Origin of the sequence: Nostoc sp. PA-18-2419, assembly GCF_005869855.1 — a bacterium.
In the GTDB taxonomy this organism is placed as follows: Bacteria; Cyanobacteriota; Cyanobacteriia; order Cyanobacteriales; family Nostocaceae; genus Nostoc.
The window spans coordinates 230,685-272,427 of record NZ_SZNH01000006.1; the positions used below are offsets into that span (position 1 = coordinate 230,685).

Genomic DNA, 41,743 nt, shown 5'->3' on the forward strand with positions numbered 1-41,743 from the left:
GGCCTCCACGAGTACCGTTTTCGCCTTGAAAGCGGTGATTGTATCTGAAGTCCAGCAACGTTTGCAGGTTTTGCTCGGCAACAAAAATTACCGAACCACCTCGCCCTCCGTTACCACCAGAGGGGCCACCAGCTGGCACGTACTTCTCGCGCCGGAAGGCCACAATACCATCGCCGCCCTTGCCAGCTGCAACTTCAATTTCTGCTTGGTCAATAAATTGCATAGTTAGTCATTAGTCATTAGTCATTAATCATTGGTCATTTGGAATATTACCAATTGATAAACCCGTAATTCTCGAAATCTCCTACTTGAGATTATGCTACCTAAGTTAATGACTAATGACCAATGACTAAATATATGGTGAAATATCTTCACCGCATTTATCTGCCAAATAGGAGAGGGCGCGGAAACGTAAGCCTACCAGTTGTTCATACAATGGGTTAATTTTACACATCGGAGGTATATGCACAATCTTACGTTTAAATAGGGTGACATCGCGTTCAAAGGGGCACTGGGAGGGAATCATTTTACACAAAAAGCGGGCTACTCTTGGGTCTTGGATATCTAATTGATCGAGCCAGTCGCGCACATGATGTAGTGCATGAATTTGGCGTTTTGTAAGCCCAGTTGCAGGGATGGCGGGGGTAATTTGCTGTGGATGTTCTAAGGTGTAACGCAGGGCTTGGAGTAAACTCTCTGGCTGTTCTAAGGCTTGGCAAAACTGTTGCAGAACTTTATCTTCACTGGGAGAATAAGTACCATCTGCGATCGCTACCATCACCGCTGTCCTTAAGAAATTTTCCGCTGCTGTACCTTTACCCAACACTGCGGCTAATTCTTCAGGCGTAATAATCTCTAATGAGTCCCATTGAATCTTAGGAGCTAATTCATGTTTAGTGATACTGGCAATTATTTGCTGTTCTTGCTCATCAAAATTACCATCAGCCCAAGCAACAGTAAGCAGTCCACGTAACCAAGCGGCAATTTGTTCGCTGCTGTAGGGGGATTGAACGGTACTCGTCATAAACTCACGCTTCACGGTTTCCTCGATTAATACTAAGCTACCTTGGAAGATAGCTAAACTGTTACTACGGTTATACTTTAATGTTCATAGTATAGATGGCTATTTTAGTAACCATTTGGAGCAAAATCAGAATATACAAATCCGGTTTGATTTCTGAAAAAAATCCGTACATCTCTAATTCTTTACTTTTGTGTTCCTTATCTCTACGAGTAATTTTAAAAAGTCAGATACTAGTCTTAGATAAAAGGATTATCGATAGTAACATAAATCGAGTGGGTGGCTAAAGAACTATGCATTTCATCAATGTCATGAAAGCGGGATAAGAGATTGGCTTTACAACGCCATTGCCGCTGACGAAGCTGATGCAAAAGTTTCGAGCTATCTTGCTCTATATGTGCATATTTGTTTAAAGCAATTTTTACTTCTGCTAAAAGTACTTGCTCATCTACCAAGCCTCCCACCCCAAAAGCATTAATTAGCCCCAACAAATTATTGTTGAAAAAGTAGTAAGCCAAGCGTTCGTCAGCAGCAACAGTATTTTTACACACTGTATGGCTTCTGTTGCTAAAGCCAGGGAGGATGCTATCTAAATGTTCACTAAAAGCTGGGTGACAATAATAATCTTGATTATCACGGAAAAAGAAGCGGTAAGGATAACCATCTTGTAGTTGTAAAACACTATTTTGTTGATGCGCTTCTAACCCTATGCCATAGGTGAAGTAAAGCCAAAGAATCGGCTCTAAGGAAATTGTTAGGTAACGGCGAAACCAATCGCGGCTAACCTCATTTGTGGTGCGTTGTTCGCGCTCTGCGAGTAAGTTGATGATATTTGTTAAGCGCGAACCATAATTAAGCATAGCATCTTGACATAGGGATATTAAACAAGTTACATCAGTGGCAGGATTGGCTGGGAAAACATTTTCTCGCAATAGCGAAGCGAAGCCACTACTTGGTTCGCCGTCTATTTTCAAAGTGATGTAGGCAGGCTCTCGGATAATATAAAATTGTGGGAAGCGATCGCTCAGTTGGTTACCAACTTCGGTATTCAATAATTGATAAAGTTCTACCGCTCGTTTTAACTCTTTATACGAGATAGCCCGCATCGAGTTAGTTATCTTCACGTTTAAAGACAGTTTGAGCATGAACCTTGCATCAGGATGATAAACTGTGCGAATTGAAGAAGTAGGCATAAAATCTCGCCCTTGCAACCCCAAATCTTGCAGTAATCCTTGATTTAATAACTGCTGCACTACTGCTTGATGGCAGAGAAAATTTGCTTGCCAAGGATGCACCGGTAATAAAGCATATTCATCTTGGCGGCAGTAGTTAATCTTGAAATTTTCATCCACCCAGGTATCTGCCAATAGTTCTGCTTTGATCAGTTCTATAGCTGTTTGTGGCAATGCTGAACCAGACTGCACTATCGACTGATGGGCGCGAAAGTAGTGCAGAGGAAAACGCCCTTTCAATTCTGGAGAATAAGTAGCTAATTCATTCTGCGTAAAACCTTGATGGCTTTTTGGTGTTGGGTGTAAAGGATGCCCAAAAACTAGTGCTTGTTCGGTTTCAATAAAATTACTTTTGAAAGCATAAAGAATATCAGCATCCTGTCGCCGCTGCCGAACAAACTGTTCTATATTCCAACAGCTTTGTACTACTCGCCGTAGCAATTCGTCCTCATGCCCATTGCCACCATCAGCTGAGGCCAATTCTTTTGTCAACAGACCAATTAAGGTAATGTAATCGACTTCTAAAAGAGTCGTTTTTCCTACTACCTGATAATAAATTGGAAAGTAAAATAAATGGCGTCCAGTTAATGAATAATAGCGTAAACCAGCCAATATTTGGATGTTTTGACGCTCTAAGTAACAACAGATTAATACCTCTGCTTTGGTACGAGTAAATACCTCATTTATGACATTGTCTATTACTTGAGTATCGGCTTTTATGCTTTTGCCCGCCCCAGTTTCTCGCAGGTAACAATTAAAAAAGCTTTGAATTGTTGCTTGTTCAGCAATTTCTTTTTCAGTACGATTTATAATTAGTTGTGGCATTGCAGCAGTAATGATGGTTTGCTTTATCATTTCAATTTTGGCTGTAATTAATTAAGGATTTTTGAGTCCATAACTAATACCAATTGAAAAAAATTCGCGATAAATATATTTTGATACAGAAGTATCACTTTGCAAACCAACATTTAGGCATAACTGATATCGTCCTATGACTCTCTCTAGGAGAATATTCTGGAATCCCTGTTGCAAAATAGTTTACGCAAGAATCAATATTTTAGGTTTGATATGAGAATTTAATGCCCAAATCTCTAACTTTGCCTTGGTTTGGTGATTTTGTATTTGATTTTTCTTTGATCAGAGTGATGAAACAGAGATATGATGTCCGGCTGAACGCATAAAAGGACAAGGGAAGGGAGAAACAAAAACACAAGTCACAAACGCTCTTGCGAACGCCGGAAAGACTTGTTGTAAGTTCTCCCATGAATCATCTTGTCACTTTGCCCTCTTCAATGACTGCTCCCTAGTCCCTTTTAGACAATTCCTCCATCCTGCTGCGATCGCAATTGTGTTTCTGGCTGAATTGAACCAGCAGGCAAAGCTCTATGTCCATCCAAAGTTCCATTTGGAGAATCTGGAGGATTTGAGCCTCCGCCTCGCCGACGATAAAATATCGCTCTAGCCAAACTCTTAACCAGAATATAGAGAATTGGCACTAAGAACAAACTCAAGAATGTCGAAAGCAGTAGCCCTCCAAACAGTGCTGTCCCCAAAGACCAACGACTACTTGCTCCTGCTCCTTCAGAAATCACCAAGGGTAAAAATCCTAGGAGCGCTGCAAAGGAAGTCATTAAAATCGGTCGCAAACGTTCTTGTCCAGCTTTCACCGCCGCCCGCGTGTAGCTCATGCCCTGCTCGTGCAGCTGATTGGCAAATTCCACAACTAAAATCGCGTTCTTGGCGGCTAAACCAATTAATGTCACCAGACCTACCTGGCAATAAATATCATCTACTACTTTGGGAAATAGGCTACCTGCCATGAAAATATTCGATCGCAACCAAATCGCTGTCATTGCTCCCAAAACTGCCAGAGGAACCGTCAACAAAATAATAATTGGGTCAATGTAGCTTTCATACTGAGCTGACAGTACCAAAAATACAATCGCGATCGCTAAAGCAAAAATCAGTCCGGTAGCTCCTCCAGATGTCTTTTCTTGGAGATAAGTCCCTGTCCACTCGTAGCCAAATCCCTGAGGTAAAACCTCTGCTGCTAGTTGTTCCATCGCTTTAATCGCCTGTCCAGAACTCGCACCAGGAGCAGGAGCGCCTTGGACTTTGATTGAGCGATACAAGTTATAATGCGAGATTGTTTTCGGCCCCACAAAGGGAGTAACTTTTACCAAATTACTCAGGGGAATCATCGCCCCAGTTGATGAGCGAACGTATAACTTGCCAATATCATCAGGATTTGACCGGAAAACTCCATCTGCTTGGACATATACCCGGTACTGTCGCTGTCCTTGAACAAAGTCATTCACATATTGTGACCCCAAGTAAGATTGCAACGACCCAAAGACATCATTAATCTCCACATTCAGAGCTTTGGCTTGATTGCGGTTTACCTGAATTTCAAACTGGGGAGTGTCTGCGGTGAACTGAGTAAAGACTCGTTGGAGAGCAGGGTTTTTATTTGCTGCGGCAATGAACTTTTGAGTGGTATCAACCAAAGTTTGAATCGGCGCACTGCCCGTGCGGTCTTGAATGATAAACTCAAAACCACCCGTAGTACTTAACCCTCTAACTGGAGGAGCATTCACAGCGATCGCTCTAGCTTCGGTAATTGTAGACAGCTTTTTATTTAGCCCCTGAAGTATGCCATAAACAGATTGAGATTGTTCGGCTCTCTCTTTCCAAGGTTTCAAGTTAGCAAAGGCAATACCTAAATTAGAAGCGTTGCCATCGAAACCAAAGCCACTAATCATAAAACTAGCTCTCACTTGGGGAAGCGCTGTGATTTCCTTGACAACCTGGTTCATTACGGATTCTGTATACTTCAAAGAAACCCCGTCAGGCCCTTGGACAATTACAAAGAAGTAGCCTTGGTCTTCCTCTGGAATAAATCCGGTAGGCACTGTTTTGTACATGAAAACCGTTGCCAGTAAACCAGCGATAAAAACTCCAATCACAACTGCCTTAATATGGGTAAGATAGCTCACAAACCTGACATATCGGCGGGTGAACCAGCCAAATCCTCGATTAAACTGTGTAAAAAACCAGCCTAAAGGGCCGCGTGGAGTTTGAGCTGGGCGCATCAGGATCGCTGCCATACTCGGAGAGAAAGTTAAAGCATTGAAAGTCGAAATTCCAATCGAACAAGCAATGGTTAAGGCAAATTGTTTGTAGACAATACCAGTAGTGCCGGGGATGAATGCAACCGGAATGAATACCGCCATCAATACCAGTGAAGTAGCAATGATTGCTCCCGTCAACTCTTTCATCGCTTCCACCGCTGCATCAAACGGCTTCAAGCCCTGTTCCAGTTTGACTGCAACAGCTTCCACGACAATGATTGCATCATCAACGACAATACCGATCGCCAAAACGAAACCAAATAAGGTCAGTGTATTAATTTGAAATCCTAAAACCAAAAGAGCTGCACATGTCCCAATCAAGGACACGGGTATCGCAACAGTAGGAATGATTGTGGTACGCCAGTCTTGTAAAAAAACAAAAATTACTAAGACCACTAGCACAATCGCCTCAACCAGGGTGTGTAGCACCTCTTCTAAGGAAATTTCCACAAATGGAGTGGTATCAAATGCTAGCTCGGCTTTGAGTCCTGGTGGAAAACTCTTTGCTAATGTTGCAATTTGTTCTTCAACAGCATGGGCAACTTGTAAAGCATTACTGCCTGGAAGTTGATATATCCCTAAACCCACAGCAGGCTTAGGAGCATTTCCTGGAAGGGTGAATTTGGCATCAGCAAGATAGCTCTCTGCTCCTAGTTCAACTCGACCGACATCTTTAACTTTAACTAGGGTATTAGTGTTCGCAGTACCACTTTGACCCACCTTCAACACCATCTCCTCAAATTCAGCCGCATCTTTGAATCGACTGCTTGCTCGTAAAGCAAATTCAAAGCTTTGATTATCTGGGGCTGGTTCCTTACCAATTGCCCCTGCACCTACCTGAATATTTTGTTCTTGCAGGGCAGTTGTCACATCTTGAGGAGTTAGTTGATGTTGAGCAAGCTTGTTGGGATCGAGCCAAAGACGCATTGCATATTTGCGTTCTCCAAAAATAGTGGCTTTTCCTACACCAGGAATTCGTTTAATCTGATCGAGAATAAATAGGTCAACATAATTACTAATAAAAATGTTGTCATATTCGTTATTTTCTGAGAAGAACCCAAATACGAGAAGCAAACTACTTGATGCTGTTTCAACAGTCACACCAGTTCGTTTAACAGTATCCGGCAATTGAGGATCGGAGAGAGCTTCTTTATTTTGAACGTTTACTTGAGCAATATCACTATTAACATTAGTTGGGAAGGAAACAGTTATATTGCTTGAACCATCATTACCCGTATTAGAAGATATATAAGATACATCTTTAACTCCATTAATTTGTCGCTCAATAATGTTAGTAACAGTGCTTTCTGTTGTTTGAGCATCTGCACCAATATTATTGGAGCTAACAGTGATTTGCACCGGGGCCAGATCTGGTAGCTGAGAAATCGGCAGGATAGGAATACAAATGCTTCCTAGCAGCAAAATGATGAATGTACAGACAGTAGTCAGAACTGGGCGTCTGATAAAAGTGTTGACAAACATAGGCTAGGGATTGGGATTGGGGGCTGGGGATTGGGGAATAGGAGCTGGGTAATGGCAAGCAGAGAGTAGAAGAATTGCAGCAAGTCTTTCCCCAGAACTTTGCACCTGGAGCATCTTGTGCCCAATTCCCAGTCCCCAATTTTCAGTCCCCAATCCCCAATCTCCAATCCCTGACTTATTAAAAGTTTTTATCGCAAACTGTCTCAAAAGTCCAAGATATATTGCTATAACCAAAAAGAATAAATAAAAACTATTAAACAGCATGGATGCAGATTTACGCTTGCTTCGTTACTTTGTTGCCGTGGCTGAAGAGTTGAACTTCACCCGTGCTGCTGAACGCCTATATATCTCACAACCAGCATTATCTAAGCAAATTCGCCAACTAGAGCGGGAATTGGGCATTGAATTACTGCGCCGTAATAGTCGAGAAGTGAAACTGACTGCTGCTGGTGAAGCACTCTTGCCTTTAGCCGAAGGACTAATCGAAGATTGGCAGTTTACTTTATTAAAGCTGCGAGAAGTAGCAGCAAGGGAAACGCAGACATTGCGGGTTGGTTTTATTTGTCGGATTGGCAATGAATTAACAAAATCTATCCTTTCACGGTTTCAAGCCCTACAACCAGGATGGAAGGTGGCGATTCGTTTCTTTGAGTTCTCAGATCCTACGGCTGGACTACTTTCTGACAATACTGATGTTGCTTTATTATGGTTACCAGTTCCCAAACAAGAAAAATTATTCACTGAAATCTTATTGGTTGAGCCAAGATGGGTTGCTTTATCATCTGAGCATCCACTGGCGCAGCGCGAAGTCTTGCAGATAGCTGATTTGGTTAATGAACCGTTTATTTCAGTACCCGCTGAAACAGGAATATGGCGAGATTACTGGTTAGCAAAAAATGAGCGTGACGGACATCCAATCGTTTTTGGCACGGAAGTAAATAATACTAATGAAGCAATGGAGGCGGTGATTAATAATCAAGGAATAGCACTAGTTTCGGAAAGCAGCACACAAGTTTACATGTTGTCCGGACAAACTTTCCGCCGAGTTGAGGATGTCAGCCCCAGTGTGCTAGCTGTGGCGTGGCGACGAGATTCTTTAAACAGCGTTGTTCAAGACTTTGTGCAAGCTTGTCTTGATGTGAGTCAGCCAAGTAGCTGAATGATGACTGGTGACTGGTGACTGATGGCTGTTGAGTGTGAGCAGGGGAATATTTTTATTTGTCAGTCCCAAAACAGAAGTCACTATAATGTGCAATAAATCACCTATGATATCTCCGTAGCAAGTGAAACGACGCAATTATAACGTTTTTGAGACTGCTTCCCTACGATCGCAATCACGGTTATTTGAACGGACATGATATCACCAGCATTGGCTTGGGGCGCTGGTGACTTTTGTGCTTGTCCTCTTCGATGACTTGCTTTTTTAATTTGTATGTGATAATTTCTGTTGTTATTAAACTACACTTATTCGACCGAGATAACGTAGTTTATAAATTAATACTATAGCTCAATGGGCAATTAAGACGAGAGTGATGGAGTTTAATTTTAGACTTTCATTCTGATCTAGGTAACTAAGAATCAAGAATGGCAGGCACTTGTCACGCCTAACTGTAGTGAAATTACCAAACTTCAGAAGACGCTTGACTGGATGCAGGAGCAAAAAATTTTACCGCCAAGGGTAGAGGTTGCTACTGGAATTTATTCTACAGCTAAGTAGAAGTTGAGAAAGCAAGGTAAAAAAGAGCATAATTTTCTCGTTTTTAAAACTTATTCAAAGGAGAGTAGAGGAATGATTTTAGCTGTAATTTCGGCAATTAATATCAATAAAGTTTTACAGCAGATTTCAACAAGCCTGAAGTACATTGTCTAGGTCTGGTAGCTAACTACAGAGCCTATTTTAATTCTGACTTCACCAATTCTAGTGTATTTGCCCTGACTGCTTACTAACTTTATCCTTAAGGAATTTAATACATGACCAAAGTTCTGATTCTCGATGCCAATCAACAACCGTTATACCCAGTGCGTATCAGCCGTGCTAGGCTGCTATTATCACAAGGTAAAGCTGCCGTATTTCAGCGATATCCCTTTACTATCATTCTCAAGGAGCCGTTTTCCCATTTAAAACTTGAGCAACTTGGGTTCAAAATTCACCCTGATGTCAAAAATAAAAAATAAAAATATAGTACTACGATCGCCAAAAGTAAAAAATTTCGTCATTAGGTTGGCACAATAAAACGAAAGTATTTAAATAAAGATTAAGTAAGCAACGACGTATATTGACGCCGACTTACTTAAATTAATGAGGAATATAGATGACGAACGATACTATTTTAGAACCATTACCAGAAGACCAATGGTTTGTTGAAAGCCCAGAACTGCGATCGCTTGTGGCAACAGTACGTAAAATTACGGAAGGTGCTACTGGTGTTAGTACACAAACTCTGGCTATATTAGAACCCTATTTTCAAGAGCTACTTACTCAACAGCAATGGTTACCAGAAAAATTTGCCCAGGTCAATCCTGAAAGTCAAATGGGCGGTGGTATTGGTCAGTGGCTACTTTATCGCGCTCAAGACCGTTCTTTGTCAGTATTTAGCTTGGTGATTCCTCCAGGTTCAACCACTCCCGTCCACGACCATTTAGCTTGGGGATTGATTGGTTTATACAAAGGCAATCAACAAGAAACAGTTTATCAGCGTGTAGATAACGGTAATGCCGCAGGACATGCACAATTACAAGTAACACAAGTGCGCTCGCTTCAAAGGGGAGATATTTACCGCCTCCTACCTCCAGATGGTGATATCCATGCGGTCAAAACCACATCTGAGAGCGAATCTGTATCTATCCATCTTTTAGGCAATGATACTGGTTGCATCTGGCGTCACCAGTTTATTCCAGAATCTCACAGCGTCAAATCTTTTCGCTCTGGATATTCCAATGCTCCTTGCAAAGAGGAGGATAAAGAATATGCCCAACTACGATAGACCGCAACCCCCTGTATTCGAGCAAGTTGAAGATGAACGTCTCCATCGCAAGCAACGCCTAGCCGCTGCTTTTCGCTTGTTTTGTCGCTTCGGCTTCTGTGAAGGCATTGCAGGTCATATTACAGTACGCGATCCGGAGTTTACAGATCATTTCTGGATCAATCCATTGGGCATATACTTCGGTCATATCCGAGTTTCTGACCTAATCTTGGTTAATAAAGAAGGTGAGGTGGTCAAAGGCGATGCTCAGGTCAATCAAGCTGCCTTCGTTATTCATTCTCAGATTCATGAGGCTCGACCTGATGTGATTGCAGCTGCACACGCTCATTCAATTTATGGCAAAGCTTGGTCGAGTTTGGGTCGTCTGCTTGACCCCTTAACTCAAGATTCTTGTGCCTTTTATGAAGACCATGCTTTGTTTGAAGATGATACAGGAGTATTAGATACCGAGCAAGGCAAGCGACTTGCACAAGCTTTAAGGGAAAACAAAGCTATCATCCTGCGTAACCACGGCATTTTAACTGTGGGACATACGGTAGATGAAGCCGCTTTTTGGTACATTAGTCTTGAGCGATCGTGCCAAGCACAATTGTTGGCAGAAGCCGCAGGTAGACCCAGTATTATTCAACACGAAACAGCCCGTTTAACACACACTCAAGTGGGAGCGCCTACAAGTGGGTGGTTTAGCTTCCAGCCACTTTACGAAAGGATTGTGCGGGAAGAACCTGATTTGCTCGATTAAGATTGTATTTTTCGAGTTGTGTTGTAAAAACGAGTAGGGAGTTGAAAAAGGAGACATTATTACTCAAATGAAATTTGTTGCTCAAATATTCAGTATTACTGCCTAATTCGTTCTGATTTATCTAGAATTTTTCTCTTCAACAAGTTTTTGCAACACAACCTTAAACGGTCTGTTCTATAAAAGTGATAATTGATTAACTTTTTTAAGTGTGGGCAAAACCACCCAGGTACAGCAGTTATTACGAGTTTTTAAACAGTCAAAAATATTTTTTACTTACGTAGAAGGAGGCTATATAGAAAGAGTTATTTATGTATACTACGGTATACATATAGGTTTATAGTATTTGTATAGATCGGAGAAATCATTTTGATGATTAGTTTAATTTTTCGCCTCTTGATTAGAAAGTGGATATCATCGATCCAGTTGAGAAATATCTTATTTAAGAACCAACAGAAATTATTCTCTTGCTCAGTACCAATTGCGGGAGCTTTTGTTACAGGGCTATGTTTGAGTTTGCTGTTTACCGCCTGCTCATCAACACCAACAGTTACTCCTACTACCAGTGCTACCTCTGCATCTGTAACTAATTCTACTAACAATAAAGCAACAGTAGTAAAATTTGGTTATCAAAAATCAACGATTTTACTCAGAACCAAGGGTGTTTTAGAAAAGCGTTTAGCACCAGAAGGTATAACTGTACAGTGGACTGAATTTCAAGCAGGACCCCAACTTTTAGAAGCGATGAATGTGGGTAGTATTGATATCGGCCCTGTAGGAGAATCACCACCAATATTTGCTCAAGCAGCAGGAGCATCACTGATTTATGTTGTTGGTACTGCTGCTACTCCAGCCAGTTCAGCAATTCTTGTTCCGGAGAATTCATCAATTCAAAAACTTACTGACCTTAAAGGTAAAAAGGTTGCCTTTCAAAAAGGCTCTAGCGCTCACTTATTGTTAGTCCAAGCATTAGAAAAAGCAGGATTGAAATATACAGACATTGAACCTAAGTATTTGGCACCAGCCGATGCTCGTGCTGCATTTGTTAAGGGTAGTGTAGATGCCTGGGTGATTTGGGACCCCTTCTATGCAGCAGCTCAAGAGGCAACTAAAGCGAGAGTTTTGATTGATGGTACAGGAATTAATAAACAGGGAGGATATTATTTAATGAGCCGCAAATTTGTCACGGAAAATTCCCAAACTGTAAAAGTAATACTAGAGGAAATTCAAAATTTAGAAGAATGGTCTAAACAAAATAGAGAAGAAGTAGCAAAAACTCTAGCACCTGCGTTAGGAATTGACCTAGAAACGATGAGAAAAGCAACTAACAGGCGGACTTTTGGTCTTGTAGCAATTGATGACAATCTGATAAATTTACAGCAAGGTGTTGCAGATACCTATTATAAATTGAAGTTAATTCCCAAACAGGTGAATGTCAAAGATGCTGTATTGACAAAAGAACAATATACTGCGTTATCACCCAAAACTTAGTTTAGAATTAGGAATAAAATTCCAGAATTCAGAAGTTAAAATAATATAAAAATTTAACTCCTAAATTCCCTTTTTTCGTGGTGAATCATGCCAAACCCACAATTATAAATTTTCAACACCAGTTGCTTGATTTCAGGAGCCACTCCGCCCTTGGTGGTTCTAAGAGTTGTAGGAAGTGGCGTGAAATCCCAAAACCGCACTGGCTCCTCCTGAGTACTGAATTCTGACTAAAAAAAACTGACAATTTTGAAATTTGGAATCGGAGAATTAATTATGACTAATCCTATAGAATTACTGCGATCGCGTTACGGTGAAATTCCCTTCAATCTGGAAATTGCCTGGAATGATTCTCTGACATCACTATTATCTCACCGTTCGATTCGTGCTTATCTATCCGACCCTTTACCAGCAGGAACCCTGGAGTTGCTAATTGCAGCTGCTCAATCTGCATCTACTTCCTCGAATTTGCAAACTTGGAGTGTGGTAGCAGTCGAAAATCAACAACGCAAAGATGAGTTATCCAAGCTAGCAGGGGATCAAGCACACATTCGACAAGCACCTTTATTCTTAGTGTGGTTAGCAGATTTAGCGCGTCTAACTCATGTTGCTGACAGTTGCGGCATATCTCATGATGGTTTGGAATATTTGGAAATGTTTGTCATGTCAACAGTTGATGCTACATTGGCGGCGCAAAATGCCACAGTAGCAGCTGAGTCCCTCGGTTTGGGAACAGTATATATCGGTGGAATCCGCAATCGTCCCCAAGAAGTAGCACAGATATTGAATTTGCCTGACTCTGTTTATGCTGTATTTGGGTTGTGTGTAGGTTATCCAAATCCAGAAGTGGCTGCTGCAATTAAACCACGGTTACCACAATCAGCTGTGCTACACCGGGAAACTTATAAATTAACAGAACAAGACGAAGCGATCGCTCACTACAACGACATCATCAAAGAGTTCTATATTGAACAAAAGATGAATATTGCTGGCGATTGGTCAGAACACTCAGCCGGACGCGTCGCAACTGTCGAGTCGCTCAGAGGACGCGATCGCTTGCGAGAAGTTCTAAATAACTTAGGCTTCAAGTTACTATAAGCAGGAATCAGAAATGAAAATTCTGACTCCTGAATTCTGTTCAATAAACAAAAAATATCAAAATTATGGATTTGCAACTCCGTGGCAAAGTCGCCTTAGTAATAGCTGCTAGTAAAGGTTTAGGCAAAGCTACAGCAAGGCAATTTGCCCGTGAGGGTGCAAAGGTTGCCATTTGCGCCCGCAGTGAGTTAATTGACAAAACTGCTGCTGAGATTGCGAACGAAACAGATACACAAGTGCTATCTCTGCGTGCAGATGTTACCAACCAAGCAGATATTGAACGGGTAATTAATACCACAGTAGAGAAATTTGGCGGGTTGGATATCCTCGTTACTAACGCCGGAGGGCCACCAGCTGGCACTTTTGATGATATCGATTTAGCAACTTGGGAAACTTCGCTCAATTTAACTTTGCTGAGTGCAGTCCGCTTGGTAAAATACGCTTTACCTCACTTACGCCAGTCAACAGCAGCAGCAATTCTAACCATCACTTCCACCTCAACCAAACAACCAGTTCAAAATCTTGTATTATCTAATTCTCTTCGCTTAGCTGTGATTGGTTTAACTAAAACTCTCAGCCAAGAACTGGGTAACGATAAAATTCGCGTCAACAGCATTTTACCAGGTTGGACATATACAGAACGAGTTGAAGAATTAATTAATGCCCAGATTACTAAAACTGGTGAAACAAAACAAGCAGAAATTACCAAAATCAATGCAAAAGTTCCTTTAGGCCGCATGGGGACACCAGAAGAGTTTGCCAATGTTGCAGTATTTTTGAGTTCACCAGCAGCCTCATTTGTAAATGGAGTTATGCTGCAAGTAGATGGCGGAATTATTCAAGGAACATTTTAAGGTGTTGTCAAAATATTGAATCGTTCCTTGGCGATGGGAATCATTAATCGCAATTTCTCTAAATTTTCCTGTTGTGTACTCTGCAATCACACTGCGCCAAAATTTTTGAGCGACTGTATTTGTGTTAATTTGATAAATCTCCCACTTACCACAAAATCGGTCGAAGACTTGATAAGCAACCAACTTACCAATTCCTTGTTGCCTGTATTTTCGTAAAATAAAAAACTCTGCCATAGAATATTGACTGTCTGGAATATATGTGAACTGATTCACTAAAACAAATCCAGCAAGTTTTCCACCTACTCGCACAATGAACGGATAGCGATCGCCTTCGATCCAGTAATAGTCTAAATATGGGTATCCAAAATAACCATGTTCGTTGAGATCTTGATTTTCAAATTCTGAAAAGTCATACTGATAAAGCTCCATCATCTGTTGGATGAGTGGTTTGTCATCAATGGAAGCAGATAGCACCTTTATATACATAATCAATCAAGCAAAAACAATATTTCTTAATCTGATTCAAAACTAGTCACCGAAGCGTTTCAGACTTTAGTTGGTGTCAGCTGTAGCGATTGGTTTGCAATTGGACACGATATCAAAGCCTCTATCTGCAATAATAGTGATAGTACTTCAAGAAACAATAGACCTCTTGCTATAACCTGAAAACAACATTTTCTCTGATGTTTTGGCTTATCTTGACATAAATCCCAAACTGTGCATTTATTTATATTTTACTCAATTAAAAACAGCAATATCGCAATAACTCAAATATTCTTAATAGTAATTGCTTGACTTAAATAAAGTTTAATTATAAATTTTTGAATGGTGAAATATCTAATATCTTGTATTTTTGATTAAGCCTGTGTATATTAAGTTGCACTGAGAAAGAGAATAGCATAAATTTAGAGAAAATCTACATGCACAACCACAAATTGTTTAATGCAAACATCGACAACCATCGGGTTCTCTTAACTCCCAAAGAAATTAAATCGAAATTACCATTAACTCAATTAGCAGAACAAACAGTTTTAAGGTATAGAGAAGAAATAGAAGGGATTTTGGATTTTCGCGATCGCCGAAAATTCATAGTAGTTGGGCCATGTTCGATCCACGATCCCAAAGCAGCGATCGAATATTCCCAAAGATTGAAATCATTAGCAGAGCGAGTCCAAAATAAGCTACTACTAATTATGCGAGTCTACTTTGAAAAACCCAGAACAACTGTAGGCTGGAAAGGATTAATTAATGACCCAGAGATGGATGATTCTTTTCATGTAGAGAATGGTTTATTAATTGCACGCGAACTGTTATTAAAAATTACAGAATTGGGACTACCTGCTGCCACAGAAGCATTAGATCCAATCATCCCTCAATACATAAGCGAATTGATTACATGGTCTGCCATTGGGGCACGCACAACCGAATCACAAACTCATCGGGAAATGGCCAGCGGACTTTCCATGCCTGTTGGTTTTAAAAACGGTACTGACGGCAATATTCAAGTAGCTTTGAATGCCCTACAATCAGCTAGAAACCCTCATAATTTTCTAGGAATTAATCAAAACGGACAAGTCAGCGTATTTCAAACCAAAGGTAATGCCTATGGTCACGTTATTTTAAGAGGTGGTAGTCAGCCCAACTTTGATCCAGTCAGCATCAGTCTCGTAGAAAAGAAATTAAAAGAGGCAAATTTACCACCAAGAATTGTCATCGATTGTAGCCACGGCAATACAAATAAAGACTACAAACTACAGTCTGCTGTCTTAGAAAATGTTATTGAGCAAATATTGGATGGCAATACATCAATAGTTGGCATGATGCTGGAATCGAATATTTATGAAGGTAATCAACCAATTACTGGTAAAAAAGAAGAATTAAAATATGGTGTTTCTGTAACTGACAAATGCATTAACTGGGAAGAAACAGAGAAAATTATTTTGGCTGCTCATGAAAAACTGAAGTGACTTATTTGAGAAACTAGAATATTAATTCCGTATTCAAAAATTGTCTTTCTGGGGAAGATAAGGGAGAAAATACTATCTCTTCTCCCTCATCTGTTTTAAGAACATCGTAATCCGACAATTTCCTATTTTTCTTTGCTTAGAGTGATAAAGTGCTAATAACTATAAAAAACCATAAAATTGTTATTGGTTAGTGACAATCCAGGAGATAATTGTGCAAACTGCACCTGAGTAAACGCACCTGCGCTACCATCCACATCAAAGAACAATCCACCTGTAGTCGAGTTATATATAAATCGCTGACTACTTGTGGTTGCAGATGCTCCGGTTGTAAACTGACTAGCTTTTAGTACACCTGGTGATAAGTCGCTAATAAAACCAGCAATTGATATCTCAATTAGTTCATTAGTGGCGTTAAAGTCATAAATGCGCTCAACGCCTTCACTGAAAGTATTGAAAACAAAGGTATCAGTACCAGCTCCCCCATAAAGGCTATCATTACCGCTGCCACCATTTATGAAGACATCATTACCATTACCACCTTTGAGGGTATCATTACCGCTGCCACCTGTGAGGGTATCATTGCCATTATTCCCCACAATTAAGTCATCATAGTAAGAACCTGAAATATTTAATCCTTCGATATTCTTGTAGCTAACTAATCTCGTACCAGCCGTAATTTCTCCCTTGTTTGTAGTAGCATTGAATGTCGTTGTGATTCCTGCGGTAGCATTTCCAAAATCGACAGATAATAAATCGTTACCTGTCCCCCCATCTATTGTATCATTGCCATCATCGCCTGCATCAAGTGTATCGTTTCCATTACTCCCTACAATTAAGTCATTGTTAACTGTACCTGAGATATTTAATCCTTCGATATTCTTGTAGCTAATTAGTCTCGTGCCCTGTTTAATTGAGCCAGTATTAGTAGTAGCATTGAAAGTCGTTGTGATTCCTGTGATAGTATTATTGAAATAGATAGTTAAGGAATCGTTACCTGTCCCCCCATCTATTGTGTCATTACCACCATAGCCCGTATCAAGTGTATCGTTGCCATTGCTCCCTACAATCAAGTCATTGTAAACTGTACCTGAGATATTTAATCCTTCGATATTCTTGTAATTAACTAGTCTCGTGTCCTGTTTAATTGAGCCAATATTAGTAGTAGCATTGAAAGTCGTTGTAATTCCTTGACTAGTATCGTAGTAATTGAAGTACAATAAATCCTCACCCTTACCCCCATCTATTGTGTCATTGCCACCATAGCCCGTAGAAAGCGTATCGTTGCCATTGCTTCCCACAACGTTGTCATTATAGCCTGTACCTGAAATATTTAATCTTTCGATATTTTTGTAGCCGACCCCAGACATGCCCACTGCGATTGAGCCAATGTTAGTAGTGGCATTGAAAGTCGTTGTAATTCCTGTGGTAGGATTGCTGTAATCGACAGACAACAAATCGTCACCCTTACCCCCATCTATCGTATCTTTGCCACCACTGCCCACAGAGAGAGTATCGTTGCCATTGCTGCCCACAATGTTGTCATCGTAGGCTGTATCTGAGATATTTAATCTTTCAATATTCTGATAACTGACTCGATACTTGCCTGCTGTCATTGAGCCAATGTTAGTAGTGGTATTAAATGTTGTTGTGATTCCTCCAGTAGCATCGCTGTAATCAACTCTCAACAAATCGTCACCTTTACCCCCATCTACCGTTTGAGTCACTAAATAAGAGCGGACAGTATCTGGGGATGAGGTGCTTAGATACAGAGAATCATTGCCATCGCCACCAGAGAGTAAGTTATTGCCTGTTGAAATCTCAGCACGCAATGTATCGTCACCAGTGCCACCGTTGAGAGTATTATTGCCAGAGGAGGGATTGTAATAATCTCCACTACTGGTTCCGGTGACAAAGCCAGAGATGGAAAGATCATCATTGCCATCGCCACCAAAGAGTAAGTTATTACCTGTTGAAATCCCAGCATTTAAGGTATCATCACCAATGCCACCGTTGAGGGTGTTATTGCCTGAGGAGGAAAAATAATAGTCTACTCTATATCCATCATAGCCAGAGGTGGAAAGATAATCATTCCCATCCTCTCCAGAGAGTAAGCTATTACTTTCTGGAGACTCAGCGCGTAATGTATCGTCACCAGCACCACCATCGAGGGTGTTTTTGCCTGAGGAGCCAATGAAGTTGTATATTGTAGGAAGCTCAGAGGCGTTAAGAACATCATTGCCATCCCCGCCAGAGAGTAGGTTATTGCCTTTTGAAGCTCGAGCATACAATGTATCGTTACCAGCGCCACCATCGAGAGTGTTCTTGCCTGTTGAAGAGTCAACATTCAAAGTATCGTCACCAATACCACCAACAAGGGAGTTATTGCCAGTATCATCAATGAGGGTGTCATTCCCTAAGCCACCAATAAGAGTATCATTGCCTGCACCACCCCGTAAAAGGTCATCACCACTTTTGCCATCAATTTTATCATTGCCCCCTTGACCATTCACCACATCATCTGAGCTGTCTAAAGCAGTAATGTTGTTGTCTAGGTCATTGAGGAAAGTTACCGTGTTCTTGATGCCGATATTTGTATCAGTAGAGTCGGCATCAAGAACATTAAAATCATCGGTGATGCTAGTTTCCCCACTAAACAAGATATTACCAATGGCTGGTCTTGTACCATCCGCTTTGAGGTTCTCCAAATCTTCTAGTTTGAATTTTTGCAGGATGACTGTAAAACTCAAGTCTGCTAAATTTACAAAGCTGATTTCCAGATTGTTACCGTTCTGAGTGAGCAGCATATTTCTGGCGGAGTCTTCAAATGTGATAGTATCCACCTCGGCAATGACTGCTGCTGTTGGATTTGTTCCTTTACCTACCCCACCGAAATCGGTGATTGTATAACTACTTTCAGCCGAGTTATAAGTGTCGTAAACAAACGTATCGTTGCCACCGCTACCCGTTAAAGTATCCTTACCACGACTAGCTCTGATAGTATCGTTGCCATTGCTCCCTACAATGTTGTCATCATAGCGTGTACCTGAGATATCTAATCGTTCAATATTTTTATAATTAATCTGAGATGTGCCTACTTTAATCGAGCCAGTATCAGTAGCATGATTAAAAGTCGAAGTGATTCCCTCAGTTGCATTATCGGAATCGACGGTTAACAAATCGTCACCTGTCCCTCCGTCTACCGTTTGAGTTGCTAAGGAAGAGGGAGCAATATATGGGACAAACAAACTGAACGTATCATTGCCATCCCCTCCATTTAGGATGTTGCTACCCTGAACTCCACGGGTGTAAAAGTAATCATTCCCATCTTGTCCTGAAACCGTATTATTGCCAGTAGAATAGCTTATATCAAGGTAGTCATCCCCTGTATCCCCTGTGAGAATGTTATTTCCAGAGGAATAGGAAGCATCAAGGGTATCATTGCCCAGACCACCAATGAGAGTATTATTGCCCGTACCACCCCGCAGCAAATCGTCACCACTTAAGCCATTTATTTTGTCATTGCCCCCCTGACCATTCACCACATCATCTGAGTTGTCTAAACCTGTAATGTTGTTATTCAGGTCATTGAGGAAGGTGACTGTGTTCTTGATACCAATGCTTGTATCGGTAGAGTTGGCATCCAGGACATCAAAACTATCAGTGATACTAGTTTCCTCAAACCCATTAAACAAGATATTACCTATGGCTGGTCTTGTACCATCCGCTTTCAGGTTATCAAAGTTTTCTAATTTGAAGTTTTCCAGGATGATTTTTGTGTTATATCCCCCTTCAAAACTGATTTCTAGATTGCTACCATTTTGCGTGAGTAGCAAATTTCGCGCAGTAAATTCAGAATCCAAGAATTTGATGGTATCGACTTCCGCAATTACTGCTGCTGTTGGATTTGTTCCTTTACCTACACCACTGAAATCAGTGATTATATCAGTGCCGTCATCTGAGCCATAAAAAACAAATGTATCTTTGCCACCCCCACCCGTTAAAGTATCGTTGGCATAACCACCTGTGATGATATCATCCCCAGCTTTACCGTTAATTATGTTGGCGTCGTCGTTAGTGCCGTATAGGGTGTCATTGCCATTGGTTCCAATAGTAGTAAATGTCATTATTTTCTCCTTCTTTAATAGATGTTTGGGAGTTATTTTGAGTTTTCAACTTTTCGTGTTGGAGGGCACAAAAATTTGCCGAAAGTTGAGGCTTTCGACATACTTTTATCATTGTTGAAGCTTATAAATTTTTGATGAATCTTCTCCTTTTAATTAACTTGCAAGTATTACTTATCCAAGCACTTGGGACTATCTAAATCTTAAAGCCGCCTAAAGTTTGTCAGCGTGTAGATTCACAAAAAACTAGTTTCAAGCTAATTTCAATCATCCTTTATCAGTCGCATAGGCAAATATCTGCCATAGACATTGATAAACAAGAGTTGAAAAATCGAGTTGGAATGCTCCAAATTCAAAACTCATAATTTAGTTGTTTTGTCAATGCGTAAGTCTTATTAGTTAGAAAATAGGGAACACTTGATGGGGCTATAGGCAAAGGAATCTTTGTCCTTCGCCCTTGGGTATTTGGCTTCAAAAAAGGAAATATCTCAATAACATCATAACTAACTCAAGACAGAATATTTACTTACATGTCTAGATTGAGATAAATATCTTTGCATATTCTTGATATTATTTTTTAATAAATATATGCATAACTTATGAACTTGGTGTATGCTTTATCTTTTGAAGTCAAAGAATTTGCACAATACCAGTAGAAAATATTCTCTGAATAAATAAAAATAGTTGCTAGTTGAACGCTGCAATGTCTAAGGCAGGTAGACATCAGAAGAAAAATAAATTATATCTAAGTCAAAATCCCTATTAGTTACCATTGATTACAAACGCACAGATAAATCTAATGCGAGGTGTTTAGAATAGTACCTCGCATTTTCAAGGTTTATTATCTTACTTGTTACCTGGGCTGAAACCCTAATTACCTTCAAACAATTACAAAATTGTTGTTAGTTAATGACAAGCCAGTAGATAATTGTGCAAACTGTATCTGAGTAAACGCACCTGCACTACCATCAGAGTCGAAGAACAATGCACCTGTAGTCGAGTTATAAATCAACCTTTGAGTACTGGTGGTTGCAGATGCACCGATTGTAAATTCACTTGTCTTAAGTACACCTGCTGATAAACCGCCACCAAAACCAGTAGCCGATACCTGAATCACTTCATTAGTGGCGTTAAAGTCATAAAGTCTATCAACCCCCTCGTTAAAACTACTGAAAACAAAGGTATCAGTACCACCTCCTCCATAAAGGCTATCACTACCTTTGCCACCTGTAAGGGTATCATTGCCATTTCCACCTTTGAGGGTGTTCTTACCAAAACCACCAGAAGCTGTGAGAATATCATTGCCATCGCCACCATCTAGGAGGTTATTGCCTGATGAATTGCTGACATTCAAGTAATCACCACCAGTGCCACCGCTAAGGGTGTTATTGCCTGAGACAGCATAAACTCCGTACAAACTGTATAAAGAATCAGGGTCGTAAGCAAACAGAGAATCGTTGCCATCACCACCAGAGAGCAGGTTATTACCAGTTGAAAAGTTAGTAACTAAATTATCGTTCCCAGCGCCACCATTGAGGGTGTTATTGCCAGAAGCATAAGTTACGTTAGCATCATCTCGGTATATAAAGACGCTTCCAGAGGCACTAAGAGAATCATTGCCATCGCCACCATAGAGCAGGTTATTGTCTGATGAATAGTTATCGCCATTTAAGGTATCGTCACCTGCACCACCGTTAAGGGTATCATTGCCACTACCAGCTCCGTTGAGGAAATCATTGCCATTACTCCCGACAATCAGGTCATCGTTGGAGGAACCTGAAATATTTAATTGTTCAATATTTTTGTAACTAACCCGATTCGTGCCTGCTGTAATTGAACCAGTGTTAGTAGTAGCATTGAATGTTGAAGTGATTCCCCCAGGACCATTGTAGTAACCATAAATGTTCAACAAATCGTCACCTTTGCCACCATCTATCGTATCATTGCCACCATAGCCTCCACTTATCGTATCGTTGCCATTACTCCCCACAATGTAGTCATTATAGTCGTCTGTACTTGAGATATTTAATCGTTCGATATTCTTGTAGCTAACCCGATTCGTGCCTAGTGTGATTGAGCCAGTGTTAGTAGTAGCATTGAAAGTCGAAGTAATTCTCCCGGTGTAGTAACTAATGGTCAATAAATCATCACCTTTGCCACCATCTATCGTATCATTGCCACCATAGCCCCCACTTATCGTATCGTTGCCATTGCTCCCCACAATGTAGTCATTGTATTCTGTACTTGAGGAGATATTTAATCGTTCGATATTCTTATAGCTAACCCGATTCATGCCTACCGCAATAGATCCAGTGTTAGTAGCAGCATTAAAAGTCGAAGTGATTCCCCCAGTACTATTGTAGTAACCATCAATGCTCAACAAATCGTCACCTGTTCCCCCATCTACTGTTTGTTGAGCCACTAAGGAAGAGGAGGAAAACCCCAGGTATAACGAATCATTGCCATTCCCCCCATTGAGAACATTATTGCCAACCGTAACCTCACCATTGTTTGTAACAGAGAGAGAATCATTGCCATCTCCTCCATTAAGTAGGTTATTACCGATTGAATCGTAAGCACTCAAGGAATCGTCGCCAGTACCACCGTTGAGGGTGTTATTGCCTGAGGCAATGCTGCCATTGAAATTGTCGCCAGAGGCACTCAAGGCATCGTCGCCATCCCCTCCATTGAGCAGATTATTACCTTTTGAAGAGTTAGCACTCAACTCATCGTTCCCAGCATCACCATTGAGGGTGTTATTGCCTGTTGAAGAGTCAGCATTTAAATTATCGTTATCAACACCACCGTTAAGGATATTATCGCTTGTTGAATACTCAACACTCAAGTAATCGTAACCAACACCCCCAAAAATCGTATCATTGCCATAACTAGAATCAATGCCACTACTGCCCCCAAAAAGATTATCGTTGCCATTGCTCCCTACAATCAAGTCACCAAAGGTTGTACCTCGAATCTCTAATTCTTCGATATTCTTGTAGTTAACCTGATATGTACCAGCCGTAATTGAGCCAGTATTAGTAGCAGGATTGAATGTCGTTGTGATTGCCTCGGGAGCATTGAAACAATATATAGTTAGGTAATCGTCTCCTGTCCCTCCATCTAGCGTTTGAGTTGCTAAGGAAGAGGGGGCTGTATCTGGGGCGGACAAAACAAACCGATCATTGCCATCCCCTCCATTTAGGATGTTGCTACCTTGTACTTTATCAGCCTGAAAGTAATCATCCCCATCTTGTCCTGAAACATTATTGTTACCAGTAGAGTAGCTAATATCAAGGTAGTCATCCCCTGCGTCCCCCGTGAGAACGTTATTTCCAGAAGAATAGAAAGCCTCTAAGCTATCATTGCCTACACCACCAATGAGAGTATTATTGCCTGAACCACCCCTTAAAACGTCGTCGCCACTTAAGCCATCAATTTTGTCATTGCCCCCCTGACCATTTATCACATCATCTGAGTTGTCTAAAGCAGTAATGTTGTTGTCTAAGTCATTGAAAAAGGTCACTGTATTTTTAATGCCAATACTTGTATCAGTAGAGTTGGCATCTAGAACATTAAAGCTATCAGTGATGTTAGTTTCTTCATTAAACAGGATATTACCAATGGCTGGTCTTGTACCATTCGCTTTCAGGTTATCTAAGTCTTCTAATTTGAAGTTTTTTAGAATGACTTTGGTATAATTGTTTTCTTCAAAGGTAATTTCCAAATTATTACCATTTTGGGTGAGTAGCATACTTCGGGCTGTTAAGCCGTAGCCAAGGAATTTAATGGTATCGACTTCGGCAATTACTGCTGCTGTTGGATTTGTGTCTTTACCGACGCCACCAAAATCAGTAATCGTATCAGTGCCGTCATCCAAGTTATAAACAAATGTATCTTTGCCACCACCACCTGTTAAAGTATCGTCGCCATAACCAGCTGTGATGATATCATTGCCAGCTTTACCATTAATTGTATCGGCACTATCAGTACCCAGTAGGGTGTCATTTGCATTGGTTCCAATGATATTTGCCATAAATTGTTCCTACCTGAATCAACGTTTGGGAGTAATTTTAGTTCTCAGTTATTAGTGCCTTCAGGCACTAAAGTTAGCTCAAAAGTGAGACTTTCTACATACTTAAATTCCACCGTTGAGGGTTAAAATTTTTGATGAATCTTCTCCTTTTGATTAACTTGCAAGTATTACTTATCCAAGCACTTAGGACTGTCTAAGTCTTAAGTCAGTCTAAAATTCATCAGCGTGTAGATTCACAAAAAACTAGTTTCAAGCTAATTTCAATCATCCTTTATCAGTCACATAGGCAAATATCTGCCATAGACATTGCTAAAAAACAGTTGAAAAATCAAGCTTGAATGTCACAAATCCACAACCCATAATTTAGTTGTTTTGTCAATGCGTAAGTCTTACTAATTAGAAAATAGAGAACACTTGATGGGCTGTAGCAAAGGAATCTTTATCCCTTCGTCCTTGGGTATTTGGCTTCAAAAAAGGAAATATCTAAATAACATCCTAACTAACTCAATATAGAATATTTACTTACATATCTCTGCATCTTCTTAATATTCTTTGTTAAAAAAATATACATAACTACTGAATTATGTGTATACTTTATCTTTTGAAAGTCAAAGTAATTTGCACAAACCACTAGAGAGATATTCTCTGGATAAATAAAAAATAGATATTTTGCTTGTTGAACGCTGCAATGTTTAAGGCAAAGTACACATCACAAGAAAAATAAATTGTATGTAAGTCCAAATCGCGATCGCTTGCCATTGATTACAAACGCACAGATGAATGTAATGCGGGGTGTTTAGAATAGTATCTCGCATTCTCAAGATTTATTATTTTGCTTGCTACCTGCAATCAAACCATAATTACCTTTAAACAACCACAAAGCGGTATATTTCTTTAGCCTTACCGTCCTTAAATCCCTCGACTACCATAAATAACATTTTGTCTTTTTGCTGACAATGTAACTAACAGAATTTAAGGAATCATCGCTACTTTAATCACTTGACGCGCTTTCATCTCATAAAACACTTGTTCTAAATCTTTTAATGGGCGCTGTTCGCTAATAAGTAATTCAAAGGGAATTTTTCGACTAGCTATGAGTGCAAGCGCCGATCGCACATACTTTGGTGTATTATGAAACACGCCTTTTATTGTTAGTTCGTTATAGTGTAGCTGTTCTGTGTTAACGGTAATTTTAGTATCCCGGGGACAGCCACCGAATAAGTTGATTGTTGCACCAGGACGGGCTGAGGCGATCGCAGTTTCCCAAACGCTAGGCACACCTGTTACTTCAATCGCCACATCTGCACCCCATCCTTGGGTAAGTTCTTTCACCACACTGGGAATATCCGGAATTTGATGATAATTAAAGGTTTGGGCTGCACCCAATTTCTTGCCAATTTCTAATCTGTGGTCATTACCTCCCCATAGTAATACCTCAGCAGTATTCGCTAAAACCGCGACAAACATCAACCCGATCGCCCCATCTCCCAAGACGACTACTTTATCTTTAAGCTGAATATGAGAACGTGCTACACCATGCAACACACAAGCTAGCGGTTCTGTCATCGCTGCTAATTCCCAAGGCAACTCATCAGGAATCTGCAATAAATTATGCTGTACTATTGGTGCAGGAATTTTTAGATATTGGGCAAAAGTTCCATTATTCCATGTTAAATTTGGACACAATGAATACTCTTGGCGTTGACAAAAAAAGCAATGGCTGCATGGGGCGGAATTATTCGCGACAACGCGATCGCCAACTTGCCAATGCGTAATGCCTGCTCCCAAGGCAACAATTTGCCCAGCTGCTTCGTGCCCAAACAGCGTTGGTGGTTTCAACATTTTGGCATGACCACCACGCCGCCAGACTTTCAAATCTGTACCACAAGTTGTTGCTGTCCCCACTTGAATTACAACTTCACCAGCCGCAGGAGTAGGATCGGCAACTTCCTCTAGACGTAAATCCTCTTGCCCGTAAAGTAATGCTGCTAACAAAGTTTTAAACCTATCAACTAAATCCATCTGATTTTACCAGTTGAAACTATTTTTGATAGGTCTAAACGAAGGAACTTCCTTTTTAAGAGGATGTCTGAAAACTTTTTGGTGTTGTATTTGAGACTTGTAGATCGCCCTAAATCCCCCTTTTTAAGGGTGGCGATGGGGAGCAGGCGAAATGTTTAATACTTCTTACACATCCTCTAAGAAATATCCCACCGTTCACACTTAACACTCATCAGTCAACAAATTCAAACGGGTTTAGGAGGCAGCAGATAGGAGGCACAATTACCTGCTGCCCTCTGCCTCCAGCATAGCTGCCTTCTTTTAAGAATTTATTTCTTGGAGTTGCCTAAATCAGTATTGATTTGTAGTAAACTTTTATCAATCGTTAGATGTACAAAAGCTAGGAATTAACAGCTGTTTGGGGAAGGACTCCAGTATTTCGGCTTTCCACATTAGGCAAGCGAGTCATAGTTAACAGTGGTACTTCTTGTCGGCACGACAGGCAAAACCAATATAGTTCACCATGACGAACATGACGTAGAAGGGAACTGCCGCAGCATGGGCAAGTGTTGGCTCTCGTACTCATACTAATATCTTCCTTGAATTAAAAGTTGTTGTTTAAGCTAAGCAAAAAAAGTAATTGATTAAAAACGAATGTTGGCCGCATGAATGTGGCCATTCGATTCTATGCGGTCTTTAATAATTTGTCTGTAAACAGCTTCATATCCGTTAACCATTTGGTTAACACTAAACTTGTTTTCTACATACTTTCGACAGGTTTGACGATTGAGTTCCAAAGCTTGTGGAATCATTGCCGCCATTTGAGCATAGTTTTTGCAGATAAAACCTGTTTTCCCGTGGGCAATCACCTCAGGTACGGAACCTAAATTCATGGCAATTACTGGTGTACCAGTTGCCATTGATTCAATCATTACTAAGCCAAAAGGTTCTTGCCAGGCGATAGGGAAAAGAGCGATCGCCGCATTGCCCAGAAGTTCAGTCTTTTCGGCATGGTTTATTTCACCTAAATATTCAATTTGCTGACCATCAATATGGGGGGCAATCTCTTGCTCAAAAAACTTAGAATCTCCTAAGTCAACTTTTCCAGCCATCTTCAAGTGCCAACCACTTTGCTTGGCAATAGCGATGGCATGTTGTGGCCCTTTCTCTGGCGAAAACCGACCTAAAAATACCAAATATGGAGGCTCTAACGGTTGAGCTACAAATGGATAATCTGCTAGCTCAATTCCGTTATAAACTGTAGCAATATAATTGAGGTCGATTTGACGCTGGGAGTTACTAATGCTGACGTATGGTTGCTTTTGGTGGTAGCTAAATGCGTTACTGTTGTCTTTTGTAAAGTTATTGTGCAGAGTATGTACTGTAGAAGTTGTTGTTATCAAACTCGCTAAAGGTAATGCCGAAATCCCTACATGAGAATGGATAATATCGAATTGGGCAGCATGTTGATAAACTTGACTCAGTTCTAGCATTTCGTACACTACATACTCTTTGACATTTGGGTCTAAGCGCAATGCACGCGGGTAAACTGCTTCTAATTGAGCCAGAGTTTGAGAATCGCCAGAGGCAAACAAAGTTACCTCATGACCACGACGAACAAGTTCATCAGTTAAGCGACTTACTACCAGTTCTATTCCTCCATAACTAGGAGGTGGTACCCTTTCCCATAAGGGGGCAACTTGAGCGATTTTCATAAGTTGTTTCGGTTCAGTCTGTAAATTTGCTCTCAATATAATGAATTACCTCATTATTTTATGAGAACAAAGCATTTATACTTACTTTTTTGAAATTTAAATTAACCTAATAGGCTACCAAAAGCACAATATTCGGTTAACTGTATCGGAAATTTTCTACTTACAAATCTCTGGACTATTGGCAAAAGTCAACCCTGAGCTACATTTATAACCTATAGCTAATCAATTACTTGTTGCATCTGTCTTCCGGATCATAATCGAGTAGAATATTTTGTAGCTAAACTAACAAAAAGGAATATTTTGTAGCTGAAAATACTAAATTCTGAGATGGGATCAACTTGTTCAAGTTTGGTTTAAAGGCAATGAGCAAATAAGATGCATATTGTAAATATTAAATAGTTGTAGAAAAATTACATAATTTGTAATTAGTAATTTCTTAAAAATTTTGATAGCCAACTCATGAAAATCGCTACTTGGAACGTCAACTCAATTCGGATTCGTCTAGAACAGGTTACTGATTGGTTGACTCATAATTCCGTTGATGTTCTCTGCTTGCAAGAGACCAAAGTTATAGATGCAGAGTTTCCGCGATCGCCTTTTGAGCAAATGGGCTATCACCTTTATGTCTCAGGACAAAAATCCTATAATGGCGTAGCTATAATCAGCCACCAACCCTTTCTAGACGTAAGTAGCGGTTTTAGAGCAATTTTGCCAGATTTACCGCCGGAATGGGATGAGCAAAAGCGAGTAATTACAGGTGTAATTGACGGTATTCGGATTGTCAACTTATATGTTCCTAACGGTGCAGCAGTAGGAACCGAAAAATATGAATATAAACTGCGTTGGCTAACAGTGCTACGGGAGTACTTGCGATCGCTGCTGCTGTCACAACCTGATGTTTGTGTGTGTGGTGACTTCAACATTGCACCATCAGCCAAGGATATTCACGAACAAGTGAGTACAGAAAATCACATTATGGCAACACAAACAGAGCGCCAAGCCTTACAAGATATTCTCACCTTGGGATTTGCCGATGCTTTTCGTAAATTTACTAACGAAGGCGGAAATTACAGCTGGTGGGATTATCGCGCCGCAGCCTTCCGTCGCAACTTGGGTTGGCGGATTGACCATCACTATCTCACACCGATATTGTATGAGCGTGCAAAAAGTTGCATCATCGATATTGAACCGAGAAAATTAACTCAACCGAGTGATCATGTACCAGTGATTGTTGAATTATAAAGGGGCATTGGGTATGCCCCATCAAATCAATCTAACGGGTAATATATATCTTCAGAACTAGGATTAAGATAAGGATGCTGTAAATCTATTAAGTGCTGCTTAAAGTGTTGGTTAATCACCCTTATCCGTTCTTCCATTGCATTCTTACCTTTTTGCCAAGCTTCCAATAAAGCATTAGCGACGATTTGACAACGGTTCATCCCAAAACTTTCTTGTGCGGCAAATTTTTGAGTTGGTTCTTCAGCTAAACCTAATCCTGGTGCTAAAAATTTGGTAAACAAGGGAATTTCGGGCTGGAAATAAAATTGATTTTCTAGATAAATTGTTTGAAGGATGGTGCGGATTGCTGGATAGTCGTCGAGTTCAAAGTAGAGTACCCCCGAATCGTAGCGTTCGTATGCACAGGGATTGTGGAGAACCTGAAAGCTAAAGGGAATGGAAGCTGCATTTAGATGTAAAGTTAGGCTATTCATTAGAGCGATCGCACCAGATGGTGTCAAGTTAAAGTAGATTCGCCCTGCTCCTAAATTACTGTCTGGATTAGTTTGCTGTTGTTGTCTGACATTACTAACTGCCATGTAACAACCGTTTTGCAGGCGATTTTTGGGCATCCAGATTGCTACCATGTCACCTACTTTCGTCGATTTCTTACTGGATTCTAAATGACAGTCTGGCTCAATATAAAGTGTTAAACCACCTTTTGTCACAGCCATACTACCATCAGGTTCTTGCCGCATTACCTGCCATTCTGAATCAAAGTAACCTACGCCATGATTACTTTTGTGCAGTTGTTTGTAGAAGTCCCAATCAATCTCGGAAATCGAACTATCTTCTAAATTATGTTTTGCTCTGTGATTAGTAGTATCAGTGTTGACTGCTAAAGTAGTTTGCAAGGAGCCATTGTAATAGATTCCATAGAGGAAATTTCGCAATAGCAAAGCCAAATATTTTTGTTGTAAATCTGCCGGAGTTTGCTGAAATCTGTCGGCTACTTTAGTCGGCAGAGCAAATGGTTGATAATTGGGATGGTAAATACAAAAATTTGACTCTATTTGGATATTCCTAGCAATGTCCAACAGAGAAGTCAGCGGTTGATTGGCAGAATATAACATTAATCGATTCAAAACTCAAACAGAGAAAATTCAAAATCATCAAACAGGACTCAGAATTGGCGAATTCAGAATCCAGAATACTCCACCCATAAAAAGATGAAATAATAACCCGAAGAACTTTGAGACTTGTTTCGCCCATAAAAGTATGAGGTTTTAATCTATACTGTTGAGCTACTCGCTTTACCTTTGGCTAAGTTCTGACGACTGACATTTTTGTTCTTCTTTATAAAACTAGTATGAGGTCAAATCCTCTTAATTTATGATAGGGTAAATAATATGCAGAACAATTTAAAATTTAGTAAAAATTCACCTCCGAAGATTCCGAAGCCAGAATTGATAACAAGTCTAATCTGAAAACTTCTCTAGATTTTTTAACTATTCTCACTCCGGAATTTTTAATTATTCTTGTTCTGCTCCCTGCCATTAACAACCACGGAGTCGAGTTTTTTCGTAATAAATGCGAAGTAACTGCTGCTCTTTTTGAGGCTGAGGAAGTCTATGGATTTTAGCCACAGGGTTGACAATTTCTGATTCGGAAATCCCGAAAATAGTCAACACAGCTTGCTCTGGCATAGTCAGTAAACTTTTAGCTACTTGCAGCATACAGATATCAGCATTGTTAAAGTTTTTTTGGCAAGTAATCATATCCTGAATTTGATGAATCAGTGCTAGTCCGGCAAATTGAATAACTCGTAAAATAAAGTCACTACGATATTCTAAAATCATCGGGAAAGCACAGAGATAAGACCTAATCAGGGCAATAATTGAAGGTTGTAAAATCTCTAACGGTATCAACGCTAGATGTAGAGATTCTTCTAACTCAATAGTATGGTCTACTACTAGGCTCTTGAGCCAAATTTCTAAATAGCTGGCGAGTAAAGTTCCTAAATCAAAAGCTGGATCTCCCCAAGTGCAAGCTTCCCAATCAATTAGTCGCACTAGGCAATTATCTAATTGCTGCCAGCGAGAATGAACTAAGATGTTGTTCAATTTTAGGTCGTTGTGAGTTAAGCAGCAAGGATTCCAGTCATATGCCAAATCTGCGATCGCCGATGACAAACTTTCGTATTGTTGATAAAGAACGTAGAATTTCAACGCATCGCTGGGAACAGTACCAAAAATCTCTGGACTAATTGACCCTAGCCCTTGTGCTGGATTGTAAAAGCCGTAGCGAAACTCTCCTTGGGGAGCAGTTGCCATAAAATCCTTATATTCTCGGCGTTGGAAGGTTGCACGATGCAGTCCTGCTAAAGTTGTGCCGATCGCATAGGCAATTTCTGGTGGAAAAATCTCATTATTGTGGTATAATGTCCGAAGCTCAAGATAGTCACTCAGGTAATTGCGGACGAGGATAGAATTTTCTTCGTCAAAATGTACTACTAATGGTGCGATCGCCGAGACATTGCCTAGAACTGGAAACTGCTGGAGCAATTGGTGAAACAGCCACTCTTTAAATAATTCATGGGGCAACCCTTCACTGTTAATGATACGTTCTTGTTTGAGGAGCAGTTGGCGATTATCAGCTAGAGTTACAAGTAAATTGAAATTTTTGCTGCTACTTCTTGGCAAGTCAGATTCATCCGATCTGCCATGTCCTGAGTTACACAGACCTACATCTTGCAGATACTGGATAACATTGTGAGAAGACAGTGATAATACCATGTATTATTTCCTACTTCATAAATTATCGTAAATTTATTCGTGTCAAAATTCGCCTAGCTTTAGCAATTTTAGGTAGATAGTAACTTAGTGTGCGAATAAGAATAAAGATTTGTACAATCTACTAATATCGCATATTTACGATTAAAACCTGCCAAAATGGCACCAAGCTCTTTATAATTGCTTTAAAATTGCCTCCATGACCCGTGACACCTTTACACTTGCTCAGCATAGTTACTTAGACACATTTAGAGTAAGTTTTGTGGTAGAGCCTTTTGATGTAGCTCTGTCTCGTTTGTAGCGGATTAGCATCCTTAGCAAAAGACTGATTGGCGGCAGATGTTGTCAGTAGTCATCCTGAAAGCGGCGAAGAATTTCAGCAATTCTTCAGGGTACGAAGCATGACTTTCAACGTTATTATTTTTATTTATCATCACAAAGCCAAAAAAACCGGACATTTTGGCTGGTTGGTAATTATTTTTTGCTTAAATTCTCATAATTTATACCTGAAAGCCTTGCTAGCAGGTAATTTGTGTCACTTGCAAGTTTTCGGCGCTCCAAACAAAGGTTACATGAGTGGTTCTTATGAGAGTACTGTTTTGTGAAGCGATCGCCAAGATTTTGAGCATAACTGTTAAATAAATCTATAACGCGAAACACAAAAAAAGGGATAAGCCGAAGCCTATCCCAAAACATTAATTAATCAGTTAACATCAAGTTCCACTAGTCCAAGAATTGATGTACTGAATTTGGTCGGGTGTTAGGCTATCAATCGTAATTCCTAACGCCTGCAATTTGAGTCGAGCAATTTCTTGATCCACTTCCGTAGGAATGGAATGCAAGCCAGCTTCCAACTTACCTTTATTCTTCACCAGGTATTCAACAGCTAAAGCCTGGTTGGCAAAGCTCATATCCATCACTGCACTAGGATGTCCTTCCGCAGCAGCAAGGTTAATCAAGCGTCCTTGACCGAGAACAACTACTGATTTGCCGCTTGGCAATTTATACTCTTCAGTGAAGGGACGGACTTCCTTGATTTCCTTAGCTTGAGAAGCCAAGTATTTGAGGTCAAGTTCAATATCAAAGTGACCGGAGTTACAAACGATCGCCCCGTCTTTCATCACATCGAAATGTTCAGCGCGAATCACGTGTTTGTTACCTGTGACTGTGATAAACAAATCACCAATTTGAGCCGCTTCTGCCATTGGCAGGACGCGGAAACCATCCATTACGGCTTCAATTGCCTTGATGGGGTCAATTTCGGTAACAACTACATTACCACCCAAACCACGGGCGCGGAGTGCTGTACCTTTACCACACCAGCCATAACCAACAACGACGATGGTTTTACCAGCTAGCAGAATGTTTGTAGCACGGATGATGCCGTCAAGAGTCGATTGCCCAGTACCATAGCGGTTATCAAAGAAGTGCTTGGTATCGGCATCGTTGACATTCACTGCGGGGAAGGTAAGAACGCCATCTTTGAACATCGCTCTGAGGCGCACAATTCCGGTTGTGGTTTCTTCAGTGGTGCCAATCAAATCGGCAATTTGGTGTTGGCGTTGTTGAACCAATGTCGCAACCACATCGCTACCGTCATCAATAATAATGTTGGGGCGGTGATCTAAAGCAATTTGGACGTGGCGGTTATAAGTTGCGTTATCTTCGCCTTTTTGAGCAAATACAGGAATTTCATGGTCGGCGACGAGGCTAGCAGCTACGTCATCTTGCGTTGATAAGGGATTGCTAGCAATTAGCAGTGCGTCTGCACCACCAGCTTTAAGAGCGATCGCCAAATGTGCTGTTTCTGTTGTAATGTGGGCGCAAGCTACAAGGCGTAACCCAGTAAAAGGTTTTTCTTGAGCAAAGCGATCGCGGATTTGCCGTAAAACTGGCATTTCGCGTCCAGCCCATTCAATGCGCTGTCTTCCCAAGGCAGCTAGGCCGAGGTCTTTAACCTCGTGCTTTAATCGGGGAGAAGTTGCGGTCATCAAAAGTTACCTCAAAAGTTTGAAATTACGTAAAATCTACGCACTCTACTAGGTTATTCTACGACTAGCTATTTTTGCTTGAAAGAAAGCAAATTACTAGTCAAGAGTCCTCAGAACTAGCTTGACGTTTGATTTGTCTAATGTCAACTTCATCCCCAGCTTTTTCCTTTTTGTTTTATCTTTGGTAAGAGTAAGACTCTTAGCAGTCTTAGTTACTCATTATAAGTACAATGTCATCTCTCTAAAGATAGAAAAAAAGTAAAAAACCTCAAAATTTCACGATTGAAAGGGAAATACTTAACTTTAGGTAGGTACATTTACCCAAATTAAATGAAGAGGATGGTTATAGAAGTAGTCAACAGTAAATTTTACTCAAGGAGGTGTTTGAGTGCGCTTTCAATTTTTGGCGGTCGTGAAGGAAGTTGTGTTGCCCAGCTTTGCTAAAGGTTCAAAGGAACAGATATTTTCAGCAGGAACATACCTCGGCAACATCAAGCCTGTGCCACATTTGGAGGCTTCCAATCAAGCGTCCCACTTGTTTAAAAAGAATGTGTTACCCAAAGGTCGCTTAGGTGGGAATGTAATGATGGCGATCGCCGGTTCAATGGCTATAACCGTTGTATCTGTCCCAAAAGCCACCGCCCAGATTCCTTTTTTACCTCAGTTACAAGCTCCCAGCGCTGTGGTGAACAATGATTTCAATAACAGAGTTGTTTCCGGCTGGATTTATTTGGATGGTCGTCGCTTATTTCAAATAGCCGCATCAAGAACCAACTTTCCTGAACGTTCAGAAGATATCCAAAAGAAATTGGAGACAATCGCCCAAAATTACTTTCAGTCACCAGCAAACAGGCAAGTCAAGGTAGAAGTTCGCAAAGTAAACGAATTGCCAGTAGTTTATGTCAACGACCAATATTTGATGACCATTACTTCTGAGGATGCTGGACTGCGACAGGTAGATATATCGACATCGGCAAATCAAATTGCTGACTCCTTACAAGAAGACTTACAACAGGCAAAACAAGAGAGACGAACTCAATTTTTAATCGACCAAGGTAAAATTGCTGCGGCTAGCGGACTGGCAATGATTGTCATAAGTTGCGGAGTATATACCTGGCAGCGACGTTCCAAAAAGAATTTAGATGTTACCCCCCAAGCCGAAAACGGACTCTTAGACTCTCCAACTTCCCCAGGAGGGCAACCAATTACAACACAACTAAATCAACGGCAACACCGACATCTGCAAGAAGCCAAGAGGCGATTATTCCAGCTAACTCAAGCAGCAATTTGGGCAGGTGGAAGTTTCTTTATCTTGGGTTTATTTCCCTATACGCGAGGATTTCAGGTGGCGATTCTCACTGCTGCCCAATTTCCTTTGCGATTAGGTTTTGTGGTATTGGTAACTTATGTGGCTATTCGTCTCAGCTATGCCTTGATTGACCGCTTCGCCTCCACTCTGATCAGCAGTGGTGCTTTCTTAACCCCAGAAGCTTCGGTACGTCTGCAACTGCGAGTTTCCACATTCTCTGGTGTGACCAAAAGCATTGCTACAATTATTTGGGTGGGAATTGGCATCTTACTAGCTTTGGTTTCTTTGGGCATAGATATCGTTCCTTTACTAGCTGGTGCCAGTTTAGTGGGTGTAGCTGTGTCCTTAGCTTCGCAAAACTTGATTAAAGATGCGATTAACGGTTTCTTGATCATCATAGAAGACCAGTACGCTTTAGGCGACGTGATCAGTGTTGGAAACGTCGGAGGCTTAGTAGAAAATTTGAATCTGCGGATGACCCAAGTGCGGGATTCTGAAGGGCGCTTAATCACGATTCCCAATAGTGAAATTAAAGTTGTTGCTAATCTTTCTAGTCGTTGGTCGCGAGCTGATTTAACAATTCCTATCGCTTACCAAGCTGATACAGAAGAGGCTTTGAAGTTAATTGCAACTGTTGCAGACAAGATGAGTCAAGAACAGCAATGGCAGCCTCAAATGTTAGAACCACCCCAAGTTTTGGGAATAGATCAATTTGGCGATCGCGGTTTGATTATTCGTGTGTGGATTAAAACACAGCCCCTTAAGCAATGGGATGTAGCACGGGAGTTTCGCCGCCGTCTGAAAATCGCCTTAGACGAAGCCGGAATTTCTATTTCCGTACCTCAACAAGCGATTTGGGTCAATGACGATCAGTTCTTAAATTACCAAGGTAACGGCAAAGGTAATTAGGAATAAGGAGCAGAGGGACGACAGAGGGGAAAATAAAATAACCCCTCTGTAAGGAGATGAGGAGATAGGGAAGTGTGGGGAGTGTGGGAAGATAGGGGGGAACTTCCCGTGTCAACAGTCAAGACTTCTAATGGTCTTTGTCCTATACCCAATACTAAATTAGTACAAATATACTATAATATAGATAGCATTCACAAAGCCTAGCTATAAAGCATAATGGCTGCGTGAAAACCTTCCAGAAGATGGGTTAAAGGGTTAGTTCGATGATGAAGCATTATATTCTCAACCTCAATTCGACTGCCAAGCATGAATGGGATCGGTGCATATTACGTGACCCACTGACAGCCAAGCGTCCGGATATTGCCAAATTAATTGCCGAAGCCGTTGGTGCAGATACAGGTAGTTATTTGGTGAGTGTAAATATCGAAGTTCAAGTATTAGAACAAGCTGCGGTACCTCAAGCCGAACAACTCTCGCTTTCATTTCCAGAGGTGAGTGTGCCCTCACAATTGCGAGAAGTGGCTTGAGGTACAAAGCAGGTCACAATAGACGTTGTTGGGTTATGTTTGACTTAACCCAACTTTAATTAGGCATTTGTTAAGTTCTAGCAAAACCAAAAATTATAAGAGATTAAATGTAAGTTTCTTGGAATTAGGCTAGCTCAAATGCACCGATGTCTACTTTGGAACCTAAGATGCGAGGGAAGCCAACACCCCGCTGGTCAAATGGTATTGGCTCAGTAGTATTACCGTCACTGTCTAAGTCTGTGGTATCGGGAGGTATATCTTGATTTTTGCCCGCATTGATGGCAGGACTACCAGCAACTAAGGCATGGGTTTTGACTGAACCGCCGTTATTTTGCAACTTGAGATCTAGAACCTTGGCGATGGGAACCTTTAGCTGTTCGCTAAGATTAAAGCCAGTACTGCCACTGAGACTGCCAATCAAGTTAAAACCGCTGCTAGTAAAGTTGCCTACTACATCCGGGTCAGTAGAGTTAGTTGCGTTATTGTTATTGCCAGCAATGATGCTGTTTTTAATCGTGGCAGTGCCATAATTGAAGATACCACCACCATCGTCATAGAGAATCTTAACCCGATCGAAAGCAGTGTTGAGCGTGATAGTACTGTTGCCGACAGTCAGGGTGCCTTCATTGTATATACCGCCGCCAAACCATGCGGAATTACCACTGACAGTACTGTTATAAAGTTTGACAATCCCAGTACCATAGTTGTAGATACCACCGCCTAAGCCGTAATTGCCGTAGTGAAACTCATCGTTCATTTCGCTTGATGCCGAGTTACCACTGATAGTGCTGTTAATGATCGTCAGAGTACCATAGTTGGAGATACCGCCTCCTGAGCTGTACATAGCCAGGCGTGTAGTTACTGAGTTATCACTAATAGTGGTATTAATTATTGTAAATGTACCACTATTCAAAATACCACCGCCACTGACGTTGAACTCGGTTATCACCAAGTTATTAGTGATAGTGCTGTTACTCATAGTTGCAATGCCAGTGTCACTGTTGTAGATCCCCCCGCCGCCTGAGCTTGCAAAGTTACCTGTGATAATACTTTTACTTACAGTTAGGCTGCCATCATTGTAAATGCCGCCGCCTACAGCGCCATACCGCCCTATCGCTGAATTGTCGCTGATAGTGCTGTTGCTTACTACGAGGCTGCCAGAGTTGTAAATTGCCCCGCCAGTACCACTTGACTCACCTGATACTGCTGAGTTCTCAGTAATGATGCTGTCGCTAACTGTAAAGGTGCCACCATTATAGATACCGCCACCGGAGTATGCCGAGTTATCACTGATAGTGCTATTCTTGACGGTAACAAAGCCAGAAGCATTATAAATACCGCCGCCGTTGTAGTCTGATTCGCTGGCAGAGCTGCCTAGCAAGTTATCACTAATGATGCTGTTTATTACAGTTAAAGTGCCATAACCATTGTAAATACCGCCGCCTTTTGAAACGTTGTTGTCTCTTGAGGAATTGTTATTAATAATACTGTCAATTAGCGTGAAAGTACCATCATTGTAAATACCTCCTCCTGAGCTGTTATCGCGGTAGTTGGAGTCAGATTCTGTCACTGAATTATCACTAATACTGCTGTTCCTCACGGTTAGGGTCCTAGAGTTGTAGATACCGCCTCCCGAGCCATTATTTACATTGTTGTTGCTGATAATACTATTGTTCAATATTGTCGCATCGCCAAAGTTGGAGATCCCGCCTCCTGAGCCATTGTTTACAATGTTATTAGTGATAGTGCTGTTGTTTACCGTCAGAGTGCCATTGTTCTCGATACCGCCGCCGCTTTGTGCAGAGTTACCATTGATAGTGCTGTTACTCACACTCACGATGCCAAAGTAATAGTTGTAGATACCGCCGCCGTCATTACTACTGATATTGCTATAACTCACCGTCAGAGTGCCAGAGTTGGAGATGCCGCCGCCAGTGTTATTAGTGATTGTGGTACTTACAGTTGCAGTCCCAGAGTTGAACAGACCGCCGCCTTTGTTACCACTAATGGTATTGCCGTTTGCTCCTACATAGAGGGTCCCAGTGTTGTAGATCCCACCACCATCGTAATTAGCAGTGTTACCAGTAATGATGGTGTTGTTCGTCCTTAGAGTCCCACTGTTGTAGATACCACCACCGTTGTCAGCAGTGTTACCCCTAATAATGATGCTGTCCAGCGTCAAATTACCGCTGTTCAAAATGGCACCACCTCCTTCTCCTGATTTGTATCTATTGGTAATAGTCAAACTGGAGATTGTAACACGAACACCACTGCTAATGTCAAAAACACGGTTGGCACTGTCATCATTAATAGTTAGTAAGCTCCGACCTCTGCCTTGAATAGTCAGGTTATCTGTAATGCTCAGACTACTTCCAGTCAGAGTTATAGTATCAGCGATGTTATCACTAAACACTCCACTAAAGTTGATAATGTCTCTTCCTGTAAGGGCATTGGCATCCAGAACTGCTTGCCGCAGCGAACCAGCACCACTATTGTTGGTGTTAGTGACGTTAAATGTAGCCATTCAAATAACTCCGATTTTGTTTTAGGTGTATGAAGATTGCACTCAAGGCTAGTGCTTGCACTGCTACTAGTCTTGGATTTATTACTAACTAAGCACTTGAAAATGAATTTGAGAAATGTAACCTAACGCACCGCACAAAAAAACTTAAAAATGATTAAATGTATGTTTGTTGGATCGAGGTGCCTCAAATGCACCGATGTCAACTTTGCAACCCAAGATGCGAGGGAAGCCAACACCCCGCTGATCGTAGGGTATTGCCTCAGTGGTATTCCCGTCACCGTCTAAGTCTGTGATATCAGGGGGTATATCTTGATTTTTACCAGCATTGATCGCAGGGCTACCAGCAACTAAGGCATGGGTTTTGACTGAACCGCCGTTATTTTGCAACTTGAGATCGAGAACCTTGGTGATGGGAACCTTTAGCTGTTCGCTAGGATTAAAGCCAGTACTGCCACTGAGACTGCCAATCAAGTTAAAACCGTTGCTAGTAAAGTCGCCTAGTACATCCGGGTCAGTAGAGTTAGTTGCGTTATTGTTATTACCAGCAATGATACTGTTTTTAATCGTGGCAGTGCCATAATTGAAGATACCACCACCATCGTCATAGAGAATCTTAACCCGATCGAAAGCAGTGTTGAGCGTGATAGTGCTGTTGCCGACAGTTAGGGTGCCTTTATTGTAGATACCACCACCAAACCATGCGGAATTACCACTGACAGTACTGTTATAAAGTTTGACAATCCCTTTACTCTCATTGTAAATACCACCACCTAAAGCATAATTACCGTAGTCAAACTGATCATTACTGGGGCTTGATACCGAGTTATCATTGATAGTGCTATTAATGATCGTCAGAGTACCATAGTTGTAGATACCGCCTCCATAGCTGTACACGTCGCTGTCTGTGCTCACCGTGTTATCACTGATGGTGCTGTTAATCAGTGTGAGAGTGCCATAATTATAAATACCGCCGCCTGCGGCACTAAAGCCGTTTGATGCCGAGTTATCGCTGATAGTACTGTTGCTGATAGTTGCAATACCATAGTTGGAGATACCCCCAGCGGCTGATGTTGATAAGTTACCTGTAATGATACTTTTGGTTACAGATAAGGTGCCAGAGTTAAAAATACCTGTGGACGATGTTGCGAAGTTGTCGCTAATAGTGCTGTTGCTAATTGTGAGACTGCCAGAGTTGTAAATTCCACCGGCAGTGCTGCCACCCACTGCGTATACCGAGTTCTCAGTAATGATGCTGTCGTTAACTATAAAGGTGCCACTGTTATAGATACCGCCGCCGGAGGATGCCGAGTTATCACTGATAGTGCTGCTCTTGACAGTGACAAAGCCAGAAGCATTATAGATACCGCCGCCATCAAAATTTATTTCACTGAAACTACCCAGGGAGTTATCGCTAATGGTGCTGTTTATTACAGTTATGGTGCCATAACCATTGTAGATACCGCTACCTTTTGTCAAACTGTAGCTTAGTAAATAATTGTTGTTAATAATACTTTGTATTAGCGTGAGAGTCCCATCATTGTAAATACCCCCTCCTTCGCTATTTTTGGGGGAGGTGTAATCCAGATTTTCTACTGAGTTATCACTAATACTACTATTTCTCACGATTAGGGTGTGATTAGAAGAGTTATAGATGCCGCCTCCTAAGCCATTGTTTACATCATTGTTGCTGATAATACTATTGCTCAATACTGCCCCATCGCTAGAGTTGTAGATGCCGCCTCCTAAGCCGTTGTTTACAATGTTATCAGTGATAGTGCTGTTGTTTGCTGTCAGAGTGCCTTTACTGTAGATCCCGCCGCCGCTTTGTGCAGAAGAGTTACCATTAATAGTGCTGTTACTCACACTCAGGATGCCAGAGTTAGAGTTATAGATCCCGCCGCCGTCACCGATGTCGGCATTATTACTACTGATAGTGCTAGAATTCAGCGTCAGAGTACCAAAGTTGGAGATGCCGCCACCATAGTTTGCATTGTTACCAGTAATTGTGTTATATACAGTTGCAGTACCAATGTTGTATATCCCACCGCCACCGTTATTAGCATTATTACCACTGATGGTGTTGCCGTTTCCTCCTACATAGAGGATACCAGTGTTGATGATCCCACCACCATTGTTATTAGCAGTGTTACCAGTAATGATGGTGTTGTTCAGCCGCACAGTACCAGAGTTGTAGACACCACCGCCGTTGTCAGCAGTGTTACCGCTAATGGTGATGCTGTCCAGCGTCAGATTGCCACTGTTAGAAATAGCACCGCCTCCTCCTATTGAGTTGAAGCTATTAGTAATAGTCAAGCCAGAGATTGTAGCATTCACACCACTACCAATGTTAAAAACACGGTTGACACTATTATCATTAATAGTTGGCGATTTGTCATATCTGCCTGCAATAATCAGGCTATCCGTGATGGTCAGACTACTTCCAGTCAGAGTTATAGTATCAGCGATGTTATCACTAAACACTCCACTAAAGTTGATAATGTCTCTTCCTGTAAGGGCATTGGCATCCAGAACTGCTTGCCGCAGCGAACCAGCACCACTATTGTTGGTGTTAGTGACGGTAAATGTAGCCATTCAAATGACTCC

General features: G+C 41.1%; 27 protein-coding genes (1 of these 27 running past the window's edge). 12 read left to right on the top strand and 15 right to left on the bottom strand.

Annotation, left to right across the window (positions count from 1 at the left end; all coding sequences use genetic code 11):
- The 4 genes from obgE to FCR06_RS09005 form a co-directional block, all read right to left on the bottom strand.
- Nucleotides 1-223, bottom strand: partial view of a GTPase ObgE gene (gene obgE / locus FCR06_RS08990; protein ID WP_138498731.1) — the beginning only. Its footprint begins 800 nt before the window's first position; only the first 223 of its 1,023 coding nucleotides appear in the window; its start codon is at nucleotides 221-223; the stop codon falls past the left edge of the window.
- Nucleotides 224-349: 126 nt separating this feature from the next.
- The gene (locus FCR06_RS08995; RefSeq protein WP_138498733.1) at nucleotides 350-1,024 is read right to left on the bottom strand and encodes a Mo-dependent nitrogenase C-terminal domain-containing protein; all 675 of its coding nucleotides are present in this window, start codon (nucleotides 1,022-1,024) and stop codon (nucleotides 350-352) included.
- Between the two features lie 236 nt (nucleotides 1,025-1,260).
- Nucleotides 1,261-3,108 carry an IucA/IucC family protein gene (locus FCR06_RS09000; protein ID WP_138498735.1) on the bottom strand — a complete coding sequence of 616 codons (1,848 nt, stop codon included), beginning with the start codon at nucleotides 3,106-3,108 and terminating at the stop codon, nucleotides 1,261-1,263.
- A 458-nt stretch (nucleotides 3,109-3,566) separates the two neighbouring features.
- On the bottom strand, nucleotides 3,567-6,866 hold the full coding sequence (locus FCR06_RS09005; RefSeq protein WP_138498737.1) for an efflux RND transporter permease subunit: 3,300 nt from the start codon (nucleotides 6,864-6,866) through the stop codon (nucleotides 3,567-3,569).
- A gap of 262 nt (nucleotides 6,867-7,128) precedes the next feature.
- On the opposite strand from FCR06_RS09005, the gene FCR06_RS09010 reads away from it, so the two are divergent.
- The 7 genes from FCR06_RS09010 (at nucleotide 7,129) to FCR06_RS09040 (ending at nucleotide 14,029) form a co-directional block, all read left to right on the top strand.
- The gene (locus FCR06_RS09010) at nucleotides 7,129-8,025 is read left to right on the top strand and encodes a LysR family transcriptional regulator (protein ID WP_138498739.1); all 897 of its coding nucleotides are present in this window, start codon (nucleotides 7,129-7,131) and stop codon (nucleotides 8,023-8,025) included.
- A gap of 812 nt (nucleotides 8,026-8,837) precedes the next feature.
- A complete protein-coding gene (locus FCR06_RS09015) occupies nucleotides 8,838-9,041 on the top strand; it encodes an RRXRR domain-containing protein (protein WP_138498741.1) in 204 nt (67 codons plus the stop codon).
- Between the two features lie 137 nt (nucleotides 9,042-9,178).
- Nucleotides 9,179-9,850, top strand: a complete 672-nt coding sequence (locus tag FCR06_RS09020; RefSeq protein ID WP_138498743.1) for a cysteine dioxygenase family protein — start codon at nucleotides 9,179-9,181, stop codon at nucleotides 9,848-9,850.
- Nucleotides 9,834-10,592, top strand: coding sequence for a class II aldolase/adducin family protein (locus tag FCR06_RS09025; RefSeq protein WP_138498745.1), 759 nt, complete (start codon nucleotides 9,834-9,836; stop codon nucleotides 10,590-10,592). The genes FCR06_RS09020 and FCR06_RS09025 overlap by 17 nt, the downstream gene beginning before the upstream one ends.
- 369 nt (nucleotides 10,593-10,961) lie before the next feature.
- The gene (locus FCR06_RS09030) at nucleotides 10,962-12,080 is read left to right on the top strand and encodes a sulfonate ABC transporter substrate-binding protein (protein ID WP_138498746.1); all 1,119 of its coding nucleotides are present in this window, start codon (nucleotides 10,962-10,964) and stop codon (nucleotides 12,078-12,080) included.
- 273 nt (nucleotides 12,081-12,353) lie between these two features.
- Entirely contained in the window at nucleotides 12,354-13,175 is an 822-nt protein-coding gene (locus FCR06_RS09035; RefSeq protein ID WP_138498748.1) for an NADPH-dependent oxidoreductase, read from the top strand.
- A 65-nt stretch (nucleotides 13,176-13,240) separates the two neighbouring features.
- Nucleotides 13,241-14,029: an SDR family oxidoreductase gene (locus FCR06_RS09040; protein WP_138498750.1), complete on the top strand. Its 789-nt coding sequence runs from the start codon at nucleotides 13,241-13,243 to the stop codon at nucleotides 14,027-14,029.
- Here FCR06_RS09040 and FCR06_RS09045 read toward each other — a convergent pair.
- Nucleotides 13,970-14,515 (bottom strand): GNAT family N-acetyltransferase, encoded by a 546-nt coding sequence (locus tag FCR06_RS09045; protein ID WP_223280083.1) that lies wholly within the window; start codon nucleotides 14,513-14,515, stop codon nucleotides 13,970-13,972. The genes FCR06_RS09040 and FCR06_RS09045 overlap by 60 nt on opposite strands.
- A gap of 434 nt (nucleotides 14,516-14,949) precedes the next feature.
- Between FCR06_RS09045 and FCR06_RS09050 the strand changes: the two genes are divergently transcribed.
- A complete protein-coding gene (locus FCR06_RS09050; protein WP_138498753.1) occupies nucleotides 14,950-15,996 on the top strand; it encodes a 3-deoxy-7-phosphoheptulonate synthase in 1,047 nt (348 codons plus the stop codon).
- 152 nt (nucleotides 15,997-16,148) lie between these two features.
- Here the strand turns inward: FCR06_RS09050 and FCR06_RS09055 are convergent, their stop codons facing one another.
- From FCR06_RS09055 to FCR06_RS09075, 5 genes are all read right to left on the bottom strand, one after another.
- Nucleotides 16,149-20,120 (bottom strand): beta strand repeat-containing protein, encoded by a 3,972-nt coding sequence (locus FCR06_RS09055; protein ID WP_138498755.1) that lies wholly within the window; start codon nucleotides 20,118-20,120, stop codon nucleotides 16,149-16,151.
- An 877-nt stretch (nucleotides 20,121-20,997) separates the two neighbouring features.
- Nucleotides 20,998-24,150 (bottom strand): beta strand repeat-containing protein, encoded by a 3,153-nt coding sequence (locus tag FCR06_RS09060; protein WP_138498757.1) that lies wholly within the window; start codon nucleotides 24,148-24,150, stop codon nucleotides 20,998-21,000.
- Between the two features lie 972 nt (nucleotides 24,151-25,122).
- Nucleotides 25,123-26,145, bottom strand: coding sequence for a zinc-dependent alcohol dehydrogenase (locus FCR06_RS09065; RefSeq protein WP_138498797.1), 1,023 nt, complete (start codon nucleotides 26,143-26,145; stop codon nucleotides 25,123-25,125).
- 406 nt (nucleotides 26,146-26,551) lie between these two features.
- The gene (locus FCR06_RS09070) at nucleotides 26,552-26,737 is read right to left on the bottom strand and encodes a hypothetical protein (protein ID WP_138498759.1); all 186 of its coding nucleotides are present in this window, start codon (nucleotides 26,735-26,737) and stop codon (nucleotides 26,552-26,554) included.
- Nucleotides 26,738-26,795: 58 nt separating this feature from the next.
- On the bottom strand, nucleotides 26,796-27,866 hold the full coding sequence (locus tag FCR06_RS09075) for a glycosyltransferase family 4 protein (protein WP_138498761.1): 1,071 nt from the start codon (nucleotides 27,864-27,866) through the stop codon (nucleotides 26,796-26,798).
- 459 nt (nucleotides 27,867-28,325) lie between these two features.
- On the opposite strand from FCR06_RS09075, the gene xth reads away from it, so the two are divergent.
- Nucleotides 28,326-29,108, top strand: coding sequence for an exodeoxyribonuclease III (xth, locus tag FCR06_RS09080; RefSeq protein WP_138498763.1), 783 nt, complete (start codon nucleotides 28,326-28,328; stop codon nucleotides 29,106-29,108).
- A 26-nt stretch (nucleotides 29,109-29,134) separates the two neighbouring features.
- Here xth and FCR06_RS09085 read toward each other — a convergent pair whose 3' ends face one another.
- Nucleotides 29,135-30,220: a T3SS effector HopA1 family protein gene (locus tag FCR06_RS09085; protein WP_138498765.1), complete on the bottom strand. Its 1,086-nt coding sequence runs from the start codon at nucleotides 30,218-30,220 to the stop codon at nucleotides 29,135-29,137.
- Nucleotides 30,221-30,643: 423 nt separating this feature from the next.
- Nucleotides 30,644-31,882 (bottom strand): phosphotransferase family protein, encoded by a 1,239-nt coding sequence (locus FCR06_RS09090; RefSeq protein ID WP_138498767.1) that lies wholly within the window; start codon nucleotides 31,880-31,882, stop codon nucleotides 30,644-30,646.
- Nucleotides 31,883-32,208: 326 nt separating this feature from the next.
- Between FCR06_RS09090 and FCR06_RS09095 the strand changes: the two genes are divergently transcribed.
- Nucleotides 32,209-32,484, top strand: a complete 276-nt coding sequence (locus FCR06_RS09095; RefSeq protein WP_223280084.1) for a hypothetical protein — start codon at nucleotides 32,209-32,211, stop codon at nucleotides 32,482-32,484.
- A gap of 108 nt (nucleotides 32,485-32,592) precedes the next feature.
- On the opposite strand, the gene ahcY is transcribed toward FCR06_RS09095, so the two are convergent.
- Nucleotides 32,593-33,870, bottom strand: coding sequence for an adenosylhomocysteinase (gene ahcY, locus FCR06_RS09100; protein ID WP_138498771.1), 1,278 nt, complete (start codon nucleotides 33,868-33,870; stop codon nucleotides 32,593-32,595).
- Nucleotides 33,871-34,453: 583 nt separating this feature from the next.
- Here ahcY and FCR06_RS09105 point away from each other — a divergent pair.
- On the top strand, nucleotides 34,454-36,088 hold the full coding sequence (locus FCR06_RS09105) for a mechanosensitive ion channel family protein (RefSeq protein WP_223280086.1): 1,635 nt from the start codon (nucleotides 34,454-34,456) through the stop codon (nucleotides 36,086-36,088).
- Nucleotides 36,089-36,351: 263 nt separating this feature from the next.
- Nucleotides 36,352-36,615: a hypothetical protein gene (locus FCR06_RS09110; RefSeq protein ID WP_138498773.1), complete on the top strand. Its 264-nt coding sequence runs from the start codon at nucleotides 36,352-36,354 to the stop codon at nucleotides 36,613-36,615.
- 124 nt (nucleotides 36,616-36,739) lie between these two features.
- Here the strand turns inward: FCR06_RS09110 and FCR06_RS09115 are convergent, their stop codons facing one another.
- Both FCR06_RS09115 and FCR06_RS09120 read right to left on the bottom strand, forming a co-directional pair.
- On the bottom strand, nucleotides 36,740-39,139 hold the full coding sequence (locus FCR06_RS09115) for a beta strand repeat-containing protein (RefSeq protein ID WP_138498775.1): 2,400 nt from the start codon (nucleotides 39,137-39,139) through the stop codon (nucleotides 36,740-36,742).
- A gap of 144 nt (nucleotides 39,140-39,283) precedes the next feature.
- Nucleotides 39,284-41,731 (bottom strand): choice-of-anchor Q domain-containing protein, encoded by a 2,448-nt coding sequence (locus tag FCR06_RS09120; RefSeq protein WP_138498777.1) that lies wholly within the window; start codon nucleotides 41,729-41,731, stop codon nucleotides 39,284-39,286.
- Nucleotides 41,732-41,743: the final 12 nt, after the last annotated feature.

Coding starts and splice junctions, on each gene's coding strand:
- FCR06_RS08995 (WP_138498733.1), bottom strand. CDS start 1,024: ATGACGAGTACCGTTCAATCCCCCTACAGCAGCGAACAAATTGCCGCT.
- FCR06_RS09000 (WP_138498735.1), bottom strand. CDS start 3,108: ATGATAAAGCAAACCATCATTACTGCTGCAATGCCACAACTAATTATA.
- FCR06_RS09005 (WP_138498737.1), bottom strand. CDS start 6,866: ATGTTTGTCAACACTTTTATCAGACGCCCAGTTCTGACTACTGTCTGT.
- FCR06_RS09010 (WP_138498739.1), top strand. CDS start 7,129: ATGGATGCAGATTTACGCTTGCTTCGTTACTTTGTTGCCGTGGCTGAA.
- FCR06_RS09015 (WP_138498741.1), top strand. CDS start 8,838: ATGACCAAAGTTCTGATTCTCGATGCCAATCAACAACCGTTATACCCA.
- FCR06_RS09020 (WP_138498743.1), top strand. CDS start 9,179: ATGACGAACGATACTATTTTAGAACCATTACCAGAAGACCAATGGTTT.
- FCR06_RS09025 (WP_138498745.1), top strand. CDS start 9,834: ATGCCCAACTACGATAGACCGCAACCCCCTGTATTCGAGCAAGTTGAA.
- FCR06_RS09030 (WP_138498746.1), top strand. CDS start 10,962: ATGATTAGTTTAATTTTTCGCCTCTTGATTAGAAAGTGGATATCATCG.
- FCR06_RS09035 (WP_138498748.1), top strand. CDS start 12,354: ATGACTAATCCTATAGAATTACTGCGATCGCGTTACGGTGAAATTCCC.
- FCR06_RS09040 (WP_138498750.1), top strand. CDS start 13,241: ATGGATTTGCAACTCCGTGGCAAAGTCGCCTTAGTAATAGCTGCTAGT.
- FCR06_RS09045 (WP_223280083.1), bottom strand. CDS start 14,515: ATGTATATAAAGGTGCTATCTGCTTCCATTGATGACAAACCACTCATC.
- FCR06_RS09050 (WP_138498753.1), top strand. CDS start 14,950: ATGCACAACCACAAATTGTTTAATGCAAACATCGACAACCATCGGGTT.
- FCR06_RS09055 (WP_138498755.1), bottom strand. CDS start 20,120: ATGACATTTACTACTATTGGAACCAATGGCAATGACACCCTATACGGC.
- FCR06_RS09060 (WP_138498757.1), bottom strand. CDS start 24,150: ATGGCAAATATCATTGGAACCAATGCAAATGACACCCTACTGGGTACT.
- FCR06_RS09070 (WP_138498759.1), bottom strand. CDS start 26,737: ATGAGTACGAGAGCCAACACTTGCCCATGCTGCGGCAGTTCCCTTCTA.
- FCR06_RS09075 (WP_138498761.1), bottom strand. CDS start 27,866: ATGAAAATCGCTCAAGTTGCCCCCTTATGGGAAAGGGTACCACCTCCT.
- xth (WP_138498763.1), top strand. CDS start 28,326: ATGAAAATCGCTACTTGGAACGTCAACTCAATTCGGATTCGTCTAGAA.
- FCR06_RS09085 (WP_138498765.1), bottom strand. CDS start 30,220: ATGTTATATTCTGCCAATCAACCGCTGACTTCTCTGTTGGACATTGCT.
- FCR06_RS09090 (WP_138498767.1), bottom strand. CDS start 31,882: ATGGTATTATCACTGTCTTCTCACAATGTTATCCAGTATCTGCAAGAT.
- ahcY (WP_138498771.1), bottom strand. CDS start 33,870: ATGACCGCAACTTCTCCCCGATTAAAGCACGAGGTTAAAGACCTCGGC.
- FCR06_RS09105 (WP_223280086.1), top strand. CDS start 34,454: ATGATGGCGATCGCCGGTTCAATGGCTATAACCGTTGTATCTGTCCCA.
- FCR06_RS09110 (WP_138498773.1), top strand. CDS start 36,352: ATGATGAAGCATTATATTCTCAACCTCAATTCGACTGCCAAGCATGAA.
- FCR06_RS09115 (WP_138498775.1), bottom strand. CDS start 39,139: ATGGCTACATTTAACGTCACTAACACCAACAATAGTGGTGCTGGTTCG.
- FCR06_RS09120 (WP_138498777.1), bottom strand. CDS start 41,731: ATGGCTACATTTACCGTCACTAACACCAACAATAGTGGTGCTGGTTCG.